Origin of the sequence: Francisella philomiragia subsp. philomiragia ATCC 25015 (genome assembly GCF_000156715.1) — a bacterium.
Taxonomy (GTDB): domain Bacteria; phylum Pseudomonadota; class Gammaproteobacteria; order Francisellales; family Francisellaceae; genus Francisella; species Francisella philomiragia.
Genome location: NZ_DS999314.1, coordinates 1,950 through 59,620, shown reverse-complemented (window position 1 = coordinate 59,620; position 57,671 = coordinate 1,950). Strand labels below are relative to the sequence as shown.

Here is a 57,671-nt window from a genome sequence, read left to right as displayed (position 1 = left end):
AGGAATCGAATAACCTGCAATATTTTCATGATAATACTCTTTGCAAACTTGTAGTGATGCTAAGGTATCTGTTCCTAGAAAATTAGTCAGATGTGCAGCTCCACCAATTCCTGCTGACTCTTCCGATGAAACACCTCTATAGCCAAAATCATGAAGCATAAATTCTAGCTTATCGAGATTATCTGCTGTTTCTAAAAGATACTCTTTGATTAGTTTTTTGATATTAAAACTGATAGTCGCAACTGTTGTTGGATACCACACTTTTAAAAGTAGTGTCTCTAGAAACCCAGGCAACCAAAATAACTCTGAATCAGTACTTTCTATAGTCATCAGTACATTATGTAAGGGTACTAGAGTACCTTCTCTAACAGCACGAATCCTAACTGGCAAATAACCATTATATTTTTTTAGGATTTTCTCAAAGCCTTCACGATAAAATACCAAACCATGAGCTTTTAGAATTTCTTCAGCTTCATCTATCATTTCTAGTGTAATTGGCTGAGATAAGTATTTCTTGATGTGATACTGTAAGCCAAAAAATCTAGTATGCGTTCCTAAATCACTATTTACAGTACCACGACTTTCTAAATAAAAATGAAGATAATTGGCATCCTTAGGATACTGATAAGGATGTGAGTGTTTATAACTATCAGTCATTAATATCAGGTTGTTTCTATGCATCAGATATATATAAAGAGAAACTTGTAAGATAATGTTATCAAAAGTTTTACGGATAAACTATTTTTGAGTTAGATTTTTTATATTGCCTTCAACTAATCTTATTAGTTTTGACATATATTTAAGCGAGACTTCTGTTTTATCAATCAGAGGATTGTATTCTGCCACTTCAAAACATACCAAACTATTAAAATTAATTTTCTCAATAGTTTTGTAAAAAACTTGTGGGTCAATACCATTTTCAACAGGAGTTCCTACAGCATCAAGGTTAGTAGGATCTAAACCATCTAAGTCAAAACTAATCCCCACATTACCCTCTGTAACCTTCTCAAGACGTTCAAACTCTTGTAAAAATAACTCTTCAAAGTTCCTATCAGTTAAATCGGTTTGATAATAAACTTTAACACCCAATTTTTCCAAAAACTCTCTTTCTGGCTTTTCATAAGAGCGAATCCCAAAAAAGACAATATTCTCAGGCTTTAACTTAGGATTATCATTTAGTACCTTTGTTAATTCCTCATGACCATATCCTAAAAGATGTGCTACAGGCATACCATGTATATTACCAGTCTCAGAAGTGTCAGGTCTATGACTATCCATATGCGCATCAATCCAAATCAAACCAAGCTCTTTTTTCTGATCTTTAAGATAGTCATAAACTCCACTCCATGTACCTATTGCACATGAATGATCTCCTCCAAGAGTCAAAGGAAACTTACCTTCTTTAAGAATCTCAGATACCGTCTGAGCCACCTTAGTAAAATATTTACCCATAGTAGGTACTTCAGCTCTTCCACCAATATAATTGATTATTTGAGCATCTATACGTCTATCTCTTAACTCATTCAACAAAGCGTATGGTGCTCTTCCGCAACCAATTTCTCTGCCAGCATTACCAATAGCTATTCCTACTGCTTCTACTTTTTTCATTTTATCACTCCAATATTATAATACTGAAAATAAATTCTTAGGATCTTTGATTGGTGGCACCATATCCATTTGGCTACCAATATCATATTTCTCAGCTAAATCTAAAGTCAATCGAAGTGCTGAGAAATCTTCGATTGCAAAACCTACTGAATCATAGATCGTAATTTCTTTATCATTTTCACGACCTTTTTTCTTACCAGTTAAAATTTCCCATACTTCAGCATGTAAAACCTGTTCAACTTCTTGTGGTGATAAATTCTGGATTTCTCCCTCAATCATTGATTGTTCTTTGTATTCAACAACTACTTTACCTCTAAAAAGAATATCCATATCAAGCTCAGTCTTACCAGGACAATCCCCACCTAAACCACTTATATGTACACCTTCTTTAACCCAATCATTTTCAATTACAATTGCATGAAGTTTACAAGCCGTACATACAACAATTATATCTGCACCTTCACAAGCATCTTTAGCACTATCACAAGCGATAAATTCAAGATCAACATCTTTCATATTATTAGCATATTTTTTCATTGCTTCTGGATCTGTATCAAAATATCTAACTGTTTGAATAGGTCTAATTAGCTTATGAGCTAGAGTTTGAAATTCACTTTGAGCACCTGTGCCTATTAGCGCCATAGTCTTACTATCTTTGCGCGCTAAGTAGTCTGTTGCTAACACAGTCGCAGCCGCAGTTCTTAAAGCTGTAAGAACAGTCATTTCAGATATAAGTAGTGGATAACCATGTTTAATCTCATTTAACTGCCCTGTAGCTACAACTGTCTGCTTACCATCAAATGGATTTGCAGGATGCCCATTTACACATTTATATGTAAATAACTTATTATCAGCAGTTGGCATAAGTTCTAAAACACCTCCTGGAACATGAGCTGCATATCTTGGTGATTTATCAAACTCTTGCCATCTTATAAAGTCCTGTTTTGTATATTCAACTAGGTCTTTAATGAAATTATCAAAACCGTGCTTTTGCACTATTTTTGCCATATCTTGAACTGATAAGATTCTCATATCTTCTCCAATTTACTATTAAATAGTTTTATTTTTTAAATAATTTAACCTTCTAAATATATTCATAAGAATATGATTAATCAATAGAAACTTATGTAATTATTTATTTCTAGACAGAATATATCACTATAACTAAAAAATACTTTTAAATATATTCGAAAAATTTATTTACAATGAATATTATAAAATTTCATTTAATAATATCCTCTGATAACAGCCCTCTTTAGTTAACCATACCAAAGTTATTTTTTGAGGCATAATAGTTACAATCGTCTTTTTATTATTAATTTTGAGCGTATATTCACCTTGATCTAAATCCTTAGAAAATAAATCAACATTTTTGGGCAAAAGATTCCAGCTTCTGAGATCTGCTTGGGTTGTCGCCATGTTATACACCGAAGTTCCGATTGCCGCCAAAGCTCCATAATCACCAGATGATCTAATAGCTGCCACAGAAATAGCTGTTTTTGTAACCAGACGTAAAACCTCTCTAGTTACAATCGCAGGATATTGATCTGATAAAGATTTAGCTGCCATTGCAGTTGTATCAACCAGTAATGCTGTTTTACCTTTATCAATAGTTTTATTATCCTTTAAAATCTCTACATCTGCATTAGGCTCTAACTTATAAGAGCCATAGTATGGTAACGAAATTTTTTGAACCCCAGTTTGTTGGAAAAATATCGCAATTGGTATATCGAACTTTTTAATAGGCTCAACCCAGCCACTCTCATATATTACAACAAGTTTACCTTGCCCTTGTGGATAGATATTATGACCAGTGTCAAAAGCGTTCTTGATTTGGTTATAGTCTTCTTTAACATATGGATTATTCGGAACGACTCTTAGAGCATTACTCATTGATAAGTTAGCATTATTTAGATCGGTATCGTATGACTGATATATCAAAGCCTCTAGATAATACCCAAAAGCATTTTCATAAGAGTTTTTTACCTTGTCAGCTATACTTACTAACTGTCTATATTGTTTTGAACCAGATATATTTGATGAAACCTGTCTAGAATCAACATGATTAAACTCTTCATACCTAGTTTTATTTGTCTGAGCTGCTAAATCTTTTGCTTCATAAGTGGCATATTGCGCATATGATAAGTTACGGATACTAACAGCAGCATTTTCTAAATCGTGCTGTTTTAGGTAGTTTAGTGCTTGATAAGCATATAAAAAAGTAATTTCATAATCAGATATATAGTAATATCTCTCTTTATCACTTAAAAGAGTAGCTTGAGTATTTTTAAGTATATTCCTAACTCTTATTTTTGCTTCTGCTTCTGACTTAGCAACATAATCTGCTGCTTTGGTATATTTAACTTGTGATAATTCAGTTTTACCAAGTAACTGATCAAAACGCCCAGTTTCTAAGAAACCAATAGAAGCATTAATACCATCATTATCAAAAGCTTCATCAAACTTTGTTTCGATAGGTTTATATTTACAAGTCTCAATAGCATTTTTAGCAGCTCCGACCTTATTAGGATGACTACCACTGAATGTCGCACAACTAGATATAACAAAACACGTAATAAACAATAAAGAGATTTTTATTTTCATATTATTTGGATAAATATGCGCGTAAACCAGCTTGTATTTTAGATAAGCTACCATCAATTACAATACCTACAGAATACTTAGGCATCACATCTGTAATTCGTACTTTTGCCAAGACTTTACTATCTAAAACAATATGCTGTCCTGTTGCTGGGTCAACACTAGTGCCTCCTTCTTGACGAATTTCATAGGTACTACCTTTAACAACACCATTACCACCTTGGTTAAAATATATCTCTCCATCGTCTATTTTTAATACTTGAAGAGGATATATGGCTCCAACAATCTGTTCAGATATTGTTTGACCGATTTGCTCAGCTACATAGTCCAATATCTGTGAATGATCACCATTATCATAGTTAGCATACTCATTAGCAATATTTGCTGGTACTTGCAATCTAACTACATTCGACCATTTAACCTCCATTGTAGCTAGCTCAATCATACGATAAGCCACACTCGCTGAGACATTCAGTGTTGTAAAATCTTCTCCATAATATGAACTCTTCTTCTTACTAATGTTTAAACCTAAAATATCGCCAGTTAGTATAAAATCAGCGCCTATTCTTTGATTTAGTTTATCTTTTTCACTAGAGTCATTAGAGTTTATTATACGTCGAATTTCTTCTTCATAAGCTTTCTCATCTTTAGCATCCCTATTAGAAACCCTAAACTTACGTGTTTGTGTAATCTGAGCTATGATAATTTGATTTAATCGATTTTGAAGTTGCTTTTCACTATAAATACTTTCATTAGTTACTCCTTTCGTATCAAAAGGTAATATCGCTACTGTAAACATTTTAAGATTATTTCGCTCATCTACACCTTTGTACTTAACTGTACTTCCAGAGTTAGTACCTAAAGTTTTATTTAATGAGTTATTTAACAAGTTAGCTGAACTACCAGATACAATATTTGTAGAAGAATCTGCAGCAACAGCAACATTACCAATTATAGAAATCAAAAATAGAGAAAAAAAAATTAATATCTTTTGCATCATTCTATCCTAGAACTGGTTTAAATATTTATTATCATCACTTTGTCTAATAATTACTTTACCATTTAAGGAAGTCTCTCCACTTTCTGTACTTTTAGCATTTTGTTTACGATATTCATCATAGTTAAAATTTTTGATCTTATTTGCCGTAGCTACTTGCTTAGGATCCCATTTTAATACAACACCATATACAGTATTTTCTGTACTTGGTAGCTTATAACGCCATCTCTTAACAGTTTTAAGACCAATAATATCTAGGTTTGCTTTTGTTTTGTAATATGTAGATAGTGTCTTTTCAATATCAGTTGCATCTATTCTACGTGTTTGTTGCGTTTTAGTATTTTTAGCAAGAGTGCTAGAGATATCCTCAGACATAGTCAAAGCTTCTTTTGTCGACATTTGTCCAGCTATCAGTGTAACTAAATTTGCTCTTGCCATAATCTCAGCTTGCTTATAACCATAATCACCAGCCGAAACTCCTTGAAGCTTTGGACCTGTGTACGAGCCTTGACCATATGACAAGATATATGGTTTATTATCTTCTCCAAAACCAACACGGATACCATAATCACCCATCATATCTTCACCTGACTTATCCTTATATAAGTCAGAAGGAGATTGTCCACCTTTACCAACAATTACAGGCTCATTACCATGCTTGATATCCTCAAACATTCCTTTAATTTTATCTGAATAAATAACCACTACACCGATAGCAGCATTACCATTTTTTTCCACCACAAAAGTCTTGATTGGCAGTAAACCTGATAGATTACCAAATCCTGTAGTTAAGCTTTTGACTGTCATTTGCTGACTTAAAAGAGCTTTTCTCTTCTCATCTGGTGTAGCAAAATCATCTGGATTTAAACCTTGATCTTTTAATTGCTTATCTAGCTTTGCTTCTTCTAATGCTTGTTGCTTAGCATCAATCGCTGCTTGAGTACCCTCTTTTGGCTTATCAGAATCTGTATTAATGTCATTTACACTAGAACCTTGTGTACTATCTATGCTTAGACTCTTATCAACTTTTGTATTAGCTGATATAAACGATATATATTCTGCCTGTGCTTTTATTAGAGCTTTCTCAAATGCTAACTGAGCACTATCGACATAATTTGAATTTGTCTGATTGACAGAAGCTGTACCTATAGCAGAACCAACATAATCATATTTATCTCTGAGATTATTCTGATCGATATAACTCTCCATTACATCACTTAAGATTTCTTCTGCGGATCTCTTATCTTCTGCAGTTGTCGCAACTGCTTTTGAATCTGATGAGATAGCACTATTAAGATTAGATACATCTGAGCCCATATCAACAGATTGCGACTGCTCAGCTGTAGATTTAGTATCTACAGTTGTTTCTGCAGCAACCAAAGGACTTACTAATAATGATGAAACAATTAATGAACTTAATATTTTCTTTTTCATAGTATTTTATCTCCTATGTTTTAAGAAATTTCAGAACTATTCTGAAATAACCATTTTGAAATCTAATTACCAGCCAAATGTTGATTTAGTCTGTGATTTACGAATCTGCTTATCATCTTGCCATACAACAAGACCTGTTTTTAGATCCATCATCTTCAATGTTGTCAAGAAGAATTTAGATCTCTTATCTCCATCAACATTAGTATTATCAATATCTTGAATAGAGCCATAAACCATATACCTAGCACCAATATGCTGACCGATTTTAGTAGCTGTACTTTGATCAACCATACCACTATTAGCTTGATATCCAAGCTGCTCACGTACATTTTTGATTTGAGACATATCAGTAACTTGGAATAATCCAGATTTGATAATCTGTGTCTGTACTGTATTTGATAACATTGTCGTATTGATATGCTCTCTTGTTTCATTACGAATATTACTAAAGAATAATGTTGGTGTATCCATAGCAGTAATTCTCTTAACTGCTCGTGAATTCAGCATATCCTCGGTCATCTTGTTCGTGATAGCTTGCAAATCAGTAGAGCTAAAATTAATAGATGTTGTATCTACACCATTTGGATCCTCATAAGCAACAGTTGTTTTACTACATGAGCCCAACAAAATTAAGCTAGCTGATAAAGTTACAAATAAAAGCTTTTTCTTCATTATTTTTATGAACAGAATAATTTGTCTATATAGCGATTATAACAAAAATAATTAAGAATGTTATTGATTATAAATAGTAAAGATCATCTAAGAGGTTTAGACATAATATATACACAAACTGAGCCTATTTGCTTTATAGTATATTCAGCAAAATTATTCTTTATATATTTTTCTATCGATTCATAAGTATCGTTTTTATTATCGAATACTCCTTTGGCATTAAATTTATTAGCCACCTTAATCGCAAGTTTTGAGCTATAGTCATTGATAATAGTCGATCCAAAAGCCACTCCATCTTTACTCAACATTTTAGCAATATTTTCGAATACTTTTTCTTTATTGCCGTTATCAGGTAAACAGTGAATCAAATAGTTACAAGATATAGATTCATACTTTGCATAAAATTCTTCTGCAACATCTTTTAGTATATCAACTTGATAAGTTGATACTTCTTTATCTTTCAGTACATTCTTCACATACTCTAAACAATTTGGATTTAGATCCATTAATGCTACTTTAGATAATCTATCTTTAACATTTTTTAGATAATATCCTGAGCCTACTCCTATATCTAAATGATTATGCGATACATTATCTTTGTATAACTGCAATAGCTGAGATGTTTTACATTTCCACAAAAAAGTATTATTAAAAAATAAAACAACGAAGTTATAAAGTTTAAGAACTAATTTGGAGTAAACCTTTTGGCCATCGTGTGTACTTTTATTCAATTTTATAACCTCACCCTACCAAAACATATTTGAACGCATTGGTTTGATTGCAAAAATAGCTATCAATATAACATAAACATACCATGGCACATCCAATAGAACTGGTATCAATACAGCTAACATACAAGCAAAGAAAAACATACTAAAGAATAACAACACTTGATACGATGGTTTATTTGTCTTTAGATATTTATGGGCTTTTTCAATATATGATCCTTCAAATGACAAAAGATGAATCACTATTGGAAAAACCGCAGTCAAAAACATTAGTAAATAAAAAACCCAGCTAACCAAAGCTAATGTTGAATAGCTCGAAATTATTAATAAGCCAACGAGAAAGTACACTATTTTGACCAACGCAATATCAACTAATGTGAAACGCTGTAATTTTTCTGATAAGAACTCTTCTTCATACATAATGCACTCCTTAGTTTTTAGTGGCAATTACATAGTAATTTTAACTTATTGAGCATACTTTGGAAACAAAAGATATTAAGCAAGATTATTATTTAGAAGCATCATCACTAGTAAAATTCAAAATCCCGTACTATATTTTGATAGTATTCAGTTGATCAGCTGGCACCTCCTTCTCCACTGTTTCGACTTTTCCATTACTATCTTCTGTCTTTTTGACAATCTTAGCAGTTTTACCATCTGAGTTAATCGTTATAGAACTAAATTCTTTATACACATCTGGTTTTTTAGTTACTTTTGATGTTTTAGATTGTGTTTGCATTTGAGCTATATTTTGATCTATGTTAGCTATCATCTTATTAAAATGCTCATCTAACATTTGCTGTTGTTTTTGAAAATCTGCCATCATTTTTTCTATAGGATCATCACTAGATGCTTGTGTATCATTTTTTGGTGATTTTTGCTTAACCCAACCAACTGTCCCATCTTTTTGATCAACTATTTCAATCCACTCCCCTTTTGAGAAAATTGCTTTATATTGATGATTTTGATCATCAATCGTCATAATTTTTTTGGATTGCTCATCTGGTTTTGCATACATCTGATAACTCTCAGCATATACTCCCGACACAATTATTAAACCAAATACTGTTGCTAGAATTTTCTTCATTTCAACCTCCAATTTTTTGATGTAGCTATTTTATACACAAACGATCTAAAATTATAAATAAGTTTTATAGCTGTTTTTTCAAGTTACAGAGCTATAAATCGGCTATAATTATATTATATAAATTAAATATATATAGACTCCATGACTGATAAACCAAAAGTTTTAGTTGCTGACGATGATAAAAAAATTGCTCAGTTTATAAAAACCAAATTTGAAGAAAATGGTATTGAAACAACATTAGCTCACGATGGCAAAGAAGCACTATTTCTAATCAATACCAATAATTATGATGTTGTTGTTATAGATTGGATGATGCCGTATTTAGACGGAATATCTTTGCTAAAAATTTTACGTAAACAAAATGTAACAACTCCTGTGATCATTCTAAGTGCACTTGACAGCACTGAGAATAAAATTCAAGGTCTTACATCAGGGAGCGACGATTATTTAACTAAGCCGTTTTCGATAGATGAGTTAATGGTTCGTGTTAATATTCTCTACAAAAGAACCAAGCAAATCGCTGAAGCTCAATCCCACAAATTAACATGTGGAGATATCATCCTCGATGAACTTGCCCATGAGGTTCGTCGCAATGATGAGTTAATATTATTACAACAAAGAGAATACAAAGTTTTACATCTGCTTCTTAAGCACAAAAATGAAGTAGTCAGTAAAACAATGATACTTAAAGAAGTATGGGACTATGACTTTGATCCTCAGACAAATGTAGTTGAAGTACATATCTCTCGCTTACGCAATAAGCTCACTGAGAATGGCCTACCTGATCCTATAAAAACTATACGGGGCTTTGGATATGTCATCCAAGAATAAATTCAACGATACCATTCAACGTAGGTATATAATTAGCTCAAGCTTTAAAATGGCAGTGCTTTTTACAATACTTTTAGGTTTAAGTATAGCATCTTGGATTTATATAATTTTCTCAGCGCTTGGTAATAGAGTTACTGAGCATATAATCCCTCTAAGCATTGGTATTTTCTGTACAGCAAGCGTTGTCATCATTAGTTATTTGATCAGTGTTTTTGTTGTTAAGAAAATCAATTTTATAGCTAGCTCCGCTGCTTCGATTGTTAACACTCGTGACTTTAGTCAAAGAATCAAATCCGATACAAGCTGGGATGATCTTAGTAATTTGGCAAATATACTCAACATCCTGCTAGCTAATATTGATGAACTTTTAGTAGATATCAAAAACGTTTCAAATAATATTGCTCACGATCTAAAGACTCCTCTAACTCGTTTAAAAAACAAGCTTGAAAGCCTTGAGCAAACTTGCCCAAATGATGACACAGCTGAGGCATTGGCAGAGTGTAATCAATTACTTGATATCTTTAATAGTATCCTAAGACTTAATCGTCTTGAACATGGTCGTGAAAACTTACTTAAAAAAAATTCTGATGTAAAAAAAATTATCGATGATGCTATTGAACTTTATGAACCAATGTTTGAACAAAAGAATATCAAATTATATATCTCTGTTATTTCAAAAAATTTAAATATCGATAAAAATCTTATTTTCCAAAGTATTACAAATATCCTAGACAACAGCTATAAATACTCAAAAGATGATACAGAAATAACGATTTCGACAAAAATCCAGAACTCAAAATATATCATCACATTTACCGACCAAGGGATTGGTGTAAATGAAGAAAATATTGATAAGATTTTTGAAAGATTCTTTCGTGAAGAAAAAAGCCGTAGCCAAATAGGTAATGGCTTAGGACTTTCCCTAGTAAGAAAAATCATCCAACTCCATAATGGCAATATCACTGCTACTAACAACAATCCTCATGGCTTAATTATAGAAATTTCGTTACCATTACATTAACAAATTTTAACTATGCTTTTTAAAATTTAAAAATTACTCTTGTAACTAAAATTCTTATAATCAATTTAAAATATGGAAAAAATAGCAGTAATAGGAAGTGGAATATCTGGACTTACCGTCAGTTATCTTCTCAAAGAAAAATATGACATTACTCTGTACGAAAAAAATAATTATTACGGTGGTCATGCTCGTACATTAGAAGTTAATAGCACTCCTGTAGATACTGGTTTTATTGTCTTTAACTACCATACGTATTATCACTTATCGAGATTGTTCAAACATTTAGATGTTCCAGTAGCTGAGAGCAATATGTCTTTTGGTGTATCTATCAAAAACGGTAAGTTTGAGTATGGATCTAGCAGTATCAAAAGTTTATTTGCTCAATGGTCAAATATTTTCAGACCAAGTTACTATAAAATGATAAAAGATATTATAAAATTTAATAAGATCTCAAGACAGCATATTGAAAACAACACTCTTGATGAAAATATAAGCCTTGCTGAATATCTAGAATCTATAAATATTGGTAACTGCTTCAAAGATTATTATCTACTAGCAATGGGAGCATGTATTTGGAGCACTCCATTAGAGAAGATGTATGACTTCCCTGCCCTTAGTTTTATTCGCTTTTTTGATAATCATGGGCTACTTACAACTACCAAACCAGTCCAATGGTACACAGTCAAAGGCGGTAGCAAAGTATATGTTGACAAAATCATAACTCAACTAAAATCTGCTAATGTTAAATTTGCACCCCAAGCTACCAATTTAACTAGAACCCATAAAACTTTGATAACTGATATCAACAATAACACCATAGAATATGATAAGGTTATTTTTGCATGCCATTCCAATGAAGTTCTCGAATTATTAGATGATGCTGGCAGTGATGAAAAAAAACTTATATCCGCCATAAAATATCAACCAAACTCTGTAATATTACATACAGATGCTAGTATTATGCCAAAACGCAAAGCTGCGTGGTCAAGCTGGAATTATCTAAGTGCTGAGACTAAAGATAAACGTGATGTGGTTTCACTTAGCTACTGGATGAATAATCTTCAACCCTTAGATACTGATATAGATTATTTTGTTACAGTTAATCCGGATCAAAAACCTGATCCACAAAAAATCATCAACGAACATACTTTTGATCATCCTGTTTTTGATAAAAAAGCCATTCAAGCTCAAAAAGACTTTTATAAAATCCAAGGACTTAACAACACATACTATTGTGGAGCTTATCTACGCTATGGTTTCCATGAAGATGGTATACTTAGTGCAGTAAATGTTGCGAATAAATTAGGAATCAAAACTCCATGGTAAAAAACTTTATCTTAAGCTCAAAAGTTTTTCATAAGAGGCATCATCCAAAGCAAAATTCTTTTAGATATAAATCATATTATATTATTTTGGATATGCTTAATCTTAAGCAAAGTAAGACTAGTTTTTTTAGTATCAATAAACCTAATTTGTATTCTTTCTATGATAAAGATCACGGCCTAAAAGATAGTTCAAGTAGTCTAAAATGGGCAACTAATTTATTAGACCAGCACAACCTTAAATATGATGAAATCAAATTGATGACTATGCCTAGAGTTCTAGGATACCTATTTAACCCCGTTAGCTTTTGGCTTTGCTATAGTGAAAAAAAACTTATAGCTGTGATAGCAGAAGTCAACAACACATTCAAAGAAACTCATAGCTATATTTGCCACGACACTGGCAACGAAATTACAGATAAAACATGGTTCAAAGCAGAAAAAATATTTCATGTATCGCCATTTTACCCAAGACAAGGCTTTTATAAATTTAACTTCGCACTTAATTTTGATAATAATGCAAAAAATCAAATTATCATCAATTACTATGATAATAATCAGCTCCAACTTGGCACAGCAATTAATGGTCAAATCAAACTCTTATCAAGTACAAACTTAGTCAAAGAATTTTTTAGATCTCCACTTCTAACCTTTAAAGTTATTTATCTGATTCACTGGCAAGCTCTAAAAATCGTATTTAAACGTATAAAATATATCCCAAAACCTGAGCAGAAAGATATTCGAGTTAGTGTAGCTAATATTATAAGTCCAAACAGTTAGACTGCCGACAATATTTTACCCATATCAGAAATATAAAGCTTACTTATAAATTTATTAACAAAATTTAATATTCCAGCAATATTACCTCAATATTTATTTGCTAATATTTACGTATAGAATAATTAACCTTTGCCTTTTGAAATGTTTGAAAAAACCGTTAGAAAAAATTTATTAGAATCACTTAACAAATTAGAATGTGGTGAGCTATATTTAACAACTCCAGAAAACGAAACTATTTATACAAAAGGCGAAAAACAAGGTCCAACAGCCGATCTAAAACTAAAAGATTGGCGCACAGTAGTAAATTTACAATTAAAATCAGACATTGGATTTGCTGCTGATTATAGAGATGGTTACTGGGAAACATCAGATCTTAAATCTCTGATTCTACTAGGCTTAGTTAATGAAGAAGCATTTGGTCAATACATGAAGCCAAATTTTCTTTTTAAATTATTACAAAAACTTGGCTACCTTACTAAACGTAATAGCATTAAACAGAGTAAGAAAAACATCTACGATCATTACGACTTGGGTAATGACTTTTATAGTTTGTGGTTAGACAAAACCATGACTTACTCATCTGCGATGTACAAAAATCAAACTGAAACATTAGAACAGGCGCAAATCAATAAATACAAAAACATAATTGATAAATTTGATAAAAAAAATGGCTCAATAATTGAAGTTGGCTGTGGATGGGGAGGATTTGCTGAAACAGCCCTAAATAGTGGTGACTACACACTCAAAGGCATCACACTATCGACAGAACAACATGACTATGCTACGAAGCGACTAGCTGGGAAAAAAGCTGATATAGTTATTGAAGATTACCGTATCCAAACTGGCAAATATGACTATATTGTTTCAATCGAGATGATCGAAGCAGTGGGTAGAGAATATTGGAACACATATTTTTCTAAGCTTAAATCACTGCTCAAAGAAGATGGTAAGATTGTTATTCAAGCCATTGTCATTGATGATGCGCTTTTTGCGGATTATGCTAAAGGTACTGATATGATTAGAACCTTTATTTTTCCCGGTGGCTTCTTACCATCTATGGGACAAATTAATCTGGAACTGGATAAGGTTGGGCTTAAATGTGTAGGTACTGAATCTTTTGCAAAAGATTATGCTAAAACACTTGATGAATGGGACAGGAATTTCGTAAATGTAGAGCCTGAGTTAATAAAACTAGGTTTTGACAAGCGTTTTCAGAGAATGTGGCGTTTCTACTTAAATTCTTGTAGTGCTGCATTTACTCATGGGCGTATTGATGTTGTACAGTTGGAGATTGTCCATGCTTAAAAGACTACTAATAGCTATCATTATTAGTTTTCCTTTGTTCACTTACGCTGAAGAGTTAACTTTACAACAAATAAAATCACATCAAGTCCAACAAGTTGGTAAAATTCATTTCACTAAATGGTTTTTTGATGTTTATGATGCCGAGCTTTACACTCAAAATGGACATTTTAGTTGGGATAAACCTTTTCTACTAAAAATTCATTACCTTAGAAGTATGGATGGGAAAACTATCTCTAAGCATACTGTTAAAGAAATATCATACCAACATCCGCAACAAGTTAAGGCAAATTATAAAGAGTATAGAAATACCTTTGATCAGTTAATTCCCGATGTCCAAAACGGTACAAACCTTTACGGTTATATGGATGAATATGGTAAAGGTTATATCTATTCAGACAATGGTTTGATTGGCCAAATACCAGACAAAGAACTTTCAAAATATTTTTTTGAAATATGGCTTGGCGATAACTCGTCATATCAAAAATTATCAAAACAATTGAGGGGCTTATGAAAAAATTAATATCTAGAATAGGAGTAATTATTATGGCATTAGGATTATTTGGATGCTCAGCTGATATATCAAGCTACAAAGAAGAGGGTCCAAAACTTGACCTGCAACAATATTTACAAGGCAAAATTGTTGGTACAGGGATTGTTCAAGACTATAAAGGAAAAGTCACTAAGCAATTTGACTTCTCTGGAACTGCTAGTTGGAATAGTGATGTCGGCACATTTGACGAGCATATGGTTTACTATGACGGCCAAAAAGATCATCGTATTTGGACAATCAAGAAAATTTCTGATAACTACTATGAAGGCACAACAGGCGACGTAATTGGTACTGCTAAAATCTATGTTGAAGGCAACGCTATGAACTGGCAGTATCAAATGAATATCCCAGTTGGCGACAAAAAATACAAAATTAGCTTTGATGATTGGATGTACTTAATGAACGATGGTGTACTTATAAACAAAAATACATTCAAAAAATTTGGACTAACAGTTGGTTCATTAACGCTATTTATGCATAAAGAAAAATCTGGAGAATAACTATGCAAAAATTTGCAGGTAAAACTATATGGTTAATTGGCGCAACAGATGGTATTGGTAATGCATTACTTAAGAAACTTGATAATTCAATACAAGCTAATTTTATAATATCAGCTCGTTCACTAGACAAACTACAAAGCATATCTGCAAGTCTAAAAAATACTGCTCATACTGTTGATCTTGATGTAGCAGATTTTGAGAGCTTCAAAAAAGGAAGTGATATAGCTCTTAGCTATAATCCTGATTATATTATATATTTGCCCGCATTCTATGAACCTTCATTAATTGCTGACATTGCCATTTCAAATCTTAATAAAACTATCCAAACTAACCTAACTGCTGTTTTTTACCTAATAAGATTTACGCTACCTTATCTCAAAAAAAATCCTAAATGTCAGCTAGCTATTACAGCTAGTGTCGCTGGCTATATCGGTTTACCTAGATCACAACCTTATGCTGCTACTAAGGCTGGTGTTATAAATTTAGTGGAGAGCCTAAAAGCAGAAAATACTGAGCTTGATATCCGTCTAATAAATCCAAGCTTTGTTAAAACTAAACTTACTGACAAGAATAATTTTAAAATGCCAGCTCTACTTCAACCTGAAGAAGCTGCCCTTAGCATTATCAAAGGTTTAGAGTCAAATAAATTTGAGGTTCACTTTACAAAAAAATTCACTATAATTCTAAAACTTATTGCCGCTTTACCTTACAAGCTTTACTTTAAAATTGCTAAAAAGATGATTTAGAACCGGAGAAACCATGGAAACTCAATCAAATAAAGTCACTATAATAGCCTTTGCTATTATGCATATTGCTTGCTTAGCGATATTTTTTGTAAATTATAATATCACTGCACTAGTTGTATTTCTTGTTACATTCTCCGCTCGGACATTCGCTTTAACAGCTGGATACCATCGTTACTTTGCTCACAAAGCTTTTCAGACTTCTAGAGTATTTCAATTTATTTTAGCATTAGTTGGAACTTGGGCATCTCAAAAAGGGCCGCTTTGGTGGTCAGGTCATCATAGATATCATCATATCCATTCTGATAAAGACACCGATTTACACTCTCCTAAGAATGGGATCTTCCAATCACATGTTGGCTGGGTTTTTGAATCTAGAAGTGATCATGTTGATCCTAAGTTTACCAAAGACTGGGTAGAATATCCTGAACTAGTATGGTTAGATAAATATGCTCATGTTTCATTTGCATTATATCTGATAGGTCTCTTTGCTAGCGGTAGCGTAATTAATCACTTCTACCCTAACCTACAAACATCAGGTTTAGCATTTGTATTTTGGGGTGGTATTTTAAGCACAGTATTGTTATATCACACTACATTTAGTGTTAATTCAATCTGTCATATTTTTGGTAAAAAAGATTATGAAACTTCAGATAATAGTCGCAATAATTGGTTTATAGCATTAGTTACGTTTGGTGAAGGTTGGCATAATAATCATCATAAATTTGCATACTCTGTTAGAAATAATGTCAAAGCATGGCAAATTGATATTACATATATGATTCTTTGTGTTTTGAAGAAATTCAAAATAGTATGGGGATTTAAAGAGCCTAAAAAAACGGCTTAGATAAATATTTCCGAACAAATTTATTCGGTTACTTTTACTTTTGTTTTACTTTTTCTTTTACGTCTTGATTTATTCTTTTTAGCCTTTTTAGCTGGTTTTTTAGCCTTTTTACCAAATGACTTATTTGAGCTACCCTCAACAAAAGGTTTACGCGGATCATATAACTCAAAGTCTATATGAATTCTATCAAGATCTGCTCTTACGACTCTTACAGTTATATCTTGACCTATCTTATAAACTTTATGAGTTCTCTTACCAATTAATATATCTTTTGCTTCATCATAAATATAATAATCCCCTGGAATCGCCGAAACATGTATCAATCCTTCTATATACATATCCTTTAACTCAGCAAATAGACCCAAACCATTTACATGCTTGATTTGAGCCTCTAGAACATGACCAATATAATCTTGCATGAAATAACATTTCAACCAGTTCTCAACTTGTTTTGATGCACCATCAGCATTTCGCTCTTGATCAGAAGCATTCTCACAAATATTTGCTAATTCAGAAGGTTTATAATCAGCTCCACCATGCTCATATTCACCAATAATTGATTTGATTATTCTGTGTACCACTAAATCTGGATATCTACGAATTGGTGATGTGAAATGTGTATACTCACTATATGCTAACCCAAAGTGTCCATCATTATTTATACTGTACACTGCTTGATTCATACTACGTAAAGTCATCATCTGGATATCATCATAGTCAGGACGATCTTTTATACTATCTAGCATTTCTGCTAAAGCTTTTGGTGTAACTTTGCCATTTTTACCATAAGCAAGATGTATACCATGCTTGGCAAGATACTTCTTGAGAGTTTCCATCCTATCTTCTTTAGGCTCACTATGAACTCTAAATGGCGATGTTTTTTTATGCTTAATAGTAAATTTAGCCGCAGCAACGTTTGCTACAAGCATACATTCTTCTATAAGCCTGTGCGCATCATTACGATGTCTTGGCACTATTGATTCAATATGATTATGATCATTTAATATTATTTGTGTTTCAACTGTATCAAAGTCTATAGCACCTCGCTCTTGCCTAGCTTGATGAAGTACTTTATATAACTCATACAAATCAAAGATATTAGGCACCAATTCAGGAGTTTTTTCAACTATTGTGTTTTGTTTCTTCTCTATAAGCTTTGCGACTTCTGTATAAGTTAAACGCGCCTTTGAGTTTATGACAGCAGAATAGAACTTATATCTAGATAGCTTACCCTCTTTACTAATATTCATCTCACAAACTAAAGAATATCTATCTTCATTAGGCTTCAACGAACACAATCCATTTGATAACTTCTCTGGTAGCATTGGAATAACATACCCAGGGAAATAAACAGAAGTCGAACGACGCTTAGCATCTAAATCTAAACTAGAATCTTTCTCAACGTAGTTTGATACATCTGCAATTGCAACATATAACTTCCAGCTACCACTTTTAGTCTTATACGCATAGACAGCATCATCAAAATCTTTGGCATCTTCACCATCAATAGTTACAAAGTTCTCATTACGTAAATCAACTCTATTACCAACAATTACATCATCAGAAATATCATCTAAATAGCGTAAAGTTTTTTTACTCCACTGCTCAATTAAATCATATTTCTGCGTTGCCATCATCATTGCTTCTTTAACAGGAGATACTGCTTCGACCTCTTGTTTAAATTTAGCAACAGCTACACTATTTATACTAGGATAAACAATAATCTCAGCTTCGATTAAAGAGTTATGTTCTATTTTTTGCTTTGGAGGTAATAGCACTATATCACTTGTCATGCTCTTACTTACCGGCTTAATAAAATCGCAATCAAAGCTCTTGTAGTAATATCCTGTGATAGTTTTTTGTGCTCTTGAAACTATTGTTTGAATCTCTGCATCTATACGACCACGTTTATTAAGTCCTAGTACCTTTGCAGTTACTTCATCACCAACCATTACCATTTTTGCTTGATGAGAGACTATACCCACCTTAGTATTTAAAGTATGACTAAATAGCTCTAAGCGAGAATCTCTATCAGCTGTCACTTTAGATGTGATATATATCGGTGCTATTTCAGGCAGACTATAGTATGATCTATCTTTTTCTAACTGGACATCTCTAACCATTGCACCCAAACGATTTACAAGACCATCAAAAAGATTTTTTTTAAATATCTCTAAAGCATTTGCTATGTTTTCTATACTAACAGGAATATTAGTATCTCTTATATAATTTAGGATTACTTCTCTACTTGGAATCGGATTCTCGTACTTTTGTGCTTCAAGATCCTTATTAGGATCATTATGTATATTATATTTACTCACTTATGAATATATCCTGGTCAAAAAATTTTTTACTTATTAACTTACCTTTATCAAACTCTGCTATAGCAACAAACTTCTCATCATCGTATATCCTGACCGTTCCATCAAGATGAGATTTGTCAGCAAAAAGTCCTCTTTTGTATAAATCATCTTTTTCTTCTTCTACTAAAGAGTATATTGGTTTATCAATAAATACACTCTCTACACTAGCTATACTAACAAGTTTTTGTTCAAAACTTAAATCTTTTAAGTTATCTAAATCAAGAGCTGTTTCAATTCTAAAAGGCCCACTTTGAGTTCTTTGCAGAGCGATCAAGTGTCCACCACAACCCAAAGCTTTACCAATATCTATTGCTAAGCTACGAATATATGTTCCCTTTGAACATTTAACTCTTATTTTTAATGAATCTGTATTGAACTCTAGTAGTTCTAATTCATATATATTGATATTACGCGGCTTTACCTCGATAGTCTTACCCTCTCTTGCTAGCTTATAAAGAGGTTGTCCATTATGTTTAAGAGCTGAATACATTGGAGGTATTTGCACAATATCTCCACGAAATTTTGCTAAAACTGTTTCTAGATACTCCACCGACAACTCTGGAATATCAGCATTTTTTGCTATTATTTCGCCCTCAGCGTCTCCACTATCTGTTTCAACACCTAATTTAATAGTCGCAATATATTCCTTATCAGAGTCTAAAAGGTATTGTGCTATCTTAGTAGCTCTACCAAAACATATAGGCAAAACACCTGTTGCCATAGGATCTAATGTTCCTGTATGACCGGCTTTTTGAGCATTAAATATATACTTTAATTGTTGCAAAACTTTATTTGAACTAAGACCTTGAGTCTTATTTATGACAACCACACCATTGAGATTTAATCTATTTTTTTTCATGTAAGCCTTGTTGTGATAGTATTTGTATCATCTTCTCAGCAGCTTTCTGCTCTGCTTTTTTTCGTGATGTACCTTTTGCACGCACTTTAATATTTAAATCATTAGATAATGCTTTCACTGTAAACTCTTGTTCATGATCTTTACCATCGATAGTTTCAATACTATACTCAGGAAGACTTAGACCATTTTGCAATAGAATTTCTTGTAATTTAGACTTACTATCCTTGACTTTTACATCATCTAAATTAAGAGTTGATATAACTGGTTTGTACCAATTTACTATAACCTTTTTAACAGTAGCAAAATCACTATCTAAATAAATTGCTCCTATAATAGCCTCAAACACATCTTCTAATATTTTCTCTCGCTTATGTCCACCTTGTTCACTAGCACCTAAGATAATATATTCATCTAATTTAAAATTTAGAGCTAAATTTGCTAAAGTTACTCCTTTAACTAGCTTAGATCTGATTTGTGAAAGCTTACCTTCTGCCAAATCAGGAAACTCCATATACAATACTTCAGCTATTACAAAGCCTAAAATAGAATCTCCTAAGAACTCTAATCTTTCATAGTTTTTCTTTGTTTTACTACGATGAGTCAGTGCTCTGACTAATAGAGTATAATTTTTGAAGCTATAACCAAGAATTTTATATAATCGAGAATATTCGGGAACCATTTACTTAAAAGACCTTACCTATTTCACTCCAGCGAACTTTCTTATCAACTTTATCCCAACTCATCCATACAATCTTGGCTTTACCAACAAGATCTTTCTCTGGAACAAAACCCCAATAACGACTATCTTCGCTATTATCTCTATTATCACCCATTACAAAATAATGTCCCGCGGGGACTTTAAGATCTCCAAAATCAGTACCTTTCACAGATTCAATCCAATCAACTTGATGTTTAACACCGTCAAGATCTTCGGTACAAATTGTATCACCACTCCCATTAGCTAATGACTGATTATAATAATTGACAGCATCAATATCACAATTTGTGTACTCAAGTTTTTTACCATTAATCGTCAGCATTTTATTTTTATAGGAGATAACATCTCCAGGGATCCCAATAACTCTCTTGACAAAATCCACACTCGGATTAACCGGGAAATGAAATACTAAAATGTCGCCTCTTTTAGGTTCACCTGTTTTTATTAGAGTTTCATTAGTAAAAGGTGCTCGAATACCATAGGCAGCCTTATTAACAAATATAAAATCTCCAACAGGTAATGTTGGCGTCATAGAAGCTGTGGGAATAAGGAAGTTTCCTATAAGAAATGTTCTAAGCAAAAAAACTACCAAAAATACACTAAACAAAGATCTAGCTTGATCTGCTATTAAAGGAGCTTTAAGGCCATTATCTTTGTAAAACTGTCGTTTTTGCTTCTTAGATAGACCTTTTAATCCCTCAGCATAAGGTTTTAATCTTGGTCTTTGAAAAAATATCAAATCAATTAAATAGATTAAACCACTTGCAACAGTTAAAAACAAAAGCCAAAAAGTAAAACCTAAACTTAGGATATAATTCAATAGTTCCATGAAATTACTTAACTACTTTATCCTTTTGAACAAAGTAACCAACACCTCTGATTGTTTGTATAAAGTTTGGAATATTGATTTTCTTTCTTAAATTATGCATGTGTACTTCTAGAGTATTAGTATCCATTTCTTTATCAGTAGAGTACACTTCTTCCAAAAGCTGTGTTTTTGGTACAACACGACCTGCATTTTGTACTAGAATAGCTAAAAGCGCTAGCTCTTTTTTTGATACTGGAATAATAACACCATCTTTAGTTACTGTCTCAGAACTAGGATTAAAGCTGTAATCGCCAAACTTAATTTCTTCTTTAGTACTTTTGCCGGATCTTGTATCTATCCTGCGAGATATCGCTTTAATTCTTGCCACTAACTCTTTAAGTTCAAAAGGTTTAGTAAGATAATCATCAGCACCCAAGTCTAAGCCTTTAATTCTATCTTCTAAACCATCTCGAGCTGTTAAAAGAATAATTGGTACTTTAATACCTTTATTTCTAACATTTCTAAGAACTTCAAGACCAGTTTTAATTGGCATACCTATATCAAGTACAACTATGTCATATAAACCAGACTCTATGAAAGTTTGTGCTGCTTCTCCATCAGAAACCAAGTTAACAATAAGACCTTCTTTCTGCAATGCTTCTAGCAAGCCTTCGCCTAAATTAAGATCATCTTCAGCCAATAATAGCCTCATAAACTCACCTATACTGTTATAAAACTTATAAAAAAATATTTATCAAACCAAGTATATAGCATAAGATACATAAAATAAATATTTATTTTAAATTATAAAGTACACAAAATATCAACCAAAATAGAGGTCACTAATTAAGAGATCTCCGAACTAAATTCTTGAGCCAACTGCCCTGCTCTAGTGATATTTGCTTGTATAGCATCATCTATAATTGCACCAAGATCAAACTTCTCAAAAGTATACAACGCTTCAAAAGTTATACCTTTTTTAGATGTTACATTTTTTCTTAAAGTAGCCATATCCTCGTCACCCTTCAAAGCCATCTGCGCAGCACCAAGACACGTTTGAGCAACAAGCTTTTCAGCTTGTTGTTTATCCAACCCTCTTTTGACAGCAGCATTGACCATATGCTCCATAAATTGAAAATAATATGCTGGACCAGAACTTGCTATAGCTGCAATAACATCAATCTCATCTTCTTTTTCAACTACAGCGACCTCTCCCATTGTCTTAATAATATTAATAACTTCTGACTTATTTTCATCACTAATATTTTTATTAAAAAATATTCCAGTGGCACCGTAGCCTAAGCTACTAGGCGTATTAGGAATAGTCCTTGCGAAAGAAATATTCTTAGCAAACATTCTCTCATAATCATTAGTTTTGATGCCTGCTGCTACCGTAACTATTGTCTGATCATCTCTAGTATGATCTCTAATATCCCTAATTAGACTAATCATACCTTGTGGCTTTACAGCTAAAATAATAATATCAGCTATAGCAATTGACTCTAGTAAAGAGTCCGAAAACCGTATCCCATATCGACTAACTAAATTTTCTCTTTTATCTTCATTTCTATCAAAAACAATAATATCCTGACCATCATAGCCATGATTAACCATTCCTGCGATCATTGCAGCAGCCATATTACCACCACCAATAAAACATACTTTCATAAATAATATCTCTATATTTTTACTCTATAGTTATATAACTATAACATTTGAAATAATTATTGCTAATATATAGACAAATACAAAACTTAAAAAAACACACAAATGAAAGAAATAGTCTTAGCTTCAAGTAATAAAGGAAAAATCAACGAATTTATTGAGATATTTAAGCAAAAAAATATCAAAATCATACCTCAAACAAAATTCAATATTAGTGATGCTAAAGAAACAGGTCTTAGTTTCATTGAAAATGCCATCATCAAAGCAAGGCACTGCTCAAAAAATACAGGGCTACCAGCAATAGCTGATGACTCTGGACTTGAAGTATTTTCATTAGCAGGTGACCCTGGTATTTACTCTGCAAGATACGCAGGCAAGCATGGCGATGATGATGCAAATATACAAAAGCTGCTTACTAATCTAAAAAATAAAGATAATCGTACTGCACGCTTTGTCTGTGCTTTAGCTTACGTTAGGAATGAAAAAGATCCTACCCCAGTACTAGAATATGGCTTCTTAGATGGTGAAATCACCCATATTCGCTCTGGTGAGTATGGCTTTGGGTACGATCCTGTATTTTTCTTACCTAAATTACAAAAAACCTTAGCAGAATTATCAAATGATGAAAAAAATAAAATTAGTCATAGAGCTATAGCACTTAGTAAAATTATTAATCAACTATAGAGGGCTTGTGTTTTTTTTATCTCTTATGATATAAATTTTTGTCTTATATGCTAAAATAAAACAATTAAACTGATAATCATTACTAGATAAGTAAGCTTTTAGGTAGAAGTGTGGAACATTTAAAAAGAATACTGTACGTTTCTCTTGCACATATATATTCAAGTTTATTTATTATATATGTACCTTTCATATACCTTAAAAAGCTGAAAAGAAGTCTCAAAAATAGTAGCTACAGGCAAAGATGGGGTGAAAGATTTGCTCAGACGAAACTTCGTTTGAAAGATTGCATTTGGATTCATTCTGTATCTGTTGGTGAAACTGTATCAGCAGAACCGTTAGTAAGAGAATTATTAAAAAACTTTCCTAATGAAAATTTTGTCATAACAACCACAACACCTACAGGTAGCGATGTTGTCAAAAACCTCTACAGCAAACATGAAAATGTACATCACATGTATATCCCTTATGACACAATACCATTTGTAAATAGTTTCTTTGTAAAGGTTAACCCTAAAGCTTTTGTAATCATTGAAACTGAGATATGGCCAAATATACTAAATAAATGTTTTGCTGAAAATATTCCTGTAATAATAACAAATGCGCGCTTATCAAGAAGATCAATGAGAAACTACACCAAAATACCTTTTGGTAAAGACTTTCTCTTCAAAAATATCGCTCAAATAAACGCCCAAACAGAAAAAGATGCAAAAAGATTCTGTTCATTAGGCGTTGATAAAGAAAAAATCACAGTAACTGGTAACTTAAAATACAACCTTATAACTCCTGAAAATCTTGAAGATAAGATGCTAAATATTAAGCAAAGTATAAATGGTAGACCAGTATGGATCGCAGGTAGCACTCATCAAGGTGAAGAAGAGATAATACTTGCAGCTCACAAAAAAATATTAATTACTCACCCAGATTGCCTATTGATAATAGTACCAAGACATAAGGAACGTTTCCAAAAAGTCGAAAAACTCATTATTAATGAAGGACTCTCTTATCAAAAAAGGTCTTCTTGTATTGACGAGATTTCTAATCATATTCAGGTATATTTAGGCGATACAATGGGAGAGTTACTTCATTTATACTATATTTCTACTATTACATTTGTTGGTGGTACACTAATAGATAACGGTGGTCACAATCTATTAGAACCTGCAGCTCTCGCAAAACCTATTATAAGTGGCACAAGCCTTTATAACTTTAGTCAGATTTCAAAAGAACTAATACGTAATAGAGCACTGATAAGAGTAAGAAATCATACAGAACTTGCTGAAAATGTAATTAAACTACTAGATAATAAAGAATACCTAGAGCAAATGTCTGAAGGCTCTCTAAAAACATTTGAAGCCCACAGTGATGTTCTAGAAAAACAATATAATAACATAGTGAAATTCTTATGAGCACTAACACCTCATTAGAAAGCTTTAATATTTTTTCAGAAAAAGCGTTTTCAGAGATACAATCTCCCTCTAAAAAGCTCAAAGAAGCAATGAAATACAGTTTTTTTAGTGGTGGAAAAAGGATACGTGCTCAATTTGTGTATGCCCTAGGTGAGGCATTCAACATAGACCTTCAAAACTGCCATAAGATTGCTTTTGCTATAGAGTGCATACACACTTACTCTCTAATACATGATGATCTTCCAGCGATGGATAATGATGTCTTACGAAGAGGCAAACCTACTTGTCATATAAAATTCAATGAAGCTACAGCAATACTAGCAGGAGATGCCTTACAATCGTTGGGATTTGAGATTATCAATACTTTAGACATAAATGATATCTATAAACTGAAAAAGGTTAATATTGTATTTGCAAAGTGCTGTGGCTTAGAAGGTATGGTTGGAGGACAGCAATTAGATATAGATGGTGAAAATCAAAATCTAAAATTACAAGATTTAGAAATACTTCACATAAACAAAACTGCAAAAATGTTTAGAGCGAGTATCGTCCTACCTTATATCGTCTCAAAATATAATAATGATGAGTTCGAAGCTATCTTAACAAAAGTTTCTGATTTAATTGGTTTATGCTTCCAGATTAAAGACGATATTTTAGATGTTACAAGATCAACTCAGGAGCTTGGTAAAACTAGCGGTAAAGATATTAATGCAAATAAATCTACTTATGTATCACTAATGGGACTTGATGGTGCAAACAAATACTTATTTGATAAAAAAAATGAGATTAGAAAATTACTATCTGAGTTAAACAAAAAGAATCTTTCTACGCAAAATTTAGAAAAACTTATTGATTTAGTTATTAATAGAAACTATTAACTATTTTTGTTACAATTTTGTAATTATTTATTTTATAACAAATTTTAAAACTAACAATACTATGCAAATTATTCAAAAAATTTATGCTTGGTTAGTACACCTATTTACTTCATTAGGAGCTGTATTTGGTATACTCGCTATTATTTTCTCTATAGAAGCTGCCAAAGCTAGTGTAACCAACCAAATAGATCTTCATCACTATTATATTAAACTTTCCATGTTTAGTATAATTATGGCTATCTTTATTGACTCTATTGATGGTAGCCTTGCTAGACTAGTAGATATCAAAAAATTAGCTCCTCTAGATGGTGCATTACTTGATAATATTATAGATTTCACAACATACTCTATTGTTCCCTGTATTTGGATATATGTCTCTGGCATAGTCTCACAAGAATGGTTAATCCCTGTAGTCGTAATGATAACAATTTCATCATCATATCAGTTTTGTCAAACTAACGCTAAAACTGATGATCATTTTTTTGTTGGCTTTCCTAGTTACTGGAATGTAATGGCAATGTATATGTTATGCTTCCAATCGCCCCAATGGATAAATGAAATCGTAATAATTCTACTTTCTATATTTTCATTCATACCAATAAAATATATCTATCTATCAAGAACAGAGCATATAAGTAAAAGTAAATTTATCAAAACATTTACTTTTATATTTACAATGCTTGCATCTATTTCTACATTTTTAGCTGTTTTAATGTATCCAATCAAAACACCAACGCCTTTCATATCGATAATATTAATTTTCTCTATCTTTTACATACTATTTAGTCTTAAGCTCAACATAAAACCTGTAAAAAATTAATCTATTTAGCGAATATTCATCCCATATGGTAATATATTATCTATGGTGAATATTATTTAATTTTTATATGAAAGTTTTAAGCCAAGAGGAGCGTCAAAAGCTCTTTGTCGAGAATATATTTCCATACAAACATAAGATTCCTCGCAAGGTATATGAAAAACAAAAACATCATTTGCAAATAGAATTATTAAAATTTCAAAAATGGGTTAAAGAAAATAACAAAAAAGTTCTAATTATTTTCGAAGGAAGAGATGCGGCTGGAAAAGGTGGTACAATAAAAAGAGTTATGGAGCACTTAAATCCACGTGGCGCTAAAGTGATAGCGTTAGAAAAACCTTCCGAAAGAGAAAGAAACCAATGGTACTTTCAAAGATATATTGAACACCTTCCATCAGGGGGAGATATAATACTTTTTGATAGATCTTGGTACAACAGAGCTGGTGTAGAACGAGTTATGGGCTTCTGTACTGAGAGAGAATATTTCTTATTCCTAGAACAAGCCCCTCAGCTTGAAAAAATGCTAGTCGATAGCGGTACAATAATTATTAAGTTTTGGTTCTCTGTAAGCCAACAAGAACAAAAAGATAGATTTGCAGCTAGAGAGAATCACCCCTTAAAACAGTGGAAGCTTAGCCCTATTGATAAAGCATCTCTAGATAAGTGGGATGATTACACTGAGGCTAAAGAAAGAATGTTTATATATACAGATAAACCTTATGCACCATGGGTAATAGTTAAATCGGACGATAAGAAACGAGCAAGGATAAATGCTATCAGATATATATTGAACAGCATAGATTATGATAACAAAGATCCTGAAGTAGCTATTGCTCCTGATCCTCTTATAGTCGGAACCTCATCGAAAATCTATAAATAATCATAACTTAAGTAAAATATCTGTTGACTAAATACCATATTTGAAATATAATTCTGTCTATAGTTTTGGGCCTATAGCTCAGTTGGTTAGAGCGCCGGACTCATAATCCGTAGGTCGTAGGTTCGAGTCCTACTGGGCCCACCAAATAAATAATTCTAATTTATATACTTCCAATAAAAATTGTTTCAAATACTTCAAATTTAAACATCTTATCACGAATAAACTTAATTCAAAAAATATTTTATAAGATTAGAAACAAGCAAGAAATCAGTTGATTTACAATTAGGGAATAAAATAAAACTTTTAGTCTAGTGATTATAGTATAGCTGCTAAATAATTTTGTTTATCTTTTTTTGTAAGTCGAACCTTATGCTCATTCATCAAAGTACCATTGAAGGACTTTGCTAAAGCCTTAAGTATATCAAGCATAAGCTCATAACATGTTTTAACATCATAGCCTATGTCAGCTAGCTTTCTATAATTCATTACCGCTATTACTCCCCTAATTTCTCCTTCATTAGCAGCTGAGAACTCTTGCCCTTCACTATCAGGTAATATGCTAAAAATTACATCTTTATAATTTATTTTCTGAAAAACATTTTCATCTGTAAATTTAATACCATAGTATTTTAAAAAAGTTGCCAAATCTTTAACTTGTATAGATTGCACACCCTCAAAATAAATAAGTAAAAAACCATCTCTTAACAATGGATATTCACGTTGAACATCTTCAACATACGCCTTACCCGATGGATTTTTTGCTTGACTCACAAGCTCTTGACTATTTGCATATTCAATATTTGCCAAAATATCTTTCTGCCTAACTCTCAAACTTTTACGAAATAAATCTATTATAATTAAGACTACTAAAATTAAAACTAAAGCTAATATCAATGTCATTTATTTAGTACCTGCGGTGTTTTTTATACTCATGTATTATATATTTAAAGATTATAAAAATTAAGATTTTTCTATAATTGAATCCAATACTTCTATGATCTTTTCCTCTGTATCAACAACCATATGCTCATGGATTTTTTTAAACTCTTGAACTATATAATTATTTCTTTGCTTATCATCAAATAACCTTTTTAATTCATAAAAAAGATTATCTACCGTACAATCTTCTTGGATTAGCTCTTTTATTATTTCACTCTTATGCAAAATATTTGGAAAAGCCCAGTAACTATGTCCTCGTATAAGAATTCTACCAATGAATGCAGAAAGTTTAGATAGCTTGTAACCAACAACCATGGGTAATTTACACAACATAGCCTCCAAAGTTGCCGTACCTGAAGCTAATAAACTTAAATCTGAAGCTTTCAATACATCGTGAGAATTTGTTTCAAGAACCTCAATTCCCAAACTCCTAATTTGTGAGTTATATTGATCAAATATTGGCTTAAGAGATGGTTTGGCTAATGGCATAATAGCCTTGAACTTATATCCGGACTCCTGTAGCTTTTCTATAGCATCTAAAAATAATGGCAATAATCTAGTTACTTCGGTAGTTCTACTTCCTGGCAATACTGACAATATTGGTAGTTCTACATTTTCAAGACCTAAACGCTTTTTATATTTTGACCTATCAATCTCTAAGGATATATTTTTGGCAAGTGGATGGCCTACATATATTGCCTCAAAATTGTGTCTATTTTTATAGTACTCAACTTCAAAAGGCAAAATTGCTAGAATCTTATCTGTTGCTTTTCTGATTTTTTTAATACGATACTCTCGCCATACCCATATTTTAGGACTTACATAATGTATAGTCTTAATACCACTTGCTCTTAATTTTTTTTCTACCGTAAGATTAAAATCTGGTGCATCGATACCAATAAATATGTCTGGCTTGTTATGTTTAAAATACTTAATTATTTTTCTACGTATATTTAATATACTAAGACCTTTTGAAAGAATTTCAAGAAAACCTATTAACGATAAAGCATCCATCGGATACAGACTTTTAAAACCCTGAGCCTCCATCTTCGGACCACCAATGCCTTCAATTTCAGCATTTGGATATTTTTTCTTTAGCGCTTCAACAAGAGTTGCACCCAACTGATCCCCTGAAAGTTCTCCAGCTACAATGCCAATTCTCATTATCTCAGTATACCTCTGCGTGAAGTACTTATTACATCAACGAATGGTTCTAGCACAGGCTCTTCATGTGCCATATCCTTGATAACTTCAAAAGCTTCTTTAATCATTAAGCCTTTGCGGTACAATACCCTATAAACCTCTTTAATTTTCTTCAACTCTTCTGGCGTAAACCCTCTTCGTTTAAGACCTTCTGTGTTAATACCACATGGAGTAGCACCTGCTGTTACTGCTGTAACCATTAAATATGGAGGCACATCCTTACCAACAAGAGCAGCATGAGCTATAAATGCATGCTTACCAACCCTACAAAACTGATGAATACCAACATTTGAACTCAAAATAGCAAAATCATCAATATGAACATGACCAGCAAGACCCACACCATTAACCAGACTGACATTATTTCCAACCTTACAATCATGACCTATGTGTACATAACACATAATAAGGTTATTATTGCCAACTGTTGTAATGCCTGTCTCTTTTGATGTACCACCATGTATAGTGACACACTCTCTAATAATATTATTATCGCCGATAACAACTTGAGAAAAGTCACCTTTCCTGTAAGTATAATCAATAGGGTCATCACCAATTGATGCATACTGGAAAATTCGGTTATTTTTACCTATTACTGTATTGTCACCAATAGTAACATGGCTCTTAAGCTCTGTACCATCATCTATAACAGCATTTTCTCCAATAACACAGAATGGTCCTATTATAGCACTTTCGGCTATTTTGGCGCTTTCATGTACTACTGCCAAACTATGTATCACAATTAATAATCCTTATATGCTGCCATTAATTCAGCTGAACAAACTATTTGTCCATCAACTTTAGCTACAGACTCAGCTGTACAGATAATATTCTTCTGCTTAACCATACGTGATTCAATAACTAGAACATCACCTGGAACAACTGGTCTTTTTACTCTTACCTTATCAATACCTGCTAGCATAAATGTTCTTCTTCCACCACCAGCTTTGGCAACAACATGAGCAAATAAAGTCTCGGCCATCAACTCACCAAGTATAGCTGTTGCTTGAGCCATAGCCTCAACAATTAGTACACCAGGCATCACTGGAAACTCTGGAAAATGTCCATTAAAAAAGTCTTCATTAATAGTTACATTTTTATGAGCTACGATCGTTCTATCTTCAATACTCCAATCAACAATCTTGTCTAAAAGAGCAAAAGGATACCTATGAGGTAAAATCTTTCTAATCCCCATTACATCTATATGCTTATTTTTTTCATCAAACTGGCTCATGCAATAATCCTTACTTATTTAATTTATCTTCTAGTTGTTTTACTTTTTTTATCAAACTGTCAATCTTAGATAGCTTAGCTACAAATCGTCCCCATTGAATTCTTGGCTTAGCTTCAAACGCAGCATAATACATCCCAGGCTCAGTAATGGACTTACCTATATTAGATGCTCCACCAATAATTGTGTTATCACAAATATTTATATGACCAGTTATCGCGGACTGCCCTCCTATCAAGCAATTATTTCCTATAGTTGTACTTCCTGCGACCGCCGTCACACCTGCTAAGGCAGTATTACGACCAATAATTACATTATGAGCTATCTGCACTAAATTATCAATACGCGCGCCTTTTTTAATAATAGTATCATCTATAGCCCCTCTATCGACAGTCGTTCCAGAACCGATTTCAACATCATCCTCAATTATAACTCTTCCTAGTTGAGGAATTTTAGTCCAACTACCATCATCATCTCTGGCATTTCCGAACCCATCACAACCAATAACAGCATTTTGATGTATTATACAATTAGCTCCAATTTGAACATCATGAGCAATAGATACATTACTCTTTATAAGAGTATCATTGCCTACTCTGGTACCTTCATCGATGGTTGCACACGAGCCAACAAATACATTATCACCAATAATAACATTTTCACCTACAACAGCATTTGCACCTATAGTTACATTCTCACCAATAACTGCACTTGAGGCTATTACAGCCTTACTATGTATTTTACCATCTGGCTGAGGAGACTTATCAAAAAGCTCCATAACTTTGGCTAAAGCCATATATGGATTAGACAGTACTACCGCATTAGTATTGCAAAAGTCTAATGCCTCCTCTGTGATCAAAACCGCAGAAGCTTTAGTTTCGGATAATGCTTTTAAATATTTAGGATTTGTACAAAAAGAAATATCTCCAACACTGGCTTTTTCTAGAGTAGCTATCCTACTTATCTCAATACTTTTGTCACCCTTGACTTCACCATCTAATTTTGAGGCTAAAAAATCTAAAGAATACATATCAAAACTCCCTGAAATAATTAAGAGTTCTTATTCATAATTTCAATTACTTGATTTGATATATCATCAACATTATTTACATAAGCTAGCGCTTGGGTTGTCATAACAATATTATAACCCTTTTGTTTAGCGATTGTAGCAACAGCATTGTCGAATGAAGCTTGGAATTTTTTAGATAACTTATCTTTAGCTGTATACTCTTTTTGTTGAAGAACTTGAGCTTTTTGGGCAAAATTTTGCTGCTCTTGTTGAATTTGCTGTTGCTTCTTCTCTAGTTCAGCTTTTGTCATAGTAGCTGAATTCTCTTGAAGAGCTCTCATTTGTTGCATAATATCATTTTGCTCCTGCTTAAGTTTCGCAGCTTCCGGTTTCAAGTCATTTTCCATTTTCTTTACACTAACCGATCCTAAATCAGAATCATTAAAGATCTCTACAGGATTAACTACAGCTATTTTAGTATCTGCATAAACTCCTGTCACAGTAGTAGCCAAAACACACAATGATAAAACAATTTTCTTCATCTTTAAGAACTCCCTCAAATTTTCTTATACATACTAGTAGATTCTAACATAATATTATAAAACTTGTTAAACCGTTTTGGTATTAGATTTCGTTAAATAATTATTTGAGCAGATAGACTATTTTAGAAATTTTGACCTAATGAGAACTGGAACACCTGAGTAACGTCACCAGGCTGAACATTAAATGGCTGCGCTATAGAAACTGCTAAAGGACCCATTGGTGATGCCCATCTAAATTCAACCCCTACAGAATATTTTAGGTTAGTAAACGAAGGTGTAGTCTCTTGTTTTGGTTGAGGAGCTACAACCCCTTTCAAATCATAAGTAGTGTAAGTGTTACCGATATCGACAAATGCACCTATTCTCATTTTAGAACTATCTTTTATGAATGGTACAGGAAATAACAAGTCATAGTTATTATAGATATTAAGGTTACCACCAATTGAGTTACCTACTTGACCATTTTGTAAATTTATATCACGAGGACCCAAAGAACCTTGCAAGAAGCCTCGGACACTTCCCCAACCACCTCCGTAGAAGTTTTCATAAAAAGGTAAATTATCAGTACCGCCATACCCACCACCATACTGCACACCACCCCTGATAGTTAGAGCTGACATATCAGTATTTGGTATTGCAATATTATATTTACCACCAACCTCAATTTTATAAGCTTCAATATTACTAATAACTGGTATATTAACTGAACCATTAATATCAAATGAACCACCATCGGTTGCAAACATATATCTATTAGAATTATCAAAACTCCAACCAGCAGTCAAAGCAGGCTCATTAAAGTTATTTCTTCCACCTTGTTGCTGTATAAACCATTGCACAATAGATGAGTCAAAGCCTTGTGACTGATTAATAGTATTATTTGCGAATGTTATACCAGCTGAAACATTACTAAATGTCGATATTGGCACACCATACATTAGCCTTGCACCGATTGTATCTAATCGATACGCAGCAACCGCATTCGTTTTTGCAAAGTTTGATCTATTAATATAAGCTGAAATACTCTGACTGATTCCAGAGGTAGTAAAATAAGGATCAATATAGCTTATATCTAACTGTTGGAATGGAATAGATAACTGTGCATTAATGTTAAAGGTATTACCGGTACCAAAAACGTTAGGCATATTAAGCCTACCACCAATCATAAAACCATATAAATCCGAGAAACCTAAACTTCCGCTAATTGAATTTGCATTCCTCTCTTTGATATTGTAGTTAACATCTACCAAATCATCAGAGCCTTCTACAGGTACAAGCTCCATATCAGCACCTGCAACATATGGTAACTGATCTAATCTTCTTTGGGATTTATCTATTGCTTCTTTATTATATTGACTCTGTTCATAGTACTGTAACTGCCTACGAAATACGTAATCATTAGTTACATTATTACCAAAAAAGTTAACCCTATTTACATATACTTTTTTACCCGCATCTACGACAAACTTAAAAGATACTATACGTTTTTTCTTATCAATTGTAGGAATGGGGTTAACTGTAGCAAACGCATAACCTTTACTACCTAGTAGTGTTTTTATACCTTCAACAGTATCAACAAGCTTACTTTTAGAAAAAACTTCTCCTTGCTTGATCTTTATCAAAGACTCTAACTCAGACTTAGGCAAGATAAACTTACCTGTTAAAGTCACAGTTCCTACCTTGTACACTTCACCCTCAGCAACATCAAGGGTAATGTATGAGTGCTCACGGTCTTTTGACATTGATGCTTGTTTAGAAGTAACCTTAAAATCCAAATATCCTCTATCAAGATAATAATTAGTTACTCCCTGGACAGATTGATTCATACCTTCTGGAGAATAACTATCAAACGCAGACAAAAAGCCCCATAGGTTCCATATAGATGGAACTTGGAAAGCCATATTACTGCCCAGATCAGAATCATCGAAATTCTTATTACCAACAAAATTTATAGAGTCTATAGTTGCAGGCTTACCCTCTTTAAAAGTGATGTTAATATCTATTCTATTATTAGGAAGTTTTCTAATGTTTTCGTTAACTTCAGCACCATATAACCCCATCATAGAATATTGATTTAATAAAGATTGTTTAAGCAAAAACATTGTATTAGGGTTGTATACATTACCGACATATATGCCAGCATCAGTAAAGACTTTTTCTAAATCTTCTTTTTTGAGTTTTTTATTACCAGTAAAGTTAAAGCCAGCAATAATAGGCCTTTCTTTGACATTAATAAAAAGATTACTACCTTTACGATACAGGTCAACACTGTTGAAAAAACCAGTACCATAAAGATTGTTAATAATTTGGTTTGTATCTTCCGGAGTAATATAGCTACCTTTTTTATAACCAATTCGGCTTTTAACTACATCACTCTGTAAACCTTCTAATCCTTTTATGGAGACATTGTCCAATATAAAACTGTCATTATCTGCCCAGCTATTTAATGCAATACCCATAAGAAGAGAGGCTAATACAAACTTCTTTCTCAAAAAAAACACTCAATTTACCCCAAAATAGAATCCACATATTCTCGAGTTTTTTTATCTATTTCAAAAACTTCTTCTATACTTGCTGGATTCTCAAAAATTAACTCTTTTGTTACTTTTTTATTTACTTCTATAATATCTAAATACTTAATTTTTTCATTTAAGAATGCTGCTACTAAAACTTCGTTTGCAGCGTTAAAAACTATATTCGCTGCATAATTTTTATTACTTAAATTATCAAAAATTATTTTTAAAGCTTCAAATCTTTCAAAACATGCTTCTCTAAAAGTAAGCTCATATTTTGTAAAATCTAATTTATCAACACTTACTGATCCTCTATTTGGATAGTACATTGAATTAGCTATTGGAGTCCTCATATCAGGCACACCCAACTGGGCTATGTAGCTACCATCCACATACTTAACCATAGAGTGAATTACACTTTGCGGATGAATCAGAACGCCTATTTTATCAGCTGAAACAGAAAAAAGCCAATATGCTTCGATAACTTCTAGTGCTTTATTTACCATTGTTGATGAATCAACCGATATTTTTCGCCCCATTTGCCAGTTAGGATGAGCACATGCTTGAGCAGGTGTGATATCTATCAACTCACTCAACTCTTTATCTCTAAAAGGTCCTCCGGATGCTGTCAAAACTATTTCATCTATTTCTTTTGTATATTTCTTACTAGAGTTATCAATACATTGAAATATAGCGTTATGCTCACTATCTACAGGTATAAGCTGAGCATTATTTTTCTCAACTTCTTCAATTAAAAGATGTCCTGCTGTTACAAGAGACTCTTTATTCGCAAGCAAAATTTTCTTGCCTGCTCTAGCTGCAGCAAAAGTAGACTTAAGACCTGCTATACCAACTATAGCAGACATTACCATATCCACTTCTGAAGCACTAGAAACTTCTTCTAAGGCATTTTCGCCAACTAAAACAGTAACATCTGATACTAAAGTTTGTAACTGTTGTTTTTTGACCGAATCCGGAACCACAGCAAATTTAGGTGAAAACTCTTTACATAATTTCGCTAATTTTTCTACATTACTAAAAGCTGATAAGGCATAGACCTCAAAGTCATTACTCTCTCTAATTACAGCTAGTGTACTATCTCCAATTGAACCTGTAGCTCCTAATATAGTTATCGTTTTCTTTAGCATATAACTTATTCACTCTGCTCTGTCGCTTCAGAAGACTCTAACTCCTGATCATCATGAGTTTCTTCATCTTCTTGCTTAACTACTTTTAAGCTAATAAGTTTTTCATTATTTCTTAAATTAATAAGTCTAACTCCCTGAGCAGAACGTCCACATTCTCTAACTTGGTCGGATGATGTTCTAACTAATGTTCCATTATCCGTAATCATCACGATGTCTTCATCGTTATCGACAAGAACCGCAACAACAACTTTACCATTTCTTTCAGAGGTTGATATAGCAATTACACCTTGACTAGCTCGTTTAGTTTTACGATACTCTGATACTGCAGTACGCTTACCATAACCATTTTCAGTCGCAGCTAAAACTACTCCTTCATCTGGATTTGTCACAATTACAGAGACTATTTTTTGATTATCGTGTAAACGCATGCCTGTAACACCAGCTGCTGAACGCCCCATAGCTCTTACATCTGACTCATCAAAGCGAATAGCTTTACCAGCATCTGAGAACATCATAATCTGCTTATTACCATCAGTAAGAGCTACATATGATAACTCATCGCCATCATTTAAACCTATAGCTATCTTACCTGTAGAACGAGGTCTAGCAAACTCTGATAAATCAACTTTTTTAACCCTACCAAGCTTAGTTGACATAAACACATACCAGCCTTCCGTAAACTCAGAAATTGGCATTAAAGCGGTTATTCTTTCATTCTTATCAAGTGGTAAAATATTATTAATAGGTCGACCTTTAGAAATTCTACTTGCCACAGGGAAATCGTATACTTTCGACCAATACACTCGACCCAAACTAGAGAAACAAAGCATTGTGTCATGAGTTGAAGCAAGCATTAGTTTAAAGATACTATCTTCTTCTTTAGTCTTAGTTGCAGACTTACCAACACCACCTCGTTTTTGAGCATTATACATGCTAAGTGGCTGAGTTTTGACATAACCATCCATTGATAGAGTTACAACCATATCTTCTTCTGTAATTAGATCCTCTCTTGTAAGATCTAATCTTGACACAATAATCTCAGATTTTCTCTCATCTCCATAATTATCTCTAATCTCAACAAGCTCTTCTTTTACAACACGAATTAGCTCACTTACATCACTTAAGATACCTATTAGATATTTAATTCTTTCAATAAGTTCTTTAAATTCATTAGTAATTTTATCTTGTTCTAACCCTGTTAATCTATGCAATCTTAAAGCAAGTATTGCCTCAGCCTGCTCTTCTGTAAGATTATAAGAACTATCTGCTTGAATACCATAATGAGATGCTAAAGTTTCTTTACGGTACATTTTAACATCTACACCTTCTAACATACTCTTAACCATAGAGCCATTCCATGATCTAGCAAGCATTGATTCTTTTGCCTCAGCGGGTGAAGGAGATGCTTTAATCAAATCAATCATCTCATCGATATTAGCAAGCGAAAGCAATAAGCCCTCTAATATATGTGCACGCTCCTTTGATTTTCTTAACTCAAAAATTGTTCTACGAGTTACAACTTCTTTTCTGTGTTTAATGAACTGCTCTAGTATTTCTTTAAGATTCAGTAACTTAGGCCTATTATCACTAAGAGCAACCATATTTATACCAAAACTACACTGAAGCTGAGTTTGCGCATAAAGAGTATTTAAAACGACTTCTGGAGACTCATCTCTCTTAAGATCGATTACGACACGAATACCATCTTTATCAGACTCATCTCTAAGCTCAGATATACCTGTTACTTTCTTATCTTTTACAAGCTCTGCGATTTTTTCAACAAGCTTAGCTTTATTTACTTGATATGGTATTTCTGTAATCACAATCTGAGACTTGCCAGAAGCTTCATCTTCATGAATATCAGCTTTGGCACGCATAATCACACGGCCGCGACCAGTTTTGTAAGCCTCTAAAATACCATCTGTACCATTTATATAAGATCCTGTAGGAAAATCAGGAGCTGGAATATATTGAATTAAGTCTTCTATCGTAAGTTGTGAGTTATCAATAAGGGCCATAGTCCCATTGATAACTTCTGTCATATTATGTGGTGGAATATTTGTCGCCATACCAACAGCAATACCTGAAGAGCCATTTATCAAAAGATTTGGAACCCTAGTTGGCAATACATCTGGGACAAGTTCAGTATTGTCATAGTTTGGTGAAAAATCTACAGTTTCTTTGTCAATATCTATCAAAAGCTCATGAGTTAGCTTTTGCATTCTAATCTCTGTATAACGCATCGCAGCTGGAGAGTCACCATCAACTGAACCAAAGTTACCCTGACCATCAACTAGTGTATAACGTAATGAAAATGGCTGTGCCATCCTAACAATAGTATCATACACTGCCGTGTCACCATGAGGATGATATTTACCGATAACATCACCGACGACCCTCGCAGACTTTTTGTATGGTCTATTATAATAGTTAGATAACTCATTCATCGCAAAAAGTACTCGACGATGCACAGGCTTCAAACCATCCCTCACATCCGGCAAGGCACGACCAATAATTACACTCATTGCATAATCAAGGTAAGATTGCTTTAGTTCTTTTTCTATATTTATAGATGATGATTCTTTAGTAGGTATAGACATTACTTATCGCTTATAACAAAGATAAAACATATAGCAAACATTTTAACATAACCAATACCAAAAAGCACTCTTTAGAGCCCTACTCAAGATCCAGGTATCTAATAAATCCTAATAAAGAAAAGCTTGCATTAAATAATGCTTATCATTTTTTGATAAGGGCTATTAATATCTAACAAATAGATGACCCCATTTTTAATATAAAATAGTAGCACAAAATTCTTAATATTAATCTATCCCACTCTTAACGAGGAATCTCATATGAAGAAAAAATTACTACTTAGTGCTTTAACTCTGAGTGCTATAACACCAACCCTAACATTCGCACATGGTGCACTTGCATACCCCGAGAGTAGACAAATGTACTGCACAGGCTCATCCCATTGGGAACCTAAAGACCCAGTTTGTAAAGCAATTTTAGAACAAGATAAAGCAAAAGCTTGGACAGACTGGTCAGGAAACGCACAAGGTGATGCAAATGGTCGAGTTACTGACCCTTCAAAAGAATCTTACCTTATTAACAAACATAAAGCCGCTATTTCATCCAAAAGTGGTGTTTGTGGAGGTGGAAACAGTTCTCCATATGATGTTTTAGATGACACAAGTATTGATTGGTCTAGTCATGCCACAACAATAAATATTAAAGATCAAAAGGATTTTGTATACGAAGTAACCGCACCACACAAAACAAACTTCGATGTTGATTCTGGCTTGGGGTACTTAGATCTTTATATAACAAATAATAATTGGAAACCTAGTTCAAAAGTAACTAAAGATGACCTAGTTCACTTATGCATGTATCAACCAGATAGTTCAGGGGTATCTCCTATGCAAACAGGTACAGATACATTGACAGGTGCCGATAACAAAAACGAAAAATTTAAATGCAAAATTCCTGACACTGTTTCTAATGGCGAACATGTAATATTTGCCATTTGGCAAAGAAGTGACTCAGCAGAAGCATTTTATAGCTGTAGTGATGTAGACATAATAAATGCCACACCAGCTGAAATCACATGGAATAAGTCTAAAGAAATGCTTAGCTATGTTGTGAAGCCAAATGACACTATCGAGTTTAGTGCTACAGAAGGTAACCGAGATATAGGCAAATCAGTAATAATCACTGACAAAAACCAAAATGACTGGCAGTATGAACTTGCTCAAAAAATAAATAGCTCTTCAGATGCTATTCAAGCAGGATTGCTTAACAAAACTACAAATAAAGTTGAGCCACAACATAACAACTTTAACAATGCTATCTACATTAATTCAGCTGTTGGCAATGTAAGTAACATTAACTTTAAACATATTGAGGCTCCACAACCAGAGCCAGAACACTATGAATACAAACCTGTAAATAGAACCAATCATGCTAGCAATTCTTTGTATGATATCAGCTCTCTAAAAGCCGGTGATAAGATAGTATTTAGGTTATTCAACAACAAACTAAACTTGCTTACAAATACTTCTAGTGGTAACACAGATATTGACAAAATAGCACTAAGAATTACCGATAAAAACATTAGGAAATGGAAATTTGCACTGGCTAATAAGTTCAACAAGAACTCCAGTGTAAAAGATAAGATCATAATCGGTGTATTAAATAATGATGAAGTCAAACCAGTAAATAAACCTACTGCGAACAATGCTGTATATATTTTAGATTCTAAAAAAGAAAGTGGTGATAACTATTCTTGGACCATTGATATTAGAAGCAGTGAAGATCCACAACCAGAGCCAGAACCAACACCATCAGATAACTATACTTACCCTGAAGGCATTGGTTCATACGAGTTAGGCACGATAGTAATATCTGATAATAAAGAATTTAAATGTAAAGTTCCTAGCTGGTGTAACATTGAAGCTTATAAACCCTTAGGAATATACTCTAGCGCAGCATGGGAGGATATGAGTGAACAGCCCGAGCCTGGACCAACTCCTGAAGGAACATGGAATAAAAATGATGTATATACAGAACAAGACAAACCTGTAACACTTGAAGGCATAACATATAAGGCAAATTATTGGACTCAAGGAGATGATCCGCGCAAAAATAATTGTCAATACGGCTGTCCTTGGACTAAGGTATAACTTCAACACTCTATAATTAAGAAATATTTATATCATGATAAAAAAATACGCATTATTAATAAGTATAGCTATACTCTCCATCACAGCAAGCTATGCTCTACCACAGCACGCTCCAGATGAAGAAGTTTGTGATATGCATGCCTTCACACAGTATAATAAACACCTAGCTTTTCATAACTTTCATGATTTATCGAGTCAAATTTCAAAGTTACCAGCTATTGGTAAATTAAACTCTGAAGATACAATAATACAATTCTGTGATTTTCAATCGACCAATTGCTTAAAAAATTATAAAATTTTATCTCAAGTTCATAATAGCAATCAAGATGTTACAATTTATATACTAACCAATAACCAAGATAAAACAATAATATCTGAGACTTTAGCTAAGAATGGATTTGATAAAAATTATATAAGTATGTACCTACAAAATTTGGAAAATATTAACTCCACATATGACAATTTAACAAAAGAGTTGAAAATAGACCATATTCCATCAGTGTACATAATGAAGACCAACGCAACAAAACTCGATCAAATTTATTTCTCAGAGCATGAACAAGTACCAGAGTATATAATTGAAAGAGCGCTTAACTATCTATCAACAAACAAGGATAATTAAATATGAAAAAAATTATTTTAAGCATAACTACGATTTTAGCGATTGTATCTTTTGGCTTTAGTAATACACAAAATACAAAAAATCAATGCAATATAGAGTCTTGTGAACTAAGTATAACTCATGCAGAAGTAAAAGAAACCAATAGCAACAATACTGCTATAAAAATGCATATCAAAAATAGCGGTGATAAAACTGTTGATATAATTGCTGCGTATTCACCTGTAGATAGACAAACACAGCTTCATCATTTTGTGACAATTGGTAATAAACGTGTAATGAAACAAATCAAAACTATTGAAATATACCCTCACAATAGTGTCGATCTTTCATATCAAGAACTACATGTTATGCTGATTGGGCTGAAACAAAAAATCACAAAAGGTCAAAAAATACCTGTAATGTTAATTTTAGAAGATGGCAGTACACTATCAACAACTGCAATAGTTGATTAACTTTTAGAGTAATTTTCTCCTACAATCTCCAATCTATAATATCAAGATCTTTTGAAGTTAAATATTGATTAGCTTTCACGAAGTGATCACACCCCTCAAATCCTCTATATACAGATAATGGTGATGGGTGTGATGATTCCAAAACTAAATGCTTGGCAGTATCTATAAGATTTTTTTTCTTACGGGCATGAGAGCCCCATAGCATAAACACAACATTTGTTTTATTATCAGATATCTTTTGAATTACAGTGTCTGTAAAAGTCTCCCATCCAATATCTTTGTGTGAATTAGCCTTATGAGCTTCTACAGTAAGAGTTGTATTTAGAAGAAACACACCCTGTTTCGCCCAGTCAACAAGACAACCATGACTCGGGATTTCAAATCCCAATATACTACGCGCTAATTCTTTATAAATATTACGCAATGATGGTGGTATATCAACGCCTTGTTGTACCGAGAAAGCAAGACCATGTGCTTGATTATAGTTATGATAAGGATCTTGCCCCAAAATTACTACCTTTAGATTATCGAGCCGAGTATACTTAAAAGCATTAAATATATTCTCTTTTGTAGGAAAAATAGTTTTACCAACCAATGCCTCATTAGCTAAGAACTCTAATATTTTCTTAAAATAAGGCTTCTGCTTTTCTTCTGCTAAGATATCTGACCAATTCATTACTTCCTCCTAGAGTAAACTTGTATTTCCTCTATCTAATAAAACAAATTTTACAAACAATATAAATAAGTAGCTATCAATAACCTAATTGTTGCAAAAACATAATATGGTGTATTTATTACTTACATTTTCACTTATAGTCTGAATCAATTTGATAAGCTCATTGGATATATTATCAAAGCATTAAGCAGATATCTAACAAAAGCACCTATGACTTTATAACCCTATTAAGCTTAGGCACTAAAATCAGCATCAACATAGCACAAATTAATACCACGACACCTATTATCATAAAATTATAGGATAAATATCTAAACTCTGTAAAACTGTTCTTGCGCTATCATTGCTATCTGCACTCTTAGACCAGCTAGACAAAAATATATCGAACTTGCAGTTGCAAACGCCAAACCCGCATAAGAAAGAGCAAGCACAATAGCACCAACAATAATAGTCTTACGAGGGCCAAGTAACCTATCTCCGATAAATCCACCAATAATTAATAAACCATAAGCAAAAGCTCCATATGATGTAAAAAAATTGTAGATTTCTCTTCAGAAAAGCCTAATCCATCCGATAAAAAAGCTACCAAGATCGCAAAAACACCACCATAACCAAAGCGCTCCCAAAATTCTATAATCCAAACAACCCAAAATAGTGCTGATAACTTTTCTTTATTTATATTTGTCATATTTACTTTTGATAACCATATATTACTAATGAAAATATACTAATAACATTTCAGTTACAATCTAGCGAATGAGATGGAAAAGTGAATGTTTTTTAGAAAAATTAGTATATTTAACCGATAGCCTTTACTGTAAAATATATAAACAAATTTTTATAAATAGTTGACTAAAGCATACCTCCCACATATGATCTAAGATCAACTCGACCTCAAAGGTAAAAAATATAATGTCAGATTTTTTAAAATTGTATGGTGAAAGACATACTGGGACAAATTATTTTAGTAAATTAGTGGATATAAATTTAAGTATTATTCAATTATCAGGAGTAGTAGATAATAGTAAACTTGAGATGCTAAAAAATGATATTAAGTCGCAAGATATAGAATCAATCAGAGACTTATACTTTGAACTTACTCTTCGAGAAAACTTAGGATGGAAACATTCTAGACCACCTATTTCCTTAATAGATGACCTTCCTAAGAATCACAAAATAGTTTTTGTAACACTAAGCAAAAATCCATATTCATGGTTACTTTCACTATATAGCAAACCTTATCATCAATATTATGAGAAAAAACTATCATTTGAAGAATTTTTATGCAGCCCTTGGAATACAGTCGGAAGAGATGATACGCTATCACCGATTAATGATCTTAACAACCCTGTTCAACTTTGGAACATTAAAAATCATTCATATATGAGACTAGATAAAAGTTTAAGTATCCATCTCAATTATGAGGACTTGTTAAACAATCCAGCTAAAATCTTAGATAATATTAGTAACAAGTTTAATATTCAAAAAAAAGAAAACCATTTTATAAATATTGAAGTGTCAACCAAAGATAAAAATAAAGATTACTTATTCTATAAAGACTATTACATAAATGAAAAATGGAAAACTTTGCTAAGCAAAAAAGCCATATCCATAATTAATGATCATATAGATAAAGACTTAATGAATATTTATGGATATGAAATTATTAAAATTTAAACCTTGAAAAGACTATTCTTATAAAAATTATAGTTAGTAGATAATAATATACTTAACTATTCATGCTAATTAAAATCAATTTCAATAGATAGAATGAGCTTTTATTAAATTTATTCAAAGCTTATTTTTCACATATGCTTTATAAATAAATCATCTACTTTAATATACAAAAAGGCTTTAAATTATTTTTTCTTTTTTTTGAGGAGGAAGATCTGTCGCAGTACCTTCAAACACTTCTGTAGCCATCATCAAGCTCTCAGATAAAGTTGGATGAGGATGAACCGTAAGAGCGATATCTTCAGCATCACATCCCATCTCGATTGCTAGGGCAGCTTCTGAGATAAGCTCACCAGCATTAGTACCAACGATAGAAGCACCGATAATCTTATGATTCTCATCAAATAGAACCTTCGTCATACCTTCTGATCTATCGATACTTAGAGATCTACCACTAGCAGCCCATGGGAATACACCCTTCTCATACTTGATACCTTTTGCTTTTGCAGAAGTCTCTGTCTCACCAACCCAAGCAACTTCAGGATCAGTATAAGCAACTGAAGGAATCACTAACGGATCAAAACTATGGTTCAGACCAGAAATAACTTCAGCAGCTGTTCTTCCCTCTGGTACAGCTTTGTGAGCAAGCATAGGCTGACCAACGATATCTCCAATTGCGAAGATATGTGGTACATTTGTACGAAGTTGTTTATCTACAGGAATAAAGCCTCTTTCATCAACTTTAACACCTGCTTTTTCTGCATCAATTAGCTTACCATTTGGCTTACGACCGATAGCCATAAGTACTCTATCGAATCTCTCATTCTTAGCAGGATGATCGCCTTCCATAGTTACATAAATACCATCTTCTTTAGCTTCCATTGCTATTACACCTGTTTTTAAGCGAACATCATAACGACTATTTACTTTTTGGTATGCTTTGACTAAATCTTTGTCAACACCATTCATAAGCTGATCAGCAAATTCAACAACAGTAATCTTAGTACCTAATTCAGAATATACCTGAGCCATCTCAAGACCAATGATACCACCACCTACTACTAGCATAGTCTCTGGAATTTCCTTCATCTCTAGAGCACCAGTAGAGTCGATGATTCTGTCATCCTTAGGTACAAATGGTAAATTAATTACACTTGATCCTGCTGCAATAATACAATTATCAAAGGCAATCTTAGTAACTTTACCATCAGCAGCTTCTACAGCAAGCTCTTTATCAGAAGTAAATTTACCATAACCTTGTACGATTTTTACTTTTCTCATCTGAGCCATGCCTTTTAGACCGCCAGTAAGCTTACCAATCACACCATCTTTATACTTTAAAAGGTTTTCTCTGTTGATCTTAAGACCACCCATCTCGATGATACCTAGAGATTCTAGATGACGCGCTTCATTGATAACCTTAGCAATATGAAGCATAGCCTTAGATGGAATACAACCAACATTCAGACATACACCACCAATTTCAGCATATCTCTCAACCAATACCACTTCTAATCCTAAGTCAGCTGCTCTAAAAGCTGCACTATAGCCCCCAGGACCACTACCTAAAACTACAACTTGTGTTTTAATATCACTCATTTTAAAACTCCGTGTTTACATTATGATTTCACGTAAATCAGATAAAATCTGACAATATCTAGTTAAGAACTTAGCAGCTAATGCACCATCAATTACTCTATGATCTGCTGACATAGACAGAGGTAGCATTGTTCTAGGTTCAAATTCTTTACCATTCCACACCGGCTTAACAGCAGTCTTAGATACACCCATAATCGCTACTTCTGGCATATTAATAATTGGTGTAAATGCTGTAGTCCCAAGCACACCTATACTAGAGATAGTAAATGTAGCCCCAGTCATATCTTTGGCACCTAATTTACCATCACGCGCTTTACCAGCTAATTCCATAATATCTTTTGATATTTCAATAATACCTTTTTTGTCAGCATCCTTGATAACTGGAACCATTAGACCAGCTGGAGTATCAGCAGCAAAGCCAATATTGTAGTATTTCTTCAATATCAAGTTTTCACCATCATTTGATAGCGAACTATTCATTCTCGGGAACTCTTGAAGTGCTACAGCAGCAGCTTTGACCAAGAATGATAATGGCGTAATCTTAACTCCAGTTTTCTCAGAAAATGCTTTTTTAGACTTTCTAAACTCTTCAAGATCAGTAACATCTGCATCATCATAGAAAGTAACATGTGGAATTTTAACCCAGTTTCTATGTAAATTCTTTGCACTAATTTTGTTGATACGAGTCAATGGTTGAGTTTCAATCTCACCAAACTTAGCGAAGTCTACCACTGGATCATCTAGAAGATCTAAACCACTACCACTAGCAGCAACTTTACCAGTCTGAACTTGTGTTACAGCGTGCTTGATGTAGTTATAACAATCTTCTTTTGTTACACGTCCTTTACGCCCTGTAGCTTTGACCTTACTCAAATCAACATTTAAAACTCTAGCTAGCTTTCTAACAGCAGGTGAAGCATGAGCTTTTGAATTATCTACAGCATATTCATTAACATTAGTTTGAGTCGCTAAAGCAGGTACTGCTGGTTGAGACTCTTGCTTAGGAGCTTCTTGCTTTGCTGGCTGACTAGGTGCCGCTACAGGAGCTGTGCCCTTTGTCTTGACCTTAAGAATTAAGCTACCTTGCGAAACTTTATCACCAACCTTTGTGATAATCTCAACAACTTCACCAGCTACTGGAGACGGAACCTCCATACTAGCCTTATCAGTTTCTAACGTAATCAAAGAATCTTCTTCAGCAATCTCATCACCAACAGCCACTGATACTTCGATAACATCAACACTATCATAATCACCAATATCTGGAACTTTGACATCCACAACTTCTTCAGTAGCTGACTGCGCAGGTGCAACTTGCTGTGCTGGCGCTTGTGTAGCTGCTGAAGCACTTGCTCCAGTCTCAACTTTTAATATCAAGCTACCTTGCGAAACCTTATCACCAACTTTTGTGATAATCTCAACAACTTTTCCAGCAACAGGAGATGGTACTTCCATACTAGCTTTATCTGTTTCTAATGTAATCAAAGAATCTTCTTCAGCAATCTCATCACCAACAGCTACAGACACTTCGATAACATCAACACTATCATAGTCACCAATATCTGGAACTTCTACATCAACTATTGCTGTAGCTTGCTGTTGTTGCACCGGAGCAGCTTCTTGCTTAGGTTCAACTGCTGTTGCATCACCTGCAACCTCAACTTCCATAATAGCAGAACCTTGTGAAACTTTGTCGCCAACTTTTACAGTCAACTTAACAATCTTACCAGCTATAGGAGATGGAACCTCCATACTAGCCTTGTCTGTTTCTAATGTAATCAAAGAGTCTTCTTCAGCGATAACATCACCTTCAGCAACATTAACTTCGATCACATCTACACTATCATAATCCCCGATATCAGGAACTTTAACTATCTCTATAGACATTAATATCTCCTCACCGATTAGCAATATAGCGGAGCTACACGCTCTGGGTCTATATTATATTTCTTAATCGCATCTTTAACTTCGCTAGCCTTGACTTTACCATCTAAGTGTAAAGCATATAATGATGCTACAACTACGTGATATCTATCAATCTCAAAGAAACTTCTTAGAGCTTCACGAGTATCAGATCTACCAAAACCATCAGTACCTAAGTTAACATAAGTATGCGGTATAAACTCTCTTAGTTGATCTGTATATAACTTAATGTAATCAGTAGAAGCAATCACAGGGCCTTGCTCATTCTTCAAGCATTTTTCAATGTAGCTTTCTTTTCTCTCAGCATCTGGATGAAGCATATTTTCTCTTGCTACTTTTTTAGCTTCTCTATGAAGCTCATTAGCAGAAGTCATACTCCAAACATTTGAAGTAATACCATACTCATCTTTTAGCATCTTAGCAGCAGCCTCAACTTCTCTTAGTATAGAACCTGAACCTAATAACTGCACATGCTTGTCAGCTGGCTTGGTATCTTCTAACTTATACAACCCTTTGATAATACCTTCTTCACAACCAGCTGGCATAGCTCTGTGAGAATAATTCTCATTCATTACAGTGATATAGTAATATACATGCTCACCTTTAACATACATTCTATTCATACCTTCGCCAAGAATTACAGCTAACTCATAAGCATAAGTAGGATCATAAGAAATACAGTTAGGAATTAGACCAGCTTGGATATGGCTATGACCATCTTCGTGCTGTAGACCTTCACCATTTAGAGTTGTACGACCAGAAGTACCACCGATCACAAAACCTTTTGCCATAGAATCACCAGCTGCCCATGCAAGATCTCCAAATCTTTGGAAACCAAACATAGAGTAGTAAATCATGAAAGGAATCATTGGTACTTTATGCACGCTGTATGAAGTAGCTGCTGCTATCCATGAACAGAATCCACCTTGCTCGTTGATACCCTCTTGTAGGATCTGACCATCTTTAGCTTCTTTATAGAACATTACTTGCTCTTTATCTTCAGGTACATACTGCTGACCTTTAGGGTTATAAATACCCAACTGTCTGAATAGACCTTCCATACCAAAAGTACGTGATTCATCAACTGTGATTGGTACGATATGTTTACCTAATTTCTTATCTTTTGCTAAGTGAGATAGTATTCTTACAAAAGCTGTAGTAGTAGAGAACTCTCTATCACCACTATCTTCTAATAAGTTTTTTGCAAACTCTTGATAAGTTGGAATAGCTAATGGCTCTTTATTCTCTAATCTTGCTGGAATATAACCACCTAAAGCTGCTCTTTTCGCATGAAGATATTTCATCTCAACAGAATCTTCTGGTAGTGAAACTAGCTTGTAGTTCTCAATATCATCTTTTGTTGCAGGAACATTAAATCTATTTTTGATATGCTCAAGAGCATCTGTATCAAGTTTTTTGACGTTGTGTGCAATATTTTTAGATTCACCCCACTCACCTAAACCATAACCTTTAACAGTCATAGGTAGGATAAGTGTTGGCTTACCATTTGCTTGCTCAATAGCCTTCTTATATGCAGCATAAATCTTGATAGGATCATGACCACCACGTCGTAACGCTTGAATATCTTCATCTGTCATATCTTTAGCTAATGCTTCAAGATCTTCATCGCCACTAAATACCACTCTACGACACTCTGCACCACCATGAGCTTTGATTGTATGGAATTGACCATCATTTAGTTCACTCAATCTTTGTGCAAGCTTTTTACCGCCTTTTTGATCTTGTAGCAATCTATCCCAGTCACTACTCCATAGTACCTTGATAACATTCCAGCCAGCACCAGCAAATACATCTGCTAGTTCTTCGACAATATTACCATTACCATTTACAAGGCCATCTAATCTCTGTAAGTTACAATTAACTACAAATATTAGATTATCTAAGCCTTCACGCCCTGCTCTAGTAATAGAACCAATTGATTCTGGCTCATCCATCTCACCATCACCACAGAACGCCCATACACGACGATCAGAAGTCTTAGCTAGACCTCTAGCCTCAAGATACTTCATAAATCTAGCTTGATAAATCGCCTGCAAAGGACCTAGACCCATAGATACCGTTGGAAACTGCCAATACGTAGGTTGTAAATATGGATGTGGATATGAAGATACAGCGTTTTCTTTGTCAAAAGCTTGTCTTCTAAAGTTCTCTAGTTGCTGCTTAGTAATTCTACCTTCTAGATACGAACGAGCGTACACGATTGGAGAAAGGTGTCCTTGATAGAAAATCAAATCACCAGCATGATTTTCATTTGGAGCCTTCCAAAAATGGTTAAAACCAACCTCATATAGAGTCATAGCACCAGCACCAGTACCGATATGACCACCGATAGAACCTTCTCTTTTGTTAGCTGATGCTACTATTACTGCTGAATTCCATCTATTTATAGCTTCGATTCTTTGCTCAATTTCCATATCACCAGGATAACTTGGCTGTTCAGAAACATCTATAGAGTTTATATATCTTTTTATTTTTGCTGTTGAGTAAGCACTTTCTATACCAAGTTCAGCACCCTTACTAAGCAACTGTTCAAATAAAAACTTAGCTCTATCAGCACCTTCTCTTTTAATGACATCTTCAAAAGCCTCAAGCCACTCTTGGGTTTCTAAAACATCAATATCTTTAGTGAAATCCGACATCCTTTATCCTCCGAATTAATCGAATATTAACGAAATTAAAACTTAACCACTCGATTATAAGTTAATCTATAAATAACATCAACTATATAACTCTACACTGTACTAATTAAAGAATACTATATCACTATGTAAAAATACGATATCAATACCTTACCTACTATCATTTTCTTACATTGCAATACCCAAGTTGAAATCACATACATGGACTTAACTAACCTCATCGACATGTACTATCGTAATTTCTTATAAATCAATCATGATAATTCAATATTTCAGCATACTAGATTAGTTTATTTTTAACAAGGTTTGTTTATTTTTGATAATTGATAGTTGCTATATAAAGATATAAATTTACCACCATAATATTTTTTAATTTTCATTTGTAACATTTAGGAATAAAATATCATGAAGAAAAATATTCTAAGTATCTCATTGTTAGTAATGGGAATCGTTGACTCATCAACGATGGCATATGCTGATGATCAAAAAACTTCTCCTATCGTGTATATCAAAGATCTTCCTAGTTCAAAACTAATTGCAATAAATAGCAATGGCGAAACTTTGATAGCTGATAAATTAGCTAAGACATGGAGAAACTTTGGAAGTGATAATACCGATAAATCTCAAAATGAGATCCAATCATTATATCAGCCTGCCGGTTTAGACTATACTAAGAGCTCAGTACTCAAAATATTGCAAACAAATGGCTACACTTCTACATTCAATATTGATCAAGAAGCATATGTATATGACCAAGCTAATGCCAATGAAGCATATTGGTATAAAAAGAATGGTGGCACGCCTGCGCTTAGCGTGTCATCGCCTTTCTACAAAAGTAGTAGTGATATAGCAGACTATGTAAACTTCTATGGAACGCTTGATGGTCAACTTTATGTTAGATACTTGATGAAACCTAAGAACTCTAACTCTTACTTCTATGGTTTAGATCCTATTACAGTTGGTAATTTTGGATCTCCTATTATCAAAATGATTTTTGATAATAACAATGAAGATCAAAAACCTCAGTTTGCAAAAGATGGTAATTTTGACTTCCCTAAATCACTTTATATGCTTTTGAAATCAGGAGCCATTGTCAAATTAGATATCCCTCAGAAAATAGATAGCAATGGCCTTAATTACTTCTCTGAATATGATCAAAGCAACCCTGGGGGTAAAGCAAAAGCGTTAACTAGAAAAACTGTGGCAGATGGAATATCCACATTAGAACCTCAAGATCTTGCAGTACTAGGATCTAATAAGAGCCCTATACAAGGAGTCGTAGAAGTTGCAAAAGGACAAGTTAGATTCTACGATGATAAATCTGGTTCAAATACTATAGTGAATCTTCCAGTCAAGGCAGATGAAACTGACTACTCTAATATTATCACAGAGAATGATGGTACTAATGATGTTGCAAGATACATCTTACAAGATATAACACAATCCAATGATATTTATCTGTATGATGTATCATCTTGTAGCACATATTCATTCGGCAGTATCTCTTCATGTCTATCAAAACCTCTAGATCATAAAGGTTTTAATGATAACTACTCTACTGCACTAGACTCAGTAATTACTAACCTATCAGGAGATAAATATATCGTAGTCGGCTTTGAGTCAGGAGCAGTTCGATACTACAATACAACTTCCAGTAACTGGAATACAATCCAAGATGATATTTATAGTTCGCCGGTAGTTAATATAACTAAAATTGACAACAACAGTATATATATCAGCTTAGAAAATGGGCTTGTAGAACAATACAATTTTGATACAAATAATATTGACATAATTAGACAGGCGGGTTCTACTCTAGTCTTCAATAGTTCAACCCCAACTATAGCTTATAATAGTATAAGTATTAAAAACTTCAGTGCAAAAACTGCTGATGGCAAAGATGCTGAGATTACATATAACTATGAACTATACAGCAACTCCAGCCCGTCCAAACCTGTCCAAACAGGTACGCAAACAGTTGCTTCAAATACAGGATTTGATATAGATTTTAATAATCTAAAATCTTCACATAGTTATAAATTTGTAATCACAGCGAGTGCAGATGGTTATAAAGATATTACAAAAACTATTAATACCATTAAAACTTCTGCAGAACATGCTTTAGACATTTATGGTATCAATGTAGATAATAGTTATACAAGTGCTAATGTTAACGTAGTGGCATATCCAAAAGATGTTGCGCCATCTGCTGTTGATATAGACTATGATTATACTATAACTAACAAAGATACTGGAGAAGTAGTAAAAAGTGGTACATCTGATACTAACAACTTTACAATTGATGGATTAGAAGCAAATACTAGCTATACTCTAGCTGTTACAGCTAAAGCTGATGGTTATGATGATGTGAGTAGTGAGAATATTACTCTCTCTACTAAAGATTATACTGTTAATTGGGTAAATAAAGGCTATGTAAAAGACCTGACTTCTAATTCTGCATTCGTTGGATTTAGTGGTACCCCAGATCCTAAGGATCCTAGAGGAAAATTTGAGAACCTAAGCTTTAAAGTATCGCTTTATGATGATACTAACAAAAAGTTAATTTTAGAAACTGATCAACTACAAAGACAGTTTAATGATCTATCTCCTAATACAAGATACTCTGTAACATTTAGTGTAACTGCAGATGGCTACGGTACAGACTCCTCTACATTTAGCTTTAATACTTTAGCATAATTACTACTTTACTTACCTTACGCAGAAGATTGTAAGTTTTAAAAAGATATTTAGAATACTGCTGATAGAAGAAAATATATTTTCTAAGAAATGGACAAGGATTTACTAGATATATACACAGACTATCTTATAAGCCAAACCAAGTATACAACAGCTACAAAATTATCAGATATATTTAGATCAAGAAGTATCACATGACAAAATAACAAGATTTTTAAGTAAATCAGATCTAACAAGCTTAGAATTTTGGAGATACATAAAGCCTTTAATTAGAAAACATAATAGCTAATACAATGTTCTTTGTTTGGATGATACGATTAGTGAAAAACCAAGCACAGATGAAAAAGATAAGAGGTATAAGAGAAGATAAAAAGTTACTAAAAACCAAATATTTCAAAACATGATAAATCGAGCAGTTATTAATCATGTTAAGTTTAAATATATTTTGGCAGATAGCTGGTTTTGCTCTAAAGATAATATGAATTTCATACATCACACATTATCGAAGAAATTCATACTTGGTATGAAGTCAGATAGAGTTATTGCCTTGACTGATTATGCTAGAAGAAGTAAGGATTTTATTAAGCTCTCTGATCTTGATATTGCTGATGGAGAATCTTTAAAGATATGGCTTAAAGATATGAATTTCCCAGTACTTTTAACAAAAAAGATTTTCATAAACGAGAACAGTACAAAAGGAATTTTATATCTTGTGTAACAAATGATTTAGAAATGGATTCTGATCAGTTATATCATGACTATCAAAAAAGATGGCAAATAGAGGTTTATTACAAATCAATTAAGCAAAATACTTCTTTATCAGCTTCACCAACTAAAGTTGAAAAAACTCAAAGAGATCATATTTTTTGCTCATTAGTAGCTTTTTGTAAACTAGAAATGCTAAAGATAAAAACTTCACTAAATCACTTCGCTCTCAAATATAAGCTCTTGGTTAGATCTAACGCTATTGCTCTTAAGGAACTATATGAAATTAGAAATCCTTAACTAACATGCGTAAGATGAGTACTTTACTATAAAAATAACACCATAACGCAACCTACTGCGATAATTTATCAACCTCCAATAGATTAATATCTGTAAGTTGCTTTAATTCTAGATCAAGATTATCAGATATGATAAATCTTTTTTTAAAAGGTTTCATTAAAAGATTAAGATTCCAATAAAAAGTAGGATTGCTTATAGAAGTTTTAAAAATACTCTCATCAAATATCAACATTATAGAGTCTAATTCTGCACTAGATATTTGATTATATAGCTCCTTAAAATTTTCAATAAACTTGTTATATATATAAATATTTTCTCTACTTATAAATAAATCTATAATTTGATTATGATGAAAGTCAGTAGCATACATAAATTCAGGAATATAAAAAGATTCCCTTAGTTGACTTAAATCATCATCAGCAGTTGCCAGTTTTAAGTATATATTCTTTGATGATAACTTAGGACACTTACCGCTAACAAATATACTATCCATCGTAAGCTGTTTTTTACTCCAGTGCTTTTCGCTTTTATTATAATTACAGCTTTGTAGTTCGAAATAGCTACTTTTCATTTCAGCTTCATCAAGCAATACAACATCCCTTCGATTAATATATGATAAAGATTGCACAACATTATTAATATTCCCAGGACCTGTAGTATCCCAAATTGATTCAAAGTATTTACTTTTCATATTGGATATCATACTTTCAAATATAAATTTGATAACATAGTGCTGGGGTTTCGCAACAATAAAACCATTTCTTATGACGCCAATATCTCTCTGTAAAAAATATACTTTAGATCCCTCACATATAAGAGCTGATATATCAGCACTAGACTTTAACCTTGCATCTGCATAAATTCCTCCATACTTTAGAATATATGCCAACCTAAAAAAGTCACTCTCCATAGCCGGAAGTGTACACTCTAAAAATAAAGCTTTAACTTCTTGACCATACTCTTTCTCTATAAATTCTATTGCTTGAGATTTATTAAAGACGATATGTCGATAGCTCGGATTATGATCTATCCATGATTGCATAATATCTTGCACTTCAGATGGAATATCACCATAACTCCAATACTGAGTAATTATTTTTGGTATAAAATCTTCTACGACTTTATAATCTTCGATAATCTTTTTTTTAAATTTAATAAATTCATCTTGATTGATTCTCACGAGGCCATTACCAGCCGCAACAAAGCTATTTCGAAACGGGCAGAGATTAGACTTTTTATTAAAAATTAAGTTAGACTCTTTATATTTTTCTCTAATTTGATCTACTATCTGCTGATTTAGTATTGTCTGAGAGTCTGATAATCCATTCGAACTACTGATTAATTTTGCTTTCAAATTCATTTTGGACTCAATCGATATACTCATACTATTTACATACATACATTTCTTAACTAAATCCAGACCAGCAATTCTAGGATTATAATTAGATCCTGCAATCTCTAGTCCTAGAATTTTCTTAAAGAAATCACTTACGATATCATTGGAATACAATATTTCAGAATCATAAACTAAAGGCGTAATCTTAGAATAAGGAAATATTAGTCTCAATCTATCATAGAACCAATTGTAGTCTAGAGTTGGATTCGATGTCACATTGTTAATAATAGTTCCCATGTCTTTTATATTTGTACAAATCTTACTTTTAATGGATTGATTAATCCTAGACTCTATGCTCTCAGCTTGCTCTCGAACATAAAAAACAATTTCACTTTCATTAAAATTATCAGCTATATCTTTTAATCTATTCCATAACAGTTCCATCTTATGTTGATCAAAGAATACTTCTTTATCAGATGAAAAGTTTTCATTAGATATAACAACTGTTTTTGTATTACTACTCCTAATTTCATCAAACAGTGTAGTTTTAAAAGAAAGATATTCTGACTCTTCAGAATTTGATAAAATATGTGCCATAGCATAATGTGCCATGGAGTAAAGTCCTGTTTTAGGATATAGGATCTCATTATCATCACAGTGTTTTAATAATGATTTCTGTATAGCGGTGGACCCTGTTTTATGCTGACCCATATGAATTATAAGCTTCTTATCAAATATATTCGTATTTAACTTATCATCTAAAATATCTATACTTTCTAATAAATATTTCGTGGTAATCGCTAGACAATCTCCAGAAAAGTACCCACCATGATTAGATGGCAGTATCCGCCATTTGTATGCTCCTCTAAAATGATCTACCCAAATACTATTAGGATCAATATCTGTATTATAAAAGGGATTAAATTGACTTTCTCTTCCAAACATCATAAGTGTATTACCCATATATTCTGTAGGCACATATTCTAGTGTAACTAAGCATGGGTCAACATTAATAACTCTATGAAAATGTATAGCTATAGATTCAGCAAAAATTCCTGATTGACAATTTCCAAATAAAATAAATGGCTTTGTTACATCTATAAGAGATACCAATTTAGAAAAATAAATTAAACAAAAATGTTCAATCATATTATAAGTGCTACCTATATCCTTAACATATTGATTCAAAGATCTCATTCCGAATATTGGTTGCTCAGCACTTAGCGTTGAAGCAAGATTATGAAATTCAGTCCAATTATTACAAATCCACAATATAGGTGGTTTGCTACCAGATTCATTACAAGCCAAAATCATATCTTTAGGAACTCCTAAATAATTTGACATACTTAGCACATCATCCTGCATTCGCCTTATAATTTCATAAACTTGTTTTTTTTCATGTTGTAGTAAAGTCATATATTTCATAGATATAGGCTTAACCCTCCATATTTCATATGCATACATATAGAATAATCCATCATTCTGAACCTTACCAAAAATTTTAGTAAATAACTCTCGACCTTTACCTGCCGTTATTTTCCTAACCTTTCTTAGACAAGCCTTTATAACCTTCTTTATATTACAAACTAATAACTGCCTCAATTTATTAGTTATATCTTGCCCTAACTGCGTAACCACACTGAAGCTTAG

General features: G+C 33.0%; 50 protein-coding genes, 1 tRNA gene and 1 pseudogene (1 of these 52 only partly in view). 21 read left to right on the top strand and 31 right to left on the bottom strand.

Annotated features, from left to right (window positions below; genetic code table 11):
* From FTPG_RS04590 to FTPG_RS04545, 10 genes are all read right to left on the bottom strand, one after another.
* Positions 1-681 carry the 5' portion of a nicotinate phosphoribosyltransferase gene (locus FTPG_RS04590; RefSeq protein ID WP_004287255.1) on the bottom strand. Its footprint begins 732 nt before the window's first position, so the window shows 681 of its 1,413 coding nt (coding positions 1-681); it begins with the start codon at positions 679-681; the stop codon falls past the left edge of the window.
* A 57-nt stretch (positions 682-738) separates the two neighbouring features.
* A complete protein-coding gene (locus tag FTPG_RS04585) occupies positions 739-1,608 on the bottom strand; it encodes an arginase (protein ID WP_004287254.1) in 870 nt (289 codons plus the stop codon).
* A gap of 15 nt (positions 1,609-1,623) precedes the next feature.
* On the bottom strand, positions 1,624-2,640 hold the full coding sequence (locus FTPG_RS04580; protein ID WP_035722416.1) for an ornithine cyclodeaminase: 1,017 nt from the start codon (positions 2,638-2,640) through the stop codon (positions 1,624-1,626).
* Positions 2,641-2,820: 180 nt separating this feature from the next.
* Positions 2,821-4,212: a COG3014 family protein gene (locus tag FTPG_RS04575; RefSeq protein WP_004287252.1), complete on the bottom strand. Its 1,392-nt coding sequence runs from the start codon at positions 4,210-4,212 to the stop codon at positions 2,821-2,823.
* 1 nt (position 4,213) lies between these two features.
* Positions 4,214-5,206 (bottom strand): CsgG/HfaB family protein, encoded by a 993-nt coding sequence (locus FTPG_RS04570; RefSeq protein WP_004287251.1) that lies wholly within the window; start codon positions 5,204-5,206, stop codon positions 4,214-4,216.
* Between the two features lie 9 nt (positions 5,207-5,215).
* Positions 5,216-6,640, bottom strand: coding sequence for a DUF6844 domain-containing protein (locus tag FTPG_RS04565; RefSeq protein ID WP_004287250.1), 1,425 nt, complete (start codon positions 6,638-6,640; stop codon positions 5,216-5,218).
* Between the two features lie 66 nt (positions 6,641-6,706).
* Positions 6,707-7,312, bottom strand: coding sequence for a penicillin-binding protein activator LpoB (gene lpoB / locus FTPG_RS04560; RefSeq protein ID WP_004287249.1), 606 nt, complete (start codon positions 7,310-7,312; stop codon positions 6,707-6,709).
* Positions 7,313-7,395: 83 nt separating this feature from the next.
* Positions 7,396-8,043 (bottom strand): class I SAM-dependent methyltransferase, encoded by a 648-nt coding sequence (locus FTPG_RS04555; RefSeq protein ID WP_004287248.1) that lies wholly within the window; start codon positions 8,041-8,043, stop codon positions 7,396-7,398.
* A 15-nt stretch (positions 8,044-8,058) separates the two neighbouring features.
* Positions 8,059-8,460 carry a hypothetical protein gene (locus FTPG_RS04550; protein WP_004287247.1) on the bottom strand — a complete coding sequence of 134 codons (402 nt, stop codon included), beginning with the start codon at positions 8,458-8,460 and terminating at the stop codon, positions 8,059-8,061.
* 130 nt (positions 8,461-8,590) lie between these two features.
* Positions 8,591-9,127 (bottom strand): hypothetical protein, encoded by a 537-nt coding sequence (locus FTPG_RS04545; protein WP_035722414.1) that lies wholly within the window; start codon positions 9,125-9,127, stop codon positions 8,591-8,593.
* Positions 9,128-9,268: 141 nt separating this feature from the next.
* On the opposite strand from FTPG_RS04545, the gene bfpR reads away from it, so the two are divergent.
* From bfpR to FTPG_RS04500, 9 genes are all read left to right on the top strand, one after another.
* Positions 9,269-9,958, top strand: coding sequence for a two-component system response regulator BfpR (bfpR, locus tag FTPG_RS04540; RefSeq protein WP_004287245.1), 690 nt, complete (start codon positions 9,269-9,271; stop codon positions 9,956-9,958).
* Positions 9,942-10,979: a sensor histidine kinase gene (locus tag FTPG_RS04535; protein WP_004287244.1), complete on the top strand. Its 1,038-nt coding sequence runs from the start codon at positions 9,942-9,944 to the stop codon at positions 10,977-10,979. The genes bfpR and FTPG_RS04535 overlap by 17 nt, the downstream gene beginning before the upstream one ends.
* Before the next feature lie 72 nt (positions 10,980-11,051).
* Positions 11,052-12,305 carry an NAD(P)/FAD-dependent oxidoreductase gene (locus FTPG_RS04530; protein ID WP_004287243.1) on the top strand — a complete coding sequence of 418 codons (1,254 nt, stop codon included), beginning with the start codon at positions 11,052-11,054 and terminating at the stop codon, positions 12,303-12,305.
* Positions 12,299-13,081: a DUF1365 domain-containing protein gene (locus tag FTPG_RS04525; RefSeq protein WP_035722413.1), complete on the top strand. Its 783-nt coding sequence runs from the start codon at positions 12,299-12,301 to the stop codon at positions 13,079-13,081. Before FTPG_RS04530 ends, FTPG_RS04525 begins: the two co-directional genes overlap by 7 nt.
* A gap of 141 nt (positions 13,082-13,222) precedes the next feature.
* The gene (locus FTPG_RS04520) at positions 13,223-14,386 is read left to right on the top strand and encodes an SAM-dependent methyltransferase (RefSeq protein WP_004287241.1); all 1,164 of its coding nucleotides are present in this window, start codon (positions 13,223-13,225) and stop codon (positions 14,384-14,386) included.
* Entirely contained in the window at positions 14,379-14,897 is a 519-nt protein-coding gene (locus FTPG_RS04515; protein WP_004287240.1) for a chalcone isomerase family protein, read from the top strand. The genes FTPG_RS04520 and FTPG_RS04515 overlap by 8 nt, the downstream gene beginning before the upstream one ends.
* Complete coding sequence (locus FTPG_RS04510) at positions 14,894-15,436, top strand: DUF3833 domain-containing protein (protein WP_004287239.1); 543 nt, start codon at positions 14,894-14,896, stop codon at positions 15,434-15,436. The genes FTPG_RS04515 and FTPG_RS04510 overlap by 4 nt, the downstream gene beginning before the upstream one ends.
* A gap of 2 nt (positions 15,437-15,438) precedes the next feature.
* Positions 15,439-16,182 carry an SDR family NAD(P)-dependent oxidoreductase gene (locus tag FTPG_RS04505; protein WP_004287238.1) on the top strand — a complete coding sequence of 248 codons (744 nt, stop codon included), beginning with the start codon at positions 15,439-15,441 and terminating at the stop codon, positions 16,180-16,182.
* Between the two features lie 13 nt (positions 16,183-16,195).
* Positions 16,196-17,026: an acyl-CoA desaturase gene (locus FTPG_RS04500; RefSeq protein ID WP_004287237.1), complete on the top strand. Its 831-nt coding sequence runs from the start codon at positions 16,196-16,198 to the stop codon at positions 17,024-17,026.
* A 20-nt stretch (positions 17,027-17,046) separates the two neighbouring features.
* Here FTPG_RS04500 and rnr read toward each other — a convergent pair whose 3' ends face one another.
* The 6 genes from rnr to proC all read right to left on the bottom strand — a co-directional run bounded on the left by rnr (position 17,047) and on the right by proC (position 23,442).
* The gene (gene rnr / locus FTPG_RS04495) at positions 17,047-19,347 is read right to left on the bottom strand and encodes a ribonuclease R (RefSeq protein ID WP_004287236.1); all 2,301 of its coding nucleotides are present in this window, start codon (positions 19,345-19,347) and stop codon (positions 17,047-17,049) included.
* Positions 19,340-20,248, bottom strand: coding sequence for a tRNA pseudouridine(55) synthase TruB (gene truB / locus FTPG_RS04490; protein ID WP_004287235.1), 909 nt, complete (start codon positions 20,246-20,248; stop codon positions 19,340-19,342). The genes rnr and truB overlap by 8 nt, the downstream gene beginning before the upstream one ends.
* Positions 20,235-20,927 carry a ribonuclease III gene (gene rnc, locus FTPG_RS04485; RefSeq protein ID WP_004287234.1) on the bottom strand — a complete coding sequence of 231 codons (693 nt, stop codon included), beginning with the start codon at positions 20,925-20,927 and terminating at the stop codon, positions 20,235-20,237. The genes truB and rnc overlap by 14 nt, the downstream gene beginning before the upstream one ends.
* Before the next feature lie 4 nt (positions 20,928-20,931).
* Positions 20,932-21,795, bottom strand: a complete 864-nt coding sequence (gene lepB / locus FTPG_RS04480; RefSeq protein ID WP_004287233.1) for a signal peptidase I — start codon at positions 21,793-21,795, stop codon at positions 20,932-20,934.
* Positions 21,796-21,799: 4 nt separating this feature from the next.
* Positions 21,800-22,486, bottom strand: coding sequence for a response regulator QseB (qseB, locus tag FTPG_RS04475; RefSeq protein ID WP_004287232.1), 687 nt, complete (start codon positions 22,484-22,486; stop codon positions 21,800-21,802).
* A gap of 134 nt (positions 22,487-22,620) precedes the next feature.
* A complete protein-coding gene (gene proC / locus FTPG_RS04470) occupies positions 22,621-23,442 on the bottom strand; it encodes a pyrroline-5-carboxylate reductase (RefSeq protein ID WP_004287231.1) in 822 nt (273 codons plus the stop codon).
* A 102-nt stretch (positions 23,443-23,544) separates the two neighbouring features.
* Here proC and rdgB point away from each other — a divergent pair, with 102 nt between their 5' ends.
* From rdgB to FTPG_RS04440, 6 genes are all read left to right on the top strand, one after another.
* Positions 23,545-24,123 (top strand): RdgB/HAM1 family non-canonical purine NTP pyrophosphatase, encoded by a 579-nt coding sequence (rdgB, locus tag FTPG_RS04465; protein ID WP_004287230.1) that lies wholly within the window; start codon positions 23,545-23,547, stop codon positions 24,121-24,123.
* A 110-nt stretch (positions 24,124-24,233) separates the two neighbouring features.
* The gene (waaA, locus tag FTPG_RS04460) at positions 24,234-25,529 is read left to right on the top strand and encodes a lipid IV(A) 3-deoxy-D-manno-octulosonic acid transferase (protein ID WP_004287229.1); all 1,296 of its coding nucleotides are present in this window, start codon (positions 24,234-24,236) and stop codon (positions 25,527-25,529) included.
* The gene (locus FTPG_RS04455) at positions 25,526-26,407 is read left to right on the top strand and encodes a polyprenyl synthetase family protein (protein ID WP_004287228.1); all 882 of its coding nucleotides are present in this window, start codon (positions 25,526-25,528) and stop codon (positions 26,405-26,407) included. Before waaA ends, FTPG_RS04455 begins: the two co-directional genes overlap by 4 nt.
* A 61-nt stretch (positions 26,408-26,468) precedes the next feature.
* On the top strand, positions 26,469-27,227 hold the full coding sequence (locus tag FTPG_RS04450) for a CDP-alcohol phosphatidyltransferase family protein (protein ID WP_004287227.1): 759 nt from the start codon (positions 26,469-26,471) through the stop codon (positions 27,225-27,227).
* 67 nt (positions 27,228-27,294) lie between these two features.
* Positions 27,295-28,104, top strand: a complete 810-nt coding sequence (gene ppk2, locus FTPG_RS04445) for a polyphosphate kinase 2 (RefSeq protein WP_004287226.1) — start codon at positions 27,295-27,297, stop codon at positions 28,102-28,104.
* A gap of 67 nt (positions 28,105-28,171) precedes the next feature.
* Positions 28,172-28,248 (top strand) — tRNA-Ile (locus FTPG_RS04440).
* 171 nt (positions 28,249-28,419) lie between these two features.
* On the opposite strand, the gene FTPG_RS04435 is transcribed toward FTPG_RS04440, so the two are convergent.
* The 9 genes from FTPG_RS04435 to gyrA form a co-directional block, all read right to left on the bottom strand.
* Positions 28,420-29,004 carry a cell division protein ZipA C-terminal FtsZ-binding domain-containing protein gene (locus FTPG_RS04435; protein WP_004287225.1) on the bottom strand — a complete coding sequence of 195 codons (585 nt, stop codon included), beginning with the start codon at positions 29,002-29,004 and terminating at the stop codon, positions 28,420-28,422.
* A gap of 60 nt (positions 29,005-29,064) precedes the next feature.
* Positions 29,065-30,207: a lipid-A-disaccharide synthase gene (gene lpxB / locus FTPG_RS04430; RefSeq protein ID WP_004287224.1), complete on the bottom strand. Its 1,143-nt coding sequence runs from the start codon at positions 30,205-30,207 to the stop codon at positions 29,065-29,067.
* A complete protein-coding gene (lpxA, locus tag FTPG_RS04425) occupies positions 30,207-30,986 on the bottom strand; it encodes an acyl-ACP--UDP-N-acetylglucosamine O-acyltransferase (RefSeq protein ID WP_004287223.1) in 780 nt (259 codons plus the stop codon). Before lpxA ends, lpxB begins: the two co-directional genes overlap by 1 nt.
* Positions 30,987-30,988: 2 nt before the next feature.
* On the bottom strand, positions 30,989-31,480 hold the full coding sequence (gene fabZ / locus FTPG_RS04420) for a 3-hydroxyacyl-ACP dehydratase FabZ (RefSeq protein WP_004287222.1): 492 nt from the start codon (positions 31,478-31,480) through the stop codon (positions 30,989-30,991).
* Between the two features lie 10 nt (positions 31,481-31,490).
* Complete coding sequence (lpxD, locus tag FTPG_RS04415; protein ID WP_004287221.1) at positions 31,491-32,507, bottom strand: UDP-3-O-(3-hydroxymyristoyl)glucosamine N-acyltransferase; 1,017 nt, start codon at positions 32,505-32,507, stop codon at positions 31,491-31,493.
* Between the two features lie 20 nt (positions 32,508-32,527).
* On the bottom strand, positions 32,528-33,028 hold the full coding sequence (locus tag FTPG_RS04410) for an OmpH/Skp family outer membrane protein (protein ID WP_012280576.1): 501 nt from the start codon (positions 33,026-33,028) through the stop codon (positions 32,528-32,530).
* 122 nt (positions 33,029-33,150) lie between these two features.
* The gene (gene bamA, locus FTPG_RS04405) at positions 33,151-35,529 is read right to left on the bottom strand and encodes an outer membrane protein assembly factor BamA (RefSeq protein ID WP_004287219.1); all 2,379 of its coding nucleotides are present in this window, start codon (positions 35,527-35,529) and stop codon (positions 33,151-33,153) included.
* 5 nt (positions 35,530-35,534) lie between these two features.
* A complete protein-coding gene (gene dxr, locus FTPG_RS04400) occupies positions 35,535-36,689 on the bottom strand; it encodes a 1-deoxy-D-xylulose-5-phosphate reductoisomerase (RefSeq protein ID WP_004287218.1) in 1,155 nt (384 codons plus the stop codon).
* A gap of 5 nt (positions 36,690-36,694) precedes the next feature.
* Positions 36,695-39,289, bottom strand: coding sequence for a DNA gyrase subunit A (gene gyrA, locus FTPG_RS04395; RefSeq protein WP_004287217.1), 2,595 nt, complete (start codon positions 39,287-39,289; stop codon positions 36,695-36,697).
* A gap of 258 nt (positions 39,290-39,547) precedes the next feature.
* Here gyrA and FTPG_RS09655 point away from each other — a divergent pair, with 258 nt between their 5' ends.
* The 3 genes from FTPG_RS09655 to FTPG_RS04380 are packed head-to-tail and all read left to right on the top strand — an operon-like array spanning position 39,548 to position 42,451.
* Entirely contained in the window at positions 39,548-41,377 is a 1,830-nt protein-coding gene (locus FTPG_RS09655; protein ID WP_004287216.1) for a lytic polysaccharide monooxygenase, read from the top strand.
* Between the two features lie 34 nt (positions 41,378-41,411).
* Positions 41,412-41,999, top strand: coding sequence for a hypothetical protein (locus FTPG_RS04385; protein WP_004287215.1), 588 nt, complete (start codon positions 41,412-41,414; stop codon positions 41,997-41,999).
* Between the two features lie 2 nt (positions 42,000-42,001).
* Entirely contained in the window at positions 42,002-42,451 is a 450-nt protein-coding gene (locus tag FTPG_RS04380) for a copper chaperone PCu(A)C (protein WP_004287214.1), read from the top strand.
* 19 nt (positions 42,452-42,470) lie between these two features.
* Here the strand turns inward: FTPG_RS04380 and ung are convergent, their stop codons facing one another.
* A complete protein-coding gene (ung, locus tag FTPG_RS04375) occupies positions 42,471-43,127 on the bottom strand; it encodes a uracil-DNA glycosylase (RefSeq protein WP_004287213.1) in 657 nt (218 codons plus the stop codon).
* 496 nt (positions 43,128-43,623) lie between these two features.
* Positions 43,624-43,815, bottom strand: coding sequence for a hypothetical protein (locus FTPG_RS04370; RefSeq protein ID WP_004287212.1), 192 nt, complete (start codon positions 43,813-43,815; stop codon positions 43,624-43,626).
* Between the two features lie 224 nt (positions 43,816-44,039).
* Here FTPG_RS04370 and FTPG_RS04365 point away from each other — a divergent pair, with 224 nt between their 5' ends.
* The gene (locus FTPG_RS04365; protein WP_004287211.1) at positions 44,040-44,804 is read left to right on the top strand and encodes a hypothetical protein; all 765 of its coding nucleotides are present in this window, start codon (positions 44,040-44,042) and stop codon (positions 44,802-44,804) included.
* 177 nt (positions 44,805-44,981) lie between these two features.
* Here FTPG_RS04365 and lpdA read toward each other — a convergent pair whose 3' ends face one another.
* Genes lpdA through aceE form a run of 3 tightly spaced genes read right to left on the bottom strand, consistent with a single transcriptional unit; the run spans position 44,982 to position 50,983 of the window.
* On the bottom strand, positions 44,982-46,400 hold the full coding sequence (lpdA, locus tag FTPG_RS04360; RefSeq protein ID WP_004287210.1) for a dihydrolipoyl dehydrogenase: 1,419 nt from the start codon (positions 46,398-46,400) through the stop codon (positions 44,982-44,984).
* Positions 46,401-46,415: 15 nt separating this feature from the next.
* Complete coding sequence (aceF, locus tag FTPG_RS04355; RefSeq protein WP_004287209.1) at positions 46,416-48,287, bottom strand: pyruvate dehydrogenase complex dihydrolipoyllysine-residue acetyltransferase; 1,872 nt, start codon at positions 48,285-48,287, stop codon at positions 46,416-46,418.
* A 17-nt stretch (positions 48,288-48,304) separates the two neighbouring features.
* Positions 48,305-50,983, bottom strand: coding sequence for a pyruvate dehydrogenase (acetyl-transferring), homodimeric type (aceE, locus tag FTPG_RS04350; RefSeq protein ID WP_004287208.1), 2,679 nt, complete (start codon positions 50,981-50,983; stop codon positions 48,305-48,307).
* A 405-nt stretch (positions 50,984-51,388) separates the two neighbouring features.
* On the opposite strand from aceE, the gene FTPG_RS04345 reads away from it, so the two are divergent.
* Both FTPG_RS04345 and FTPG_RS09990 read left to right on the top strand, forming a co-directional pair.
* Positions 51,389-53,680, top strand: a complete 2,292-nt coding sequence (locus FTPG_RS04345; RefSeq protein WP_004287207.1) for a collagen binding domain-containing protein — start codon at positions 51,389-51,391, stop codon at positions 53,678-53,680.
* A 90-nt stretch (positions 53,681-53,770) separates the two neighbouring features.
* Positions 53,771-54,685 (top strand): annotated as a pseudogene (locus FTPG_RS09990) (transposase).
* A gap of 52 nt (positions 54,686-54,737) precedes the next feature.
* On the opposite strand, the gene FTPG_RS04330 reads toward FTPG_RS09990, so the two are convergent.
* Positions 54,738-57,671 (bottom strand): glycosyltransferase family 32 protein (locus tag FTPG_RS04330; RefSeq protein WP_035722410.1); only part of this gene is annotated, 2,934 nt, incomplete at its 5' end.

What these genes read in the sequence shown, in the direction of transcription:
- gyrA (WP_004287217.1), bottom strand. Translation starts at nt 39,289, where the DNA reads ATGTCTATACCTACTAAAGAATCATCATCTATAAATATAGAAAAAGAA.
- FTPG_RS04385 (WP_004287215.1), top strand. Translation starts at nt 41,412, where the DNA reads ATGATAAAAAAATACGCATTATTAATAAGTATAGCTATACTCTCCATC.
- proC (WP_004287231.1), bottom strand. Translation starts at nt 23,442, where the DNA reads ATGAAAGTATGTTTTATTGGTGGTGGTAATATGGCTGCTGCAATGATC.
- FTPG_RS04570 (WP_004287251.1), bottom strand. Translation starts at nt 5,206, where the DNA reads ATGCAAAAGATATTAATTTTTTTTTCTCTATTTTTGATTTCTATAATT.
- FTPG_RS04515 (WP_004287240.1), top strand. Translation starts at nt 14,379, where the DNA reads ATGCTTAAAAGACTACTAATAGCTATCATTATTAGTTTTCCTTTGTTC.
- FTPG_RS09655 (WP_004287216.1), top strand. Translation starts at nt 39,548, where the DNA reads ATGAAGAAAAAATTACTACTTAGTGCTTTAACTCTGAGTGCTATAACA.
- FTPG_RS04505 (WP_004287238.1), top strand. Translation starts at nt 15,439, where the DNA reads ATGCAAAAATTTGCAGGTAAAACTATATGGTTAATTGGCGCAACAGAT.
- FTPG_RS04575 (WP_004287252.1), bottom strand. Translation starts at nt 4,212, where the DNA reads ATGAAAATAAAAATCTCTTTATTGTTTATTACGTGTTTTGTTATATCT.
- fabZ (WP_004287222.1), bottom strand. Translation starts at nt 31,480, where the DNA reads ATGAGCCAGTTTGATGAAAAAAATAAGCATATAGATGTAATGGGGATT.
- rdgB (WP_004287230.1), top strand. Translation starts at nt 23,545, where the DNA reads ATGAAAGAAATAGTCTTAGCTTCAAGTAATAAAGGAAAAATCAACGAA.
- lpdA (WP_004287210.1), bottom strand. Translation starts at nt 46,400, where the DNA reads ATGAGTGATATTAAAACACAAGTTGTAGTTTTAGGTAGTGGTCCTGGG.
- aceF (WP_004287209.1), bottom strand. Translation starts at nt 48,287, where the DNA reads ATGTCTATAGAGATAGTTAAAGTTCCTGATATCGGGGATTATGATAGT.
- FTPG_RS04365 (WP_004287211.1), top strand. Translation starts at nt 44,040, where the DNA reads ATGTCAGATTTTTTAAAATTGTATGGTGAAAGACATACTGGGACAAAT.
- truB (WP_004287235.1), bottom strand. Translation starts at nt 20,248, where the DNA reads ATGAAAAAAAATAGATTAAATCTCAATGGTGTGGTTGTCATAAATAAG.
- FTPG_RS04500 (WP_004287237.1), top strand. Translation starts at nt 16,196, where the DNA reads ATGGAAACTCAATCAAATAAAGTCACTATAATAGCCTTTGCTATTATG.
- bfpR (WP_004287245.1), top strand. Translation starts at nt 9,269, where the DNA reads ATGACTGATAAACCAAAAGTTTTAGTTGCTGACGATGATAAAAAAATT.
- lpxB (WP_004287224.1), bottom strand. Translation starts at nt 30,207, where the DNA reads ATGAGAATTGGCATTGTAGCTGGAGAACTTTCAGGGGATCAGTTGGGT.
- FTPG_RS04435 (WP_004287225.1), bottom strand. Translation starts at nt 29,004, where the DNA reads ATGACATTGATATTAGCTTTAGTTTTAATTTTAGTAGTCTTAATTATA.
- ppk2 (WP_004287226.1), top strand. Translation starts at nt 27,295, where the DNA reads ATGAAAGTTTTAAGCCAAGAGGAGCGTCAAAAGCTCTTTGTCGAGAAT.
- lpoB (WP_004287249.1), bottom strand. Translation starts at nt 7,312, where the DNA reads ATGAAGAAAAAGCTTTTATTTGTAACTTTATCAGCTAGCTTAATTTTG.
- FTPG_RS04510 (WP_004287239.1), top strand. Translation starts at nt 14,894, where the DNA reads ATGAAAAAATTAATATCTAGAATAGGAGTAATTATTATGGCATTAGGA.
- FTPG_RS04520 (WP_004287241.1), top strand. Translation starts at nt 13,223, where the DNA reads ATGTTTGAAAAAACCGTTAGAAAAAATTTATTAGAATCACTTAACAAA.
- FTPG_RS04410 (WP_012280576.1), bottom strand. Translation starts at nt 33,028, where the DNA reads ATGAAGAAAATTGTTTTATCATTGTGTGTTTTGGCTACTACTGTGACA.
- FTPG_RS04565 (WP_004287250.1), bottom strand. Translation starts at nt 6,640, where the DNA reads ATGAAAAAGAAAATATTAAGTTCATTAATTGTTTCATCATTATTAGTA.
- FTPG_RS04545 (WP_035722414.1), bottom strand. Translation starts at nt 9,127, where the DNA reads ATGAAGAAAATTCTAGCAACAGTATTTGGTTTAATAATTGTGTCGGGA.
- FTPG_RS04345 (WP_004287207.1), top strand. Translation starts at nt 51,389, where the DNA reads ATGAAGAAAAATATTCTAAGTATCTCATTGTTAGTAATGGGAATCGTT.
- ung (WP_004287213.1), bottom strand. Translation starts at nt 43,127, where the DNA reads ATGAATTGGTCAGATATCTTAGCAGAAGAAAAGCAGAAGCCTTATTTT.
- FTPG_RS04370 (WP_004287212.1), bottom strand. Translation starts at nt 43,815, where the DNA reads ATGACAAATATAAATAAAGAAAAGTTATCAGCACTATTTTGGGTTGTT.
- lepB (WP_004287233.1), bottom strand. Translation starts at nt 21,795, where the DNA reads ATGGAACTATTGAATTATATCCTAAGTTTAGGTTTTACTTTTTGGCTT.
- FTPG_RS04450 (WP_004287227.1), top strand. Translation starts at nt 26,469, where the DNA reads ATGCAAATTATTCAAAAAATTTATGCTTGGTTAGTACACCTATTTACT.
- FTPG_RS04585 (WP_004287254.1), bottom strand. Translation starts at nt 1,608, where the DNA reads ATGAAAAAAGTAGAAGCAGTAGGAATAGCTATTGGTAATGCTGGCAGA.
- FTPG_RS04525 (WP_035722413.1), top strand. Translation starts at nt 12,299, where the DNA reads ATGGTAAAAAACTTTATCTTAAGCTCAAAAGTTTTTCATAAGAGGCAT.
- FTPG_RS04530 (WP_004287243.1), top strand. Translation starts at nt 11,052, where the DNA reads ATGGAAAAAATAGCAGTAATAGGAAGTGGAATATCTGGACTTACCGTC.
- aceE (WP_004287208.1), bottom strand. Translation starts at nt 50,983, where the DNA reads ATGTCGGATTTCACTAAAGATATTGATGTTTTAGAAACCCAAGAGTGG.
- FTPG_RS04380 (WP_004287214.1), top strand. Translation starts at nt 42,002, where the DNA reads ATGAAAAAAATTATTTTAAGCATAACTACGATTTTAGCGATTGTATCT.
- FTPG_RS04535 (WP_004287244.1), top strand. Translation starts at nt 9,942, where the DNA reads ATGTCATCCAAGAATAAATTCAACGATACCATTCAACGTAGGTATATA.
- rnc (WP_004287234.1), bottom strand. Translation starts at nt 20,927, where the DNA reads ATGGTTCCCGAATATTCTCGATTATATAAAATTCTTGGTTATAGCTTC.
- FTPG_RS04550 (WP_004287247.1), bottom strand. Translation starts at nt 8,460, where the DNA reads ATGTATGAAGAAGAGTTCTTATCAGAAAAATTACAGCGTTTCACATTA.
- lpxD (WP_004287221.1), bottom strand. Translation starts at nt 32,507, where the DNA reads ATGTATTCTTTAGATTTTTTAGCCTCAAAATTAGATGGTGAAGTCAAG.
- dxr (WP_004287218.1), bottom strand. Translation starts at nt 36,689, where the DNA reads ATGCTAAAGAAAACGATAACTATATTAGGAGCTACAGGTTCAATTGGA.
- FTPG_RS04455 (WP_004287228.1), top strand. Translation starts at nt 25,526, where the DNA reads ATGAGCACTAACACCTCATTAGAAAGCTTTAATATTTTTTCAGAAAAA.
- FTPG_RS04580 (WP_035722416.1), bottom strand. Translation starts at nt 2,640, where the DNA reads ATGAGAATCTTATCAGTTCAAGATATGGCAAAAATAGTGCAAAAGCAC.
- qseB (WP_004287232.1), bottom strand. Translation starts at nt 22,486, where the DNA reads ATGAGGCTATTATTGGCTGAAGATGATCTTAATTTAGGCGAAGGCTTG.